Below are 57,671 nucleotides of genomic sequence, written 5' to 3'. Positions count from 1 at the left end.
GTGCTGAAATGGCAAGATCAGAATCTTTTAAAGAAGGAAGAATTCCTTTGTCAACTTTCCGTGCTGATATCGATTATTATATTGCTGAAGCTCATACAACTTATGGTCGCTTAGGGGTAAAAGTATGGATTATGAAAGGCGAAGTGTATGGTAAAAGAGAGTTATCTCCGTTAGTAGGTCTTCAGAAAAAGACTCAGAAAAGAAAAGTTAAAGAAAGAAGATAAAAAAATATCTTAGGTAATTATGTTACAACCAAAAAGAACAAAATTCCGTAAACAGCAAAAAGGACGTATGAAAGGTCTTTCTTACAGAGGAAGTAAATTAGCATACGGTACTTTTGGAATTAAAGCGTTAGATTCAGTATTTATTACTGCAAGACAGATAGAAGCTGCACGTATTGCTGCCACTCGATATATGAAAAGAGAAGGACAATTATGGATTAAAATATTCCCGGATAAGCCTATTACCAAAAAACCTGCTGAGGTTCGTATGGGTAAAGGAAAAGGTGCTGTGGAATATTGGGTAGCAAGAGTATCACCGGGAAGAATTTTATTTGAAATAGGGGGAGTTCCTTATGATGTTGCAAAAGAAGCATTACGACTTGCAGCTCAAAAATTACCGGTAAAAACTAAATTTGTTGTTGCTAACGATTTTGTGCAATCATAAATAATAAAATCGATGAAAGCAGTTGATATAAGAAATTTAAGTCAAGAAGAAGTTAAAGCAAAATTAGCTGAGACAAAAGCTGAGTATGCTAAACTAAGATTATCACATAAAGTGTCTCCAATTGGAAATCCGATTCAATTAAGAGAGATGAGAAAAACAATAGCAAGGTTGTTAACAGCCTTAAAGTAATTTAAAATCCGAAAAAGAATTTAATTTCAATTATGGAAAGAAATTTAAGAAAAGAAAGAATCGGAGTAGTATCTAGCAATAAGATGGATAAAACTATCGTTGTTAGTGAGACAAGCAGAATGAAACATCCCATGTATGGGAAATTCGTTTTAAAAACTAAAAAATATACTGCTCACGATGAGAAAAACGAATGCAATGAAGGAGATACCGTTCGCATTATGGAAACTCGTCCATTGAGTAAGAGTAAAAGATGGAGATTAGTAGAAATATTAGAAAGAGCTAAATAATTTAGAGATGCTACAAACAGAATCAAGATTAAAAGTTGCAGATAATACTGGAGCAAAAGAGGCTTTAGTTATCAGAGTGTTAGGAGGTTCAAAAAGAAGATATGCATCTGTAGGTGATAAAATAGTTGTTACTATAAAAGATGCTACTCCATCAGGAAACGCTAAAAAAGGTCAAGTATCCAAAGCAGTAGTGGTTAGAACTAAAAAACCTGTAAGAAGGAAAGACGGTTCTTATATTAGTTTTGAAGATAATGCATGTGTATTGTTAAATGCAGCAGGAGAAATGAGAGGAACTCGTGTTTTTGGACCGGTAGCCAGAGAATTACGTGATAAAGAGTATATGAAAATTATATCATTAGCTCCTGAGGTATTATAAGGTAAATTAAAAAAAATGGCAAAAGTTAAAATAAAAAAAGGAGATAAAGTTCAAGTTCTTGCCGGATCATACAGAGGAAAGCAAGGACAAGTTTTAGTAATTTATCCTGAAAAAAACAGAGCGATAGTTGAAGGAGTTAATATAGTTAAAAAACATAGAAAACCTTCAGCAGAAAATCCTCAAGGAAGTATTATTGAAAAAGAAGCTTCTATACATATTTCTAACTTAGCTCTATTGGATCCAAAATCCGGAAAACCAACAAGAGTAAGTTATAAAATGGATGGTGAGAAAAAAGTTAGAGTTGCAACCAAATCAGGAGAAGTGATTTAATTAAATTTGAAAGATTATGCAATACATAGCAAGACCGAAACAATTATATAAAGATAAAATCATCTCTGCTCTAAAAGAGGAATTTGGTTATACATCTGTAATGCAAGTTCCAAAACTAGAAAAGATTGTGATAAGCCAAGGATTAGGGGCAGCAACAGCAGATAAAAAAATTGTTGATTATGCAGTTGAAGAAATTTCTTTAATTGCAGGACAAAAAGCAATACCATGTCTATCTAAAAAAGATGAAGCCGGTTTCAAATTAAGAAAAGGAATGCCAATCGGCGCAATGGTTACCTTACGAGGTGATAGAATGTATGAATTTTTAGATAGATTAATTACTGCTGCTTTACCTCGTGTTAGAGATTTTAATGGAATAAAATCAGATGGTTTTGACGGTAGAGGTAACTATACATTAGGAATTACTGAACAAATCATATTTCCAGAAATAAATATTGATAAAGTGAAGAAAATTCAAGGTATGGATATTACCTTTGTAACTAATGCAAAAACCGATAAGGAAGCAAAAGCATTATTAACCCACTTTGGATTACCATTTAAAAAGAATTAATTAATAGTATGGCTAAAGAATCAATGAAAGCGCGTGAGCGCAAAAGAGAAGCACTTTCAGCTAAATATGCCGCTAAAAGAAAAGCTTTAAAAGAAGCCGGAGACTACGAAGCACTTCAAAAGCTTCCTAAAAACTCTTCTCCGGTAAGATTACATAATAGATGTAAGCTTACAGGAAGGCCAAGAGGATATATGAGAGTTTTTGGAATTTCCAGAGTAACTTTTAGAGAAATGGCTAACGAAGGATTAATACCGGGAGTTAAAAAAGCTAGTTGGTAAAAATTAAAAATTAATAGATTTTAAAAGTAGAATTTAAATTCTATACTCTAAAATTAAATAAATATGGTTACAGACCCAATTGCAGATTACTTAACAAGAGTAAGAAATGCCATGAGAGCAGGACACAAAGTTGTTGAAATTCCTGCATCAAAAATTAAAAAAGAGATTACTAAAATTCTCTTCGATCAAGGATATATCCTTAACTACAAATTTGAAGAAGGTAGTGTACAAGGAATTATTAAAATTGCTTTAAAATACGATAAAGCAACTAATCTTCCTGCTATCAAAAAAATTCAAAGAGCATCTAAACCGGGCTTAAGAAAATATTCCGGTTGTAAAGAACTTCCAAGAGTTTTAAATGGATTAGGTATCGCTATTATCTCAACTTCAAAAGGAGTAATGACAGATAAGAAAGCTAGACAAGAAAATGTTGGTGGAGAGGTAATTTGTTATGTTTATTAAAAAATTGAAGAAATGTCAAGAATAGGAAAAGCAATAATAAATATTCCAACAGGTACTACCATTGATTATAAAGATAATGTAGTTACAGTTAAAGGAAAAAACGGTGAGTTAAAACAAGAACTTACTGGAGGAATAACTATAAATATTGAAAATTCTGAATTAGCAGTTCAACGTCCATCCGACAGTAAAGAACATAAATCTTTGCATGGATTATACAGAGCTCTTATTAATAACATGATAGTTGGTGTATCTGAAGGATTCACCAAAAAATTGGAATTAGCGGGGGTAGGTTATAGAGCATCTAATCAAGGCCAAAAATTAGAATTGGCTTTAGGATTTTCGCATTTAGTAGTTATAGAGTTACCTCAAGAAGTAAAAGTGGAAACTTTAACAGAAAAAGGTAAAAATCCAATAATTACTTTATCTTCGTATGATAAACATTTATTAGGGATGGTTTGTGCAAAAATAAGATCACTTCGTAAACCTGAACCTTATAAAGGTAAAGGAGTTAAATTTGTAGGAGAACAAATCAGAAGAAAAGCAGGTAAATCTGCATAAAAAATTAAGTTATGGCATTAACTAAAAGAGAAAAAAGAATAAGAGTTAAAAGGAGAGTACGTAAAAATATATTCGGTACAGCTGAAAAACCTCGTTTGTCAGTTTTTAGAAGTAATAAAGAAATTTACGCTCAACTTATAGATGATAATTCTGGCAAAACTTTAGCTTACGCATCTTCGCGTCAAAAAGAAATTGCCGGAGAAAAAGGAACTAAAACTGAAATTTCTGCTTTAGTAGGTAAGAAATTAGCTGAAAATGCTAAAGTAGCCGGTATTGAAACTGTAGTTTTTGATAGAAATGGCTTTATATATCACGGAAGAGTGAAAGCCTTAGCTGATGGTGCTAGAGAAGGAGGTTTAAAATTTTAATACATTAAAAAATTATGTTAGGAATAAATAATATTGAAAGAGTAAAACCGGGTGGGTTAGAACTTGTAGATCGTTTAGTAGGTGTACAAAGAGTAACAAAAGTAACCAAAGGTGGTAGAGCATTCGGATTTTCAGCTATTGTGGTTGTAGGTGATGAAAAAGGAGTTGTAGGATTCGGTTTAGGTAAATCAAAAGAAGTGGCTAGCGCTATTTCAAAAGCTGTAGAAGATGCTAAGAAAAATTTAGTTAGAGTACCGATATTAAACGGTTCACTTCCACATGAACAATCTGCAAAATATGGCGGTGCTGATGTATTTATACGTCCGGCATCTCATGGTACAGGTTTGATTGCCGGAGGAGCTGTTCGTGCCGTATTGGAATCTGCAGGAGTTAAAGATGTACTTTCAAAATCTAAAGGATCTTCAAATCCGCATAACGTAGTAAAAGCAACAGTAAAAGCACTATTAAACTTAAGAAGTGCTGAAACTATTGCACAACAAAGAGGAGTTTCACTTTCTAAAGTATTTAAAGGATAAGAACATGGCAACGATAAAAATAACTTTAAAAAGAAGTTCAATTAAAAGACCGAAAAATCAAAAGCTTACTTTAGAAGCATTAGGTTTAACTAAATTGAATAAGACCGTTGAACATGAAGCAACCCCACAAATATTAGGTATGGTTGCAGTAGTAAAACATTTAGTAACTGTTGAAGAATAATAAGATATGAATTTACATACTTTAAAACCTGCACAAGGTTCAACACATAATAGCAAGAGACTAGGTAGAGGTCAAGGAAGTGGTAAAGGAGGTACTTCTACTAAAGGTCACAAAGGAGATAAATCTCGTTCAGGACATAAAGATAAAGTAGGATTTGAAGGAGGTCAAATGCCTTTACAAAGAAGGATTCCTAAATTTGGCTTTAAGAATATCAATAGAAAAGAATATGTAGGTATTAATTTAGACACAATTCAAGGTTTAATTGATAGTAATAAAATTTCTACTGAAATCACTAAAGAAACTTTAATCGAAAATGGATTAATTTCTAAAAATGATTTAGTTAAAATTCTTGGCAGAGGAGAATTAAAATCTACCGTTAATATAACTGTTGATAAATATACTAAATCAGCAAAAGAGGCTATAGAAAAAGCCGGAGGGAAAGCTAACATCTTATAAAAAAGCATGAAAGGATTTATACAGACATTAAAGAATATCTGGAGTATAAAAGAGTTAAGAGATAAACTTATTTTCACTTTTGTTCTAGTATTGGTATACAGATTTGGTACGCATGTTTCACTTCCTGCTATCAATATGGTTGAAGTAGATAATATTCTTGAAATCTACAAAAACAATGGTGGAAACCAACAGGCTACCGGCCTGTTAGGGTTATTATCTTCATTTACGGGAGGTGCATTCAGTAAAGCATCAATTTTTGCTTTAGGTATTATGCCGTATATATCTGCTTCTATTGTGGTGCAATTAATGGGATTAGCTATACCTTATATACAAAAACTACAAAAAGAGGGAGAAAGCGGTCGTAAGACGGTTAATCAGATTACTAGGTGGTTGACAATTTTAATATGTTTAATACAAGCTCCTGCCTATTTGACATCTATTACACAAGTCTTTCTACCTATTGAACAATTTAGAACAGCCTATTTAGTAGATCCCAATAATATTTTCTTATTTTGGGTGCCAAGTATTATAATCTTAATTTCAGGCACAATTTTTGCTATGTGGATGGGGGAAAAGATAACTGACAAAGGAATCGGTAATGGGATATCTATTTTAATTATGGTTGGTATTTTAGCAGGTTTTCCAACAGCATTTGTTCAAGAAGTTGGTGTACAAATGGGAGATACCGGAAAAGGACTTATCATGATGTTTATAGAAGTAATTGCTTGGTTGTTAGTTATCATATTATGTATTATGTTGACTGTAGCCGTAAGAAAAGTTCCTGTACAATACGTTAGTAGAACAAAATCTGGATCATTACGTTCCATAACAAATGCGGCAAGGCAATATATACCATTAAAAGTTAATGCAGCCGGTGTAATGCCTATCATTTTTGCACAAGCATTAATGTTCATACCGGGTTTATTGGTACGTTCTGAAACAACTACTAATACTTTTTGGGCAGGATTTAGTCAAGTATTTAGTTGGCAATATAATCTATTATTTGCCCTATTAATAATTGTCTTTACCTTTTTCTACACAGCTATTACAATTCCTATAAATCAAATGGCTGATGATTTAAAAAGAAATGGAGGATTAATTCCACGTGTAAAACCAGGTAAAGAAACAGCTGATTATTTAGATGATGTTTTATCTAAAATTACACTACCTGGAGCTATTTATTTAGCTCTTATAGCAGTTCTTCCTGCAATAGTTAAAATTATCGGTCTCACCGCAACCGATAAATTTGCTTTATTTTTTGGTGGAACTTCCTTATTAATTATGGTAGGAGTATTATTAGATACTGTTCAACAAATTAATACTTATTTATTAAACCACCATTATGATGGTTTAATGCAATCAAGATTAAGTAGAAATCCGAATTAATATATGGCAAAACAAAAACATATAGAACAAGACGGAACTATTATTGAAGCATTGTCTAATGCAATGTTCAGAGTAGAATTAGAAAATGGCCACATTTTAACCGCACATATTTCTGGTAAAATGAGGATGCATTATATTAAACTATTACCTGGAGATAAAGTACGGTTGGAAATGTCACCCTATGATTTATCAAAAGGAAGAATAACTTTCAGATATTAAAATAGAAAGAAAAATGAAAATTAGAGCATCACTTAAAAAAAGAAGTTCAGATGATATTGTTGTAAGACGTAAAGGTCGTCTATACATTATAAACAAAAAAAATCCTAAATTTAAACAAAGACAAGGTTAATACTATGGCTAGAATTTCCGGTGTAGATTTACCAAAAAATAAAAGAGGAGTTATAGGCCTTACCTATATTTACGGTGTTGGTAAAAGTACTGCAGCTAAAGTTTTAAAAGATGCAGGAATTAGTGAGGATAAAAAAGTTTCTGAATGGAATGACGATGAAGTTAATGCTATCAGAAAATTCATTTCCGAAAACGTTAAAGTAGAAGGAGAATTACGTTCTGAAATTCAATTAAATATTAAACGTTTAATGGATATTGGATGTCAGAGAGGTATCAGACATCGTCTGGGTTTACCACTTAGAGGTCAAAGAACCAAAAATAATTCTCGTACAAGAAAAGGTAAAAGAAAAACTGTAGCTAATAAGAAAAAAGCCACTAAATAATAAATAGAAACATGGCAAAAACAGCATCAAAAACAGCTAAAAAAAGAAAAGTTAAAATTGAAGCAGTAGGAGAAGCTCATATCCAAGCCTCATTTAATAATATTATTATTTCTTTAACTAATAAAAATGGAGAAGTAATATCATGGGCATCTGCTGGGAAAATGGGTTTTAAAGGCTCTAAAAAAAATACCCCTTATGCAGCTCAAATGGCAGCTGAAAATTGTGCGCAAGTTGCGTATGAATTAGGATTAAGAAGGGTAAAAGTTTTTGTGAAAGGTCCGGGAGCTGGAAGAGAATCCGCTATTCGAACTATTCATAATGCTGGTATTGAAGTTAGTGAAATCGTTGATGTAACTCCTATACCACATAATGGATGTAGACCACCAAAAAGAAGAAGAGTTTAATACTATTAATATCATTCAAATTTTATAATGGCAAGATATATTGGTCCAAAAACGAAAATAGCTAGAAAATTTGGACAAACTATTTATGGGGAAGATAAGTATTTTGAAAGAAGAAAATACCCTCCAGGACAACACGGTCCGAACAAGAGAAGAGGTGCTAAAAAATCTGAATATGCAGTTCAGTTGGCTGAAAAACAAAAAGCAAAATATACTTACGGTATATTAGAAAGACAATTTGCAAATTTGTTTGACAAGGCACAAAGAAGTAAAGGGATTACCGGTGAAGTATTATTACAATTATGTGAATCAAGACTTGATAACGTGGTTTATAGATTCGGTTTGTCTAATACTAGAGCAGGATCTCGTCAATTAGTATCACACAAACATATCACAGTTAATGGAGAGATTGTAAATATACCTTCTTATCTATTAAAACCTGGTGATGTGATTGGAGTTAGAGAAAAATCTAAATCATTACAAGTAATTAAAGATGCTTTAGCTAATAATTCTCATAAAACTTATGAATGGTTAGTATGGAATGATGAAAAACTATCAGGAGATTTTAAAGTAGTTCCTGAAAGAATTCAAATTCCTGAAGATATCAAAGAACAATTGATAGTCGAATTATATTCTAAATAAAACAAAAAATTAGCTAAGATTTATATGGCAATTTTAAACTTTATAAAACCTGATAAGGTAATTTTAGTTGAATCAGATGATTTTAAAGGTCAATTTGAATTCAGACCCTTAGAGCCTGGATTTGGATTAACCGTTGGAAATGCTTTAAGAAGAGTTTTATTATCTTCGTTGGAAGGGTATGCTATTACATCAATAAAAATTGAAGGAGTTGAACATGAGTTTTCAACTATACCGGGTGTAATAGAAGATGTGACTGAAATCATATTGAATCTTAAAAAAGTTAGATTTAAAAATCAAATCAATAAAGGTGGAAATGAAATTGTAACAGCTCAAATTTCCGGAAAATCAGAATTAACAGCCGGAGATTTAGGTAAATTTATTTCTTCTTATCAAGTTTTAAATCCTGATTTAGTGATTTGTCATATGGATAAATCAGTTAAATTTAATATAACTTTTAATATAGATAAAGGAAGAGGGTACGTACCTGCAGAACAAAATAAATCTAATCACGCTCCAATAGGAACTATAGCAATTGACTCTATTTATACTCCAATCAGAAATGTTAGTTATAGCATTGAAGATTATCGTGTAGAACAGAGAACTGATTACGAAAAGCTTATTTTAGATATTCAAACAGATGGTTCAATAACTCCTCAAGAAGCTTTAACAGAAGCAGCTAAAATATTAATTCATCATTTTATGTTATTTTCTGATGAGAGAATAACATTAGAAGCAGATGTTGTTTCATCCGCAGACACTTATGACGAAGAAGCTCTTCATATGAGACAGTTATTAAAAACTAAACTAGTTGATATGGATCTATCTGTTAGAGCTCTTAATTGTCTTAAGGCTGCAGAAGTTGAAACTTTGGGAGAATTAGTTTCCTTTACAAAATCAGATTTAATGAAGTTTAGGAATTTTGGTAAAAAATCTCTAACCGAATTGGAAGATTTAGTTTATTCTAAGAATCTGACTTTTGGTTTGGATGTTTCAAAGTATAAATTAGAAGCAGAATAATAAGAAATCATGAGACACGGAAAAAAGTTTAATCATTTAGGGAGAACTGCATCACATCGTAAAGCTATGCTTTCCAATATGGCTACTTCCCTTATTCTTCATAAAAGAATTAACACAACTGTTGCTAAAGCTAAAGCATTAAGAACGTATATAGAACCATTATTAACTAAATCTAAAGTAGATACTACTCATAATAGAAGAACTGTTTTTAGTTATCTTCAGAGTAAAGAAGCAGTTACTGAATTATTTAGAACAGTAGCAACTAAAATTTCTTCTAGAAATGGTGGTTATTGTAGAATAATTAAAACTGGTTTTAGATTAGGAGATGGTGCAGATACAGCTCTTATCGAATTAGTAGATTTTAATGAAACCTATAATTCAGGAGAATCTAATAAAAAAGTAACTAGAAGAAGTCGTCGTTCAACCAAAAAGGCGGATTCTGCAGAATCAACATCTGAAGCTGTAGTTAATGAAACTAGTGAAGTTGAATCTGAGAATAAATCAGATGAAACAAAAGAATAAAAAATAAATTAAATCTAATAAAAAGCAGGTTTTTTAAACCTGCTTTTTTATTTTATACTTATCCCTTTATACTTACATAGATTTACAATAATCGTTTTATTATAGATCTACATAATCTATTTATGAAAGAGTAGTTATATATTATTGATAAAATAATTAATTGAAACTATAATATTATTTATAAACGTTTAAATATGACTGTATTTCAATAAAATAGATAAAAAGGTCTTTTACATTAATAATAAATTAAATTTTATTAAAATAAAATACTCTATGTAGGTCAAAACTGAATATTTAATCTAATATTTTTATTTAAATGTTTCACTTATAAATTAATAAAATCATGCTTTATAAGTTGGTTTTAAAGCTTTTAAAATTATTTTAGATACTTAAAAACAACTAATTATATTATATAAATAGTAAATGGAAACAAAAATGTAACTTAAAAAGTAGTAGGGTTAGGGTTTAAATACTTTTAAATAAAAAAAGCCTCTTAATATATAAGAGGCTTTTTTATATCATTAGTTTTTTTATTCAGAATCAAGTAATTTGAAAACCACTCTTCTGTTTTCTTTATTTTTCCATTCAGGACATTTAGAAGCAGGTTTACATTCAGGATATTTAGGGTTAGTGAATCCCATACCTTTACCTGTTAATTGATAAGGAGGCACACCTTTAGAAACTAAATATTTAATCACAGAAGTTACCCTTCTTTTTGATAGATTAAGATTGTAAGCATCTGTTCCTCTAGCATCAGTATGTCCTTCAACTAAAAATCTTGTACCTTGACCGTATTTAATTATAATATCAGCTACTTGATCTAAAATTGGTTGCGATTCTAAAAGAATTTTGTCTGAATCAAGATTAAACTGGATCCCTCCCATAGTTGCAATAAGTGGATTAATAGCATCCTCAGCAAGTTTTTGCGGTTCAGGACATCCATCGTTTGATGCAGGACCAGGGAAAGTAGGGCATTTATCATATAAGTCAATAATACCGTCCATATCTACGTCTAAAGCTCTACCGGAACCATCAACACGAGCACCTTTAGGAGTGTCTAATTCTCTATCCCAATCATCACAAACACCGTCATCATCTTTATCCCCAAAAACACAAACTTCTAATTGTTGTTGACTTGCTACATCATTGATTTTTGTAAACATTTCACGTAATGGATCAACCCAACCTAAATATTCATTATGTTTTCCTATTTTATACGTTACTCCCAAAGATGTTGTTAGGAAGTTATCGGATTTACTTCCTTTATGCAAATCAGCGTAATGACCGTTATTACCGGAACCATCAAATAGTTCATCACCAGTAATAATGTATATAGCTCTCACTGATGCATCCCATCTTTTGTTAATTTTATATGTTAATCCGGTACCCACCTGAACAAAAATAGACTTAAGGCCCATATCTTCATCAGCCATAGTTTCATAAACGGTTGAACCTTTTTCTAAAAATTTAGTTTTAGCTTTATATTGTATTGTTCCTAAACCGGCATATGCATGTAGGGCCCATCTGTAAGGAGATCTGTTGTCAATTCTTCTAAATAAAGAAGAAACGTTTAAATCTCCTAAAACGCTTAATGCGAAATAATTAGTTTTAGCGTCTACTTTATTTGAACCATACCCCTGCTTGGTTTCACCAAACTGACCTAATAAACTTAATCCAAAGACATGTGAAATTTGTTTATTTATTGAAGCTTGAAAATCATATCCAACTCTCCATTTGCTAGATGCCCCGTTATCTACAGAGGTAAAGTCAGATGTAATTAACCACGGAACACCTCCATATATAGATACAGACCAGTCATTAAATTGCTTTTGATCATTAGTAAACTTTACATAATCATCAGTGAAATTACTACTATCTACATTTTGAGCTTGTACATTTAAGCATGTACAAATAACTGCTAGTAAAAATAGAATACATTTTTTATTCATAACTATAATTAATTAGTAAGTATATTAAGTCTTCTCCTATACAAAATGATTGAAGGTTGTAAAATTATCAAAATTTTTTAAATAAAAAAATATATTAAAGCAGTTCATATAAAATTTTTTTTGAAAAATTTCTTTTTGAAATATGACTAATATGAGGTATATTTAAAGAAGCAGAGTAAAATGTTATAGAATTAAAATATATTATATCAATATCTATAGTTCTATCCTCATATTTTCCGCTAAAATAACTGTCATTAATTCTACCTAATGATCTTTCAATTTCTTTAATAGATTTTAAAAGTTTAATAGGGGACAAATCGGTACTAACGATAATTCCAATATTTAGATAATTATTTGACGAATAATAATCTTCAGGTTCAGATTCGATTATTTTGGTTTTTTTCAAAATTAAACCAATTTTAGAATCTATTAAATTTATAGCTGATGTTATATTATTTTTTTTATTTCCTAAATTGCTGCCTAGTAACAAAGTAACCTTATTCATCTACTAATTAATTATTTGTTAATAGAAAGAAATGAAAAAATTTATCATTCAAGTATTGGCAACCATTGTTGGTATTGTGTTGTTAACCAGTATAGTTGTATTTAGCTTGATTTTAATAAATATTATAGCATTTATTCCATCTAAATTTGTTGTTAAAGATAAATCAATTTTAGAAATAAATCTAAACAATTCCATTTTAGAATCCTCAAATGATCGAGAAGTACCAATTTCATTAATAAATAATGTTAAGCATGTTTATTTAAAAGATATTTTAGATGTAATAAATCATGCTAAAACAGATGATAAAATAGAAGGAATAAGTCTTAAATTATCCAATATAAATGCAGGATACTCACAAATAGCAGAAATTCGTCAAGCCTTGCTAAATTTTAAAGAAAGTAAAAAGTTTATATACTCATATAGTAATGAATGTGATCAAAGATCATATTATTTATCTTCTGTGGCCGATTCTCTATACATTAATCCAAATGCAAGTATAGAGTTGGCAGGTTTATCTGCAGAAGTTTTATTTTATAAAAATTTAGGACAAAAGTTTGGAGTAAATTTTGAAGTTATAAGACACGGTAAATATAAATCAGCCGTTGAACCGTATCTTAGAGATAATCTTTCAGAAGAAAATAGATATCAATTAAAAAATTTGTTACAGAATTTTTGGAATAAAATATCATCTGATATAATCTCTTCAAGAAAAATTACTAACGAGAGTTTAAATAAATCAGTAGATAGTTTATATGGTTTTATTCCAGAATTAGCATATAAAAATAGATTAGTAGATAGGTTGATCTATGAATCCCAATATGATAATTTAATTAAGAAGAGATTAGGTTTGTCAGATGAAGATTCCATTAATAAAATATCTTTGGAACAATATAAAGAATTTACTGAAGATGTTTCATTTATTAATGATAAAATAGCCATATTATATGCATCAGGACAAATATATACAGGTAAAGGAGACACAGAGGTTTACTCCAAAACGTTTATCAATCTTATTAATGAAATAAAAAATGATGATGATATTAAAGCAGTAGTTTTACGAGTAAATTCACCTGGTGGAAGCGCGAATGCTTCTGCTGAAATTTTGTATGAATTATATGAGCTAAAAAATAAAAAACCTTTAATAGTATCATTTAGTGATTTAGCAGCCTCCGGAGGCTATTATATTTCAATGGCTGCTGATAAAATTTATGCCCAAGATAATACACTAACAGGATCCATAGGCGTTTTAGGCATGATTCCGGATGTTAAAAAATTAGCCAATACTATTGGTATTACTTCAGACTATGTTTCGACAAATTTAAACTCTAATTATTATTCAATTACCCGGGGAACATCTAAAGGATTCAAAGAAATAATGAATAAGGGGATTACTATAACATATAAAAAATTTGTTAATGAAGTAATGAAGGGTAGACATATGACCTATGCTCAAGTAGATTCGGTAGGACAAGGTAGAATATGGAGCGGAAGGGATGCATTAGAAAACGGTTTGGTAGATGAAATCGGCGGTTTCAATGAGGCTATTGAATATGCTGCAAAAAAAGCAGGGGTAACATCTTATAATTTAGTTTCCTATCCGGAAGAAAAAACCAATTGGGATCTTATAGTAAATATGTTTACCTCTGATGACAATGATTTGAATCAATCGGGTATAATAGAAAACCTTATTAAATATGAATTAGGTAAGGATCATTATAAATTATATCAAAAAATAAAAAATATAGAAAGTAATCAAGGAATAATGTACTTAATGCCGTATGATGTAGAAATTAAATAACGGATAAAAAGTCTTGAATAAAAATATTCTAACTAATATATCATTTTCAATAAAGATGTTATATCTTTGCAAAACTTAAAAGTTTGAGAAAAGTATTTTTATAATTTTTTCGAGAATTTATTCAACCAAATAGTACAATTATTTAAAAGTTAAATGGGATTATTTGATTTTCTTACACAAGAAATAGCAATTGATTTGGGTACAGCAAATACCCTAATCATTCATAATAATAAAGTAGTAGTAGACAGCCCTTCTATAGTAGCAATAGATAGAAGAACCATGAAGCCTATTGCAGTCGGAGAGATAGCTAAGCAAATGCAGGGGAAAACGCATGATGATATAAAAACTATTAGACCTTTAAAAGATGGTGTAATAGCTGATTTTGGCGCGTCCGAGCATATGATCAGGGAATTTATAAAACAAATTCCGGGAATAAAAGGAAAAATTTTTAATCCTTCATTGAGGATGGTCATTTGTATACCTTCAGGTATTACAGAGGTTGAAAAAAGAGCAGTAAAAGATTCTGCAGCTAAAGTAAATGCTAAGGATGTAAAATTAATTTATGAGCCTATGGCTGCAGCTATCGGAGTTGGAATTGATGTAACACAACCTAAAGGTAATATGATTATAGACATAGGGGGAGGAACTACTGAAATAGCAGTTATAGCTTTGGGAGGAATTGTTTGTGATAACTCTATTAAAATTGCAGGAGACGTATTTAATAATGATATCTTATATTATTTAAGAACTCATCATAATTTGTTTATCGGAGAAAAAACAGCAGAACACATTAAAATGGAGGTAGGTTCAGGACTTGAAGAACTGGATAATCCCCCTGAAGATCTACCAGTTCAAGGTAGAGATTTAATTACCGGTAAACCTAAAGAAATTATGGTTAATTATAAAGAAATGGCCAGAGCTCTAGATAAATCAATTTTAAGAATCGAAGATGCTATCATGGAAACTTTATCAAGAACACCTCCGGAATTATCTGCAGATATCTATAATACCGGTATATATTTAGCAGGAGGAGGGGCTTTACTTAGAGGTCTCGATCAAAGAATAGGAAGGAAAACAGGGTTACCTGTTTTCATAGCTGACGATCCATTGAGAGCAGTTGTGAGAGGTACTGGAATTGCACTAAAAAATATTGAAAAATTTGAGAATTTTTTAATCAAATAATAAATTATTCTTAAGATAAAACTTATTAATGTCTGTATTTATAAATTTTCTATCAAAAAATAGTAGATTCCTGCTATTTCTATTTTTGCAGATATTAGCTCTTTTTTTTACGTTTAACAGAAATGTTTATCATAATTCGATACTAGAAGAAAAAATAATTTCATTCACCGGTTATGTAGATTCTAAAATATCTTATTTAACGTACTATATAAATCTCAAAAAGGAAAATGAACGTCTAATAGAAGAGAATAAAGAATATAGAAATAAATTTCTAGGGAAAACCGGAAAAATTAAGCCTGAGTTTTTTGCTATGTTAGATTCTACAAAATATAAGCAAAAATATTATTATACCACTGCTGATATAATATCAAACTCAATTACAAGGTCAAATAATTATTTAATTATAGATCGAGGGACAGATCAAGGTGTTAGTCCGGAAATGGGCGTTGTTACCTCAACCGGCGTTGTAGGAATGATTATTAATTGTACGAAAAATTATTCCAAAGTTATTTCCATTCTTAATAGGAATACCAGGATAAATGCCAGATTAAAATCAAGTAAATATTACGGTACATTATTATGGCAGGGAGAAGATCCCAGAATCATGCATTTATCAGATATACCTAAATATGTAGGTGTAAAGATAGGAGATACTATTGAAACGGATGGAAAATCTAAAATATATCCTGAAGGTATATTAATTGGAAGAGTGAGCAGTAAATCCATAGATGAGGAGACCGGTAATTGGAATATTTCAGTTGAATTATTTCAAGATATGGGAAATATACAAAAAGTATATGTAGTGGATAAACTGGATAGAGAAGAAATTAAAAGTTTGAAAGATTCTATAAATTAATAATGCTTAACAGATACACATTAATAAATCTCATCTTAATTCCCATCTTACTGTTATTGCAAGTTTTTGTATTTAATAATATCTATTTTTTCCATAAATATAATCCTATCATATATATTATTTGGATCATTTTTTATCCATATGATAAATCTTTTAATTATCTTTTTTTAATTTTTTCATTCCTTTTGGGATTTGGAATTGATTGTTTTATGGACACCGGAGGCGTTAATGCTTTCTCATCCGTATTAATTTCTTATATAAGAAATACAGTACTTCGATATATCTCAGATTTAGATCGAGAAATGAAAATATTAAACTTTTCAGATTTAAATTTCCTTCAATTGCTATCGTATATAATAATAATTATATTAATTCATCATTTAAGTCTTTTTATTTTAGAAAGTTTTAAAATATCTATGATATTAGATGTAATAGAAGACGCTCTTATAACATCAGTATTTTCATTTTTATTTATCATTATAATTTACGCTTTCTTTAAAAATAAGATCGGATAGTGAAAAAATTTCAGATTATAATAGGGGTGTTGATTTTCTTAGCGTTACTGTTTATCGCGCGTATATCCTACCTACAATTATTTACAGAAAAATATAAGCTTAACGCAGCAAATACTTCAATAAAAGCAGAATATCAAATTCCATTACGGGGATATATAATGGACAGAAACGGTAAAATATTAGTAGGAAATACTCCTTCCTATGAGTTGACTTTTACCCAATCACAGATGGAAAAAAATTTTGATACCTTAGGTTTTTGCAAATTAGTTAATATTTCGAAAGCTGATTTTATAAAAAAAATCAAAAGTATTAAATCTAATAAGAAAATTTATAATAACCTGGTTCCTATGACCTTTATGAAAGGTCTGACAAGTGAAGATTTAGCCAGAATACAAGAAAAACTTTTTAAATATAATGCATTTTCAATTGTTAGAACTCCTGAAAGAAATTACTTGGTCCATTCTGCAGGAAACATATTGGGTTATATTAATGAAGTTAATGAAAAATATATAAAATCAGATTCATCTTATTACATGCCCGGTAATTTAGCTGGTATGACAGGAGTAGAAAAATCGTATGAAAAATATTTACGAGGAATAAAAGGAATTAAGTATATACAAAAAGACAGAAGATTAAGAAGTATAGGCTCATATAAGGATGGAGAGTATGACCAGCAAATGCATAGTGGTAAAGATATAACACTCTCAATTGACTATGATTTACAAAATCTGGCAGAAAAATTGTTAGTTAATAAAAGAGGCGGTATAGTAGCTTTAGATCCCAATAATGGAGAAATATTGGTTATGGCCTCAGCTCCCGTTATTGATCCTTCAGTATTTGTAGGAAGAGATAAGAATAAACATATATATTCTCTTCAAATGGATTCAATGAATAAGCCAATGTTTGATCGAGCAGCTCAAGCAGCATATCCTCCAGGATCTACTTTTAAATTGATAAATGGTTTAGCTGCTTTACAAATGGGAGTAATAGATGAAAAAACAACCTTTATATGTAAGCATGGTTTTCATTATGGAAACAGGAAGATAGGTTGCCACTGTGGATATTTTTACACTCCTATTGCTATGGATAAAGCTATTCAAAAATCATGTAATAATTTCTTTGCAGAGGCTTACGTAAGAATACTTAACAAGTATCCGGGTAACATTGAAAAAAGTATTGATGAATGGAGTGATATAGTTAAAAGTTTTGCCGTCGGTGAATTTATGCATAATGATTTAGCAGTGGGAAGTAGAGGAAACATTCCGGATGCAAATTATTATAATAGACGTTACGGAAAGGATAAATGGAATATCTATACTATAATTTCGAATTCAATAGGGCAAGGTGAAGTTTTAGCAACTCCTTTACAAATCGCAAATTATACGGCTGTTATTGCCAACAGAGGATTTTTTTACACCCCTCATATTGTAAAAGCTATTGATGGAAAACCGATAACAGATCCTCAATTTACTGTACCCAAACAAGTAAAAGTCGAGAAAAAATATTTTGATATTGTTAATAAGGGAATGAGTATGGTAGTTTTATCGGGTACAGGTCATAGGATTTTTACCAATACATTTAGTCAGGAAGGCAAAACAGGTACCTCACAAAATCCTCATGGAAAAGATCATTCCATATTTGTTTTAATAGCTCCCGTAGATAAACCAAAAATAGCTATAGCTGTAGTCGTTGAAAATGGAGGTTTTGGAGCTACTTATGCCGGACCCATGGCCTCTCTACTTGCAGAAAAATATCTTACCGGAACCATTGAAAGAAAATCAATGGAAGAAAGCATCATAAAATCTGATTTCAGTAATGAATATTTGAGACAATGGAATGATTATTTAAAAAGAACAGGGAAATATGTTCCAAATAATTTACCTCAAGCGTTAAAAGATAGTATAAATAAGATTAATTCGAATAAAAAACTATCATTAAAAGAAAAGCAACGATTAATACAAAATATAATTAATCAGGGAGAAGCAGCTAAAAAATTAGATAATTTTATTGGTGATTAAAGATGAATAAAATTTTTAGGGGAGTAGATGGCTTAATGTTATTTTTATATTTGCTTATAGCCTTATTTGGTATCGCAAATATATACAGCGTTGATAGTTCCAGTGGTACTAAACAATTCATCTGGCTGTTAATATCTTTAACAGTAGGAACTTCAACCTTTCTTGTTCGTCCTAAATTTTTTGAGAATTTTGCGGGCTTATTTTACTTATTTGGCTTATGTTTACTTACCGGTGTTTTACTATTTGGAAGCTATGTTAATGGAGCTAAAGCCTGGTATCGAATTGGAGGTTTCAGTTTACAACCGGTAGAATTAGCTAAAATTTCCACAGCATTAATGTTAGCTAATTACGTAGATTCTCCTAATTTTAATATTAAAAATAATCAATCATTAGGAATTGCATTTCTAATTATATTTATTCCCATAGTATTAATTTTGCTGCAACCCGATGTAGGATCCATTTTAGTTTTTACTGCTTATTTTATCGCTTTATATAGAGAAGGAATGACGGGATGGTTGTTCATCATTGGTTTTTATTTTGCGATTTTATTTCTGACTTCCATCTGGGTCCCATCATGGATCGTTATTTTAATATTAACACTTTTGCTGTTTCTATTATTATTTTTGCTTAGAAAGAAAATTAAGTGGAATCAACACCTTAATATTTTATTTATCATAGTATTTGTACTAATATCAAGTGTTATAAGCATATCCTCACCTTTTATATTCGAGCATTTACCAAAGCATCAAAAAGAAAGAATATTAGTACTATACGAAGGAGAAAAAAAATACAGAGATACCGCAGGATATAATTTGCTTTATTCTAAAACAGCCATAGGATCGGGAGGTTTCTGGGGTAAAGGATATAAACAAGGTAGTGTTACAGCAGGTAAATTTGTGCCGGAGCAACAAACAGACTATATATTTTGTACAGTGGGTGAAGAATGGGGATTTGTAGGATGTACCCTATTGATCGGGCTATATACTTGTTTAATAGCAAGAATATATTATTTGGCAGAAACACAGAAAAGCGCATTCTCCAGAGTTATGGGATATTCATTAGCTTCCATATTATTTATGCATTTTTTAATTAATATAGGAATGGTAATAGGATTGTTTCCAACTGTAGGGATTCCATTACCTTTCTTTAGTTATGGTGGTAGTTCACTATTAGGATTTTCCTTATTTATTTTTATATTCTTGCGTTTGAATTATTCTGACAAAAATAGTCTTATCTAGATATCCATTAGTATTAACTAATTTTTGACCATTTAATTTTATTCTTATGATATTTTAAGAAGAATTTTCTTATAGCTTGATTTTTTTCCTTTGTAAGATCAGGATCATCTTGTAATAAATGATCTACACAGGATTTAGATAATGATACTATTACCTTATCATGAATCAAATCTGTTTTTTTAAAATCAATTGTACCGCTTTGCTGAGTTCCTAAAATATTACCGGGTCCTCTTAATTTCAAATCCACTTCAGATATTCTAAATCCGTTGTTTGTTTCACACATTGTTTTAATCCTTTTCTGTGCATCATTCGATAGCTCTGATTTGGTCATCAAAATACAATAGGATTGTTCAGCACCTCTACCCACTCTTCCTCTTAATTGATGCAATTGAGATAATCCGAATTTCTCTGCACTTTCAATAACCATAACACTTGCATTCGGAACATTTACTCCCACCTCAATAACAGTAGTGGCAATCATAATTTGCGTCTGATTATTGACAAATCGTTGCATTTCATATTCTTTATCCGCTGCTTTCATTTTCCCGTGTACGATGCTTATTTGATAATCAGGCATTGGGAAATCTCTGACTATACTTTCATATCCATCCATAAGATATTTATAATCAAGACTTTCACTTTCTTCTATAAGGGGATATACAATATATACTTGTCTGCCTTTTTTAATTTCATTTTTCAGAAAACCAAAAACGGATAGCCTGTTTGAATCTGTTCTATGATAGGTTTTAATTTCTTTCCTGCCACTTGGTAATTCATCAATTATGGATACATCCAAATCACTATAATAACTCATGGCCAATGTTCTCGGTATAGGAGTAGCTGTCATCACTAATATATGAGGAGGTATCGAATTTTTTCCCCACAATCGAGAGCGTTGTTCAACTCCAAACCGATGTTGTTCATCAATTATAGCTAAACCTAAATTTTTAAATTGTACTTTTTCTTCAAGTAAAGCATGTGTACCCACCAATATATTTATTTTTCCCGACAGTAATTCTTGATGGATTAGTTTTCTTTCCGAGGTCGAAGTTGATCCCGTTAATAGATGGACAGAAATATTCATTTCATCAACCAATTCACAAATGCTTTTATAATGTTGAACGGCTAAAATTTCGGTGGGAGCAATCATACAAGCTTGAAAACCATTATCAATAGCTAAAAGCATGGATAAGAGAGCGACCATCGTCTTTCCACTTCCTACATCACCTTGCAATAACCTATTCATTTGAATATTTCGGCTAAGGTCTTTACGAATTTCTTTAATTACTTTTTTTTGAGCATTTGTTAATTGGAACGGAAGATGAAAATTATAAAATTCATTAAAATGATGTCCGACATTAGAAAAAGGATTTCCTAAATTTATACGTTGTCTATGAATTTTTTGTAATCCAAAACCAAGTTGAAAAAAAAACATTTCTTCAAATTTCAACCTGTATTCGGCCTGTTGTAAATCAACGTAAGAATTTGGAAAATGAATTTGTTGATAAGCTTTTTTACGAGAAATTAATTTATAATTTACTAAAATTTCTTGCGATAAGTTTTCCTCTATTTGATCATCAATAGCGACTAAAATTTCCCTAATTGATTTTTTAAAAAAACGTTGATTGATCCCTCTTTTTTGTAATTTTTCCGAGTTTGAATAAATTGGTTCTAAAACTATAGGAGCTAGTTTTGCATCATTCATTTTTTCGATTTCCGGATGCGCAAGGGTTAATTTTCCATTAAAAGCATTTACTTTACCAAATATTAAAACTTCTTCATGTAAGGGAATGCTTTTTACTAACCAATTCGTTACATTGAACCATATAAGTTCTAATTTTCCGGTACTATCTTCAAATATACCGGTTAATCTGCTTTTCTTATTTAAAGTTGTTTCTTTTAAAGATATTATTTTACCTCTTAATTGAATTTCAGCTGAAGAAGAGCCTAGTTGATTTACTTTATAAATTTTACTTTTATCTACATATCTAAAAGGAAAATAATTAAGTAAATCCTCGCATGAGTGAATATTAAGCTGCTTTTTTAATAAGTTCGCTTTTTCAGTTCCTATACCTTTAACATATTCAATAGAAGATTGAAGATATAATGCACTCATTCTACAAAATTAAGAAACTGATCTTACTATAACTAGCAATAGCGATATAAATTAATTGAAATTTACTATTTAAAGAAAACACATAAGAAGGGAATTATTCCCTTCTTACGTGAAAGAATATATTTGAGTATCTTATTTAATTAAATTATTGATATCAGATATTTTAGAAGTAATTTTTAAAATTTTATTTTTTTGATCTACTAAAATTAGAGTAGGGGTACCGGTTATATTTAGTTCTTTTACAAATTTACTATCCCAATATATTAAATCTGAATCGTTTAACCATGAAGTTTCTTTAATAGCATTTTGCCAATCCTCTTTATTATAATCAACAGAAAGGGCTATAATTTCACCACCCGATTTTTTAAAATTTTCGTAAAACTGTTTAACATATGGCATTTCTTGTTGGCAATGACTACACCAAGAAGCCCATACCATAATTAATTTATATTTAGTTTTAATGTCATATAAATACGTATACTTATCGTTTAATTTTTGCGTAAATTTTATGTTTGGAATTATTTTTCCTTCCTTTATAGAATTATTGTCTTGAATTGTTTTTTTAAGTTCCGCACTTATTTCGCATGTTAGTGATTCAGCTCTTTTCATATATTTATCAGTAAGATTTACTAAACCATATCCATTTAGAAAATTGATAGTTGCGGATAATATCTCTTGTCCTCTGCTTGTTTCTTCACCAACTTCATCCAATAAAACTTCTATAGCTTTATTAATTTTATTTTCCCAATCTTTTTGAGAAGTGGCTCCCATTGCAGACAGTTTAAAATAATTATATAAAAGAGATTTACCAACACCGGAAGTTTCAAATTCTTGTCCGGCATTTTTAAAATGATCTAAAATTAAATTTTTATTAGAAATAGCATCGCCGTTTCCTATTTCAGTATTTTTAATTAGATCTGAAGTTTTTAAATAATAGGATAAAAATGGAAATTCTGAAATATCAGGTTCATTCATTTCAGATATTCTTTGAATTTCATTATTTAAGGGTAAATAAAAATCATCTTTAGAATTATAATAAAAATTTATATTTTGTAATTGAGGAAGAATAGAATTTTTTTTAATGTCATAGTTTAAATAATTTTGATAACGTTCATTAATTTGATTACCCGGTATATTTATAATAAATTCATCATTTGTAGTAATTGATGCGCTAAAATCTATATCGGTATTATCAGAGATGAATATGTAATTCTTCTTGGCATCCAGTAATGAAATTTCAATTATACCGGAATAGTTATCTTTAACAGGAATTGAAAAAGATCCATTTGAATTTGTAGTTATGTTTCCTATTAAAATATCATCAAATGCTCTATCTATTTTTACTAATATTCTTTTATTAGAATAATTGGCAATAGTACCTTTAAATGTAAATTGAGCTTGAGCTATTAAGCTTATTAGAACTAATAAGAATGTAATTGAAATTTTTTTCATAAAAAAAGCCTTGTTATTTATTTAACAAGGCTAATTTATGAAATTTAAATCTTTATACAGATTTAATTCTTTTCTTTTTAAAGATATAAAACATTATAAAAATAGCACTTATTAATAAAAAAGGCACTATAAAATTAATTGGAGTTGAGTTTGGTTCCATTATACCTATCCCACCACCATAGGCTACTACTTCACCTTCGGCGTTTGGAATTGGAGGTACTTCTTCCGTTTCAACTACAACTTGCAAAATATTGTAAGCAAAAGATTGATTATAAACTAAAGCTATGAATATTATGGAAAATAATTTTTTCATTTCAATTTTACTTTATTATTTAACTATTTTTTTAGTTACTTTCTCACCAGTAATTTTATTAGTCACTACTATAACGTACAAAGATGACGATGTAGTATGAATAGGTAGCAAATAATCATTTTGGGTATCGATATTTGTTTCTGTGGAAATTAACTGACCTAAAACGTTAAATATAGTTACTTCTGCTTTTTTCCAATTTTGATCAAAGTGAATTTTATATTCATTTCCGGTCTTATAAATAGTTGTTAAACTATTTAAAGTAGTAATGTCTTCATTTCCTAAAGTTCCAGGCTCTTTCCAGAAAATTTCAAATCTGTCGTTAGTTGATTCATTAAGAGTTACAGAATAGGTAAAATTAGAATCAATTTCTTTAATAACTTTTAATTGTTTATCATGAAAATAAAATTTTGCATTAGGATTATCAAAGTTATTTTTTCCTTCTTCTTTTATAGGGTTCATGTTATACTTAAGTTCTGATTTAAAGGTAAATTCTTTTCCTTTATCCAGAGTATTAACAGTTACACCTACTGGAACAGCAACTTTAGAAGAATTATCCGAGTTAATTACATTAATATATAATTCAGTATCTTCATAGCCGGGGTATTTTCCACCATTTATAGATTCCGGTATGGTATAGATATTGGTAGACACATCATTATCATTTTCTGTATTGGATTTGATTTTAGCTTCAAATTCATTTAATTCTCCGGTGATCAAATTTGGACCGGCTGCAAGATATGTGTTACCATAGAAAGTTTTACCGGAAACTAATTCAAGATTTAATTGATATAGATCTTGTGAATTAGATTTTGATCGTGTACCCCATACTTTTCCCTTATTGAATTCATATTTGGATTGTTCAAATGTTTGAGGTTTACTATCTTTATATAAATCAACTTTTACGTAGTCACTTTTCGCTTTGATGAAAAAATTAGTCATTGGAGGGATAATTCTTATATCATCACCAATTATTTGTCCATTACTATCAAATGTAAACATTTGTGTTTTTCCTTCATATCGGGTAGTTCCATCCACAATTTTATTAGTGATTGGTCCATCACTTGCGCCTCCTATTATGTTTGGAATTTGATCTTTAAGTAATATAGTTATGTCAATATTGGAAGTATAAGGATTTACCATACGCAACATCCTATCCCAGTATCGGTTTGAATTTAACACTTCATCAGTAGTAGTTTTAGTAAATTTAATAGTAGAAGCAAACGGGTCATCCAAATAAGTCCAGTAATATAATCCATAAGGATTTTTAGCATTATTTCCAATATTATAGCCTGTAGCAACTCTACTACTTATAGGTAGAGATAAGTCTGCTGCAGAAGCTGTACCTCCGTCAGTAGGTTTAGTGCCCGCAACATAAGGAGTTCCTTGAAATGAAATTACACCATCAAAATTTGATCCGGTATTATACAATTCTTTTCTAAAAGAATAATATTTTCCGGGAACAAAATTTTCAACTTTTTGAAATGGATCGTATCTAAATCGATCTTCTCTCCATGTAAATAAAGGGTGACGATTCCATCTAGAGCTATTTTTACAATTATTATTAATATAAAATAGCCCACAAACAAGCTCTGGTTTTAGTTGATTATTAGTTAAATCACCTGAGAAATTATCATAGGTATATTTGATAAAAGGTATACCGAAAAGAACCTCACCGGAACCATAATCATATAGATGTTTTTGAATAGTAACACCTCCAACAGTACTTTTATTGTTTACGATTATTAATTGACCATAGTTTTTTTCATCGTCATAAGTTATAACAAACTTATTTGGATCTCCATTATTTTTTAGAGTACCTTCTGATATTTTAACATTACCTTTATTAGTAAATACATCAGAACTGTTGTCTATGGTTATATCTCCAGTACTAAATAAAGTCGTACCTGGACTCACAAAGAACTTAGCACCGTTAGTGGTGGTTATTTGTGAATTGCTTGCAATACAACCCAGTACAAAAAGCAAGGGTATAAATTTCATTTTCATTTATTAAGCATTTATTAGTTAAATTTATTTATTAAATATAATATATACTAGTAGTGCAAATATAAATAAAAATATTATTCGCAAGTCTTTTTTTTTTATTTTATTGATTTGTGTTTCGTTAACGCAACAAATTTATCCATATCTATAAGTAAATTTCCGTTATAATTGTCAATATCATAACTAATTTTAGAAAATAGGTTTTCAGAGATACTTCGCAACCCTCTTGCCCCTAAACCTAAAATTCTGGTTTCTTTTACAATTTCTTTTAATACGTCATCGGTAATGGAAAGATTGATTCCATCTAATTTAAATAGTGCCTGATATTGTTTGATTATTGCATTTTTAGGTTTAGTAAGAATTTGTAACATAGCCTCATCATCCAATGGCTCTAAATTAGTTATTACAGGGAATCTTCCTAATAGTTCGGGAATAAGTCCGAAAGTTTTTAAATCGGTAGCATTTACCTGAGATAAAATGTGTTCTTCTTCAAGTGTTTTTTCATCCGTTTTGCTGAAACCTATCGTGTTTTTATTTAGTCTGTTTGAAATAATTTTATCAATACCTGAAAAAGCTCCCCCTGCAATAAATAAAATATTTTGTGTATTTACTTGAATGTATTTTTGATCGGGGTGTTTTCTGCCGCCTTGAGGAGGAACATTAATAATACTTCCTTCTAAAAGTTTTAATAAAGCTTGTTGCACTCCTTCCCCGGAAACGTCGCGGGTTATACTTGGATTATCGCTTTTTCGACTAATTTTATCTATTTCATCTATAAAGACTATACCTTGTTCAGCCTTTTCAACGTTATAATCAGCAGCTTGTAATAATCGACTTAATATACTTTCAACATCTTCACCCACATATCCGGCTTCTGTTAAAACAGTTGCATCAACTATAGTAAAAGGAACATCCAAAAGTTTAGCAATTGATTTGGCAATTAGAGTTTTTCCGGTTCCTGTTTCACCAACCATCAATATGTTGGATTTTTCAATTTCAACCTCCCTGTCAACTTCTAAAGAATGTGCTAACCTTTTATAATGATTGTAAACGGCAACAGATAACGTTTTTTTTGCGTTTTCTTGACCTATTACGTATTGATCTAAAAATTCTTTTATTTCTTTAGGTTTTTTTACTTGCAATTCAAAATTGCTGTCGTCTTTAAAATTTTCTTCCTGTATAACAATGTTATGTGCTTGTTCAATACAATCATTGCATATATGTCCGTGAAGTCCGGCAATTAATAGTTGAACTTCAGATTTTTTTCTTCCGCAAAAAGTACATTTTTGTTCCATAAGCTTTAATAAAGCTGATATTAATTTAAAATTCAGGTTTCAAAATTAATTTATTAATTAAAATTGAAACCTGAAAAATATTTTTTAGTTTATATTATTAAAGAAAATAACTACGATTACTTTTTATATAAAGTATTTTTAACAGCGGTTATTACTTGGTTCACATTCGGATACCATTTAGAAAATAAAGAAGAAGAGTAAGGGGCTGAAGTATCAGCAGTTGTAATTCTTTTTATAGGTGCATCCAAATAATCAAAAGCTTTTTGTTGTACCATATAAGCAATTTCACTTGCAACAGATGCAAAAGGCCATTCTTCAATTAATAATACCAAACGATTGGTTTTCTTAACGGAATTAATAACGGTGTCATAATCCAAAGGTCTAACAGTTCTTAAATCTATAACTTCTGCGTTTATGCCTTCTTTTTCAAGTTCAGCAGCAGCTTGTAAAGCAACTTTCATTATTTTACCAAAAGAGACTATAGTTACATCGGATCCTGGTTTCTTGATGTCTGCAACACCTATAGGGATAAGATATTCATCTTCAGGAATCTCCATTTTGTCGCCATACATTTGCTCAGATTCCATGAAAATAACAGGGTCATTATCTCTAATAGCGGATTTCAATAATCCTTTGGCATCATAAGGATTGGAAGGTACGATAACCTTTAATCCTGGACAATTCGCAAACCAACTTTCAAACGCTTGAGAGTGAGTAGCTCCTAACTGTCCGGCTGAAGCGGTTGGACCACGAAATACGATTGGTACATTCCATTGACCACCGGTCATTTGATAAATTTTAGCTGCATTATTTATGATTTGGTCGATAGCAACCAAGGAAAAATTAAATGTCATAAATTCTACAATAGGACGGCATCCATTCATGGCTGCGCCAACACTAATTCCGGTAAAACCACTTTCTGCAATAGGGGAATCAATGACTCTTTTGGCACCGAATTCGTCTACCATTCCTTTGGAAGCTTTATAAGCTCCATTATAATTAGCAACTTCTTCGCCAATCAGATAAATGGAAGGGTCTCTTCTCATTTCTTCGCTCATAGCTTCACAAATTGCTTGTCTAAATTGAACTTCCTTCATTGTACTTAAAATTATTACGGCAAAAGTACAAATTTTTTGAACAATCAAATTCTTTTATGTTTAAAAAGAAAAGAAAATTTGTATAAAAATTAAGAAATAATTTTATATAAAATAAATTGACTATAGGTTTTTGTAGTATTTTATATTGTTAATATGTTAATTTTTCGAACGTTATCAATCTTTGATATACTATAAGTTGTTAATCTAAGTTATTAGAGTTGTTGTTATTATGAAATAAATTTATGTATATAGACAGTAAAAAAATACTAATTATAAAATAGTTTGACTTTTTATTTTATTTAAGATATAGGAACATTCCAAATTTCTTGTACATGCCCAATCATTTCTATAACAAGGTTTATTTCCAAAAATCGAGCAAGGTCGGCAAGGAAGATCATTTATTTGTATCACATCATTTAATTGTTGACCATAACCTAAAAAACCTGCAAAAGGGTGAGTAGCTCCCCAAATGGAAATAACTTTGGTTCCCACTAAAGATGATATGTGCATATTGGCAGAATCCATAGTTATCATTAAAGGCAATTGGCTAATTAAATTCATTTGTTCCTTTAAGGTAATTTGCCCTGATAAAGAATGAATATTTGGATGCATTTTCTGCCAAGAATCAAGAATTTCAGTTTCTTCCTTTCCGCCTCCAAATAAATATATTTGATAATCATCTTTTGCAAGATGTATGCAAATATCTTTCATTTTATCTAAAGGTAGCATTTTTTCCTTGTAATTTGCAAAAGGTGCAATGCCTATAGAATTTTTCTTCTTTATGGGGTTTGATGATAATTTATGAGATAATTGTAAATCAAATCCCAATCTTCTGAAAACATCGGCGTAATATTCGGATACGGGGCGAAGTGGAAAAAGTTTTTTATTTTTTCTTCGAGTTAATAATTTTTTTTCTTTTCGATTTTTATCAAGGGTAGCAATTTTTTTTACATGTTTAGATAAAAATAATTTTAAAATTTTGGTTCTTAATACATTGTGTAAATCAGCTACCATAGTAGGTTCGTAAACCTTTAATTCATCGGCAAGTTTTTTTAAACCAAAAATTCCATTATAGTTTTCGATATCTACCCCTATAAAAGTTATATTAGGAATTGATTGAAAAAAGGGAGCAAAAAAATGGCGGGTAACTATCAGCAACTCAACATTTTTATTTTGCTCGATAAATTCTCTTATAACGGGTACAGTCATTGCGACATCTCCCATTGCAGAAAAACGAAAGACTAAAATTTTTTCTTTGATCTTACTCACTTTTTTTACTAATTATTTTTTTGCAGAGTAAGCAATTGCGTAATATTTAATTTGTTTAATCATTGCCAATAACCCATTAGCTCGAGTAGGAGTTAAAAATTCTTGAAGACCTATTTCTTCAATAAAATTTTCATCCGATTTTAAAATGTCTTCAATGGGTTGCCCTGAATAGATGCGTACTAACATGGCTGCTATTCCTCTCGGTAAAATGGCATCAGAATCTGCTTCAAAAAATAATTTACCATTTTCCGAACGAGTAGTTAACCAAACCTGTGACTGACATCCTTTGATTAATTTATCTTTAGTTTTATCTTTTTCAGGCATTTTGGGCAGTGATTTACCTAATTCTATAACATATTCATACCGTTGTTCCCAAGAATCAAATAAATTAAATTCATTTATAAGTCCTTGTTGTATTTCAGAAATTGTCATGGAAAAAATATTTAATTAATTAAGTCGAAACCGGTATAAGGAACTAATACCTTCGGAATTTTAATTCCTTCTTCCGATTGGTGATTTTCAAGTAGAGCAGCTAAAACTCTAGGTAATGCAAGAGAAGAACCATTAAGTGTATGGCAAAGCTGATTTTTTCCTTCTGATTTATATCGTAATTTTAATCGGTTTGCTTGAAAGGTTTCAAAATTTGATACTGAGCTAACTTCCAACCATCTTTCTTGAGCAGCCGACCAAACTTCAAAATCATAAGTAATTGCTGAGGTAAAGCCTAAATCCCCGCCACATAGTCGTAGTATTCGGTAAGTGAGTTGTAGTGACTCCAATAAAGATTTTACATGTTCAACCATTTCCTCCAATGCCTCATAAGAATTTTCTGATCTTTCGATTCGAACGATTTCGACTTTTTCAAATTGATGTAATCTGTTAAGCCCTCTAACATCTTTACCATAAGAACCGGCTTCTCTTCTAAAACAAGGAGAATAAGCAGTTAATTTTATTGGTAGTTGATTTTCGTTTAGCAATACATCCCTGTACATATTGGTTACCGGAACTTCTGAGGTAGGAATCAAATATAATTTGTCTTCATTAATATAATACATTTGACCTTCTTTGTCAGGAAGTTGTCCCGTGCCATATCCGGAAGCTTCATTTACTACAAATGGCGGAACAATTTCCATATAACCGGCTTCAGCATTTTTATCTAAAAAATATTGAACCAAAGAGCGTTGCAATCGAGCTCCTTTTCCTTTATAAACGGGAAAACCGGCACCGGTTATTTTTACTCCTAATTCAAAATCTATTAAATCGTATTTTTTAGTAAGTTCCCAATGAGGTAAAGCATTACTTATGATATTTTCATTTGCAGTATGCTTAAATACCTCTAGATTATCCTCTTCATTTGTTCCTACAGGAACTAAATCGTTTGGAATATTGGGTACTTCATATAAAGCTAATTTTAACTTTTCCTCTGTTTCAGATAAATTTTGTTGCAATTTTTTAGTGGATTCTTTTAAAGAAAGAGTTTGTGATTTAGCATTTTCGGCTTCATCTTTTTTACCTTCTTTCATTAGAACTCCGATATCTTTTGAAATTTTATTCATTTCCGAAAGCTGAGAATCCAAATCAAATTGTATTTTTTTTCTGGATTCATCCAGTGAAATAATTTCATCGATAAGCTCTAATTTGCCGAAATTTCTTTTTTTTAATCCGGCTAAGACCTTTTCTTTATTATCTTTAATATATGCAACCTGTAACATATCAATGTAAACTTTAAATGGCAAATTTAGTGTAAAAAAATAAATATCTAATAAGGAATAGAAAAGCTCAGTTAAATATGCGTTCAGACATTAAAAAAATATCTGATGAATAAAAATCATTTAAAGAATTAATAAGAGGGAAAAAGAACGAAAAATCTTTTCAAATAAGAAACGATCGATTTATTTAAAGTCTAAAGTGACTCATTTAGTATGTATTGTTTAGGTGTTTTTCCAAACATTTTTTTGAAGGAGGTTATAAAATGAGAAGTGCTTTTATAACCTGTTGCCAATGCAATTTCGTTTATTGGGTAATGGTTATTCAACATTTGAAGTGCCTTTTTCATCCGTAATTGTATAATATAATAATGAATAGTACAACTATAAGCCTGTTTAAATCCCGTTTTTAATTTTAGTTCATTTAAATGAATGATTTTAGATAGCTGGTTAATTGTAGGCGGTTCTTCGTAATGGGTAGTTAAATAGGCATTAGCTAGTTCAATTTTTTTGAAATCTTCCTCTTTTATAGACTTTATTTCATTCTTGTTGGTTGATAATTTTATAAAGATTTTTAAAAATAACTCTTTTAACTTAATTTGATAATAACTGTGACCGAATACTCCCATATCTTTAATTTCAATTAATTCATTTATAACGGTAAGCATATTGAAATCTATCGGTAAAACTATTTTGTTGAAATCAGAATAAGTATTCCGTTGAATATCTTTACAAAAGATACTATCCAAAAACCATTTTTCATTTTTTAAGATAGAAAAAATAAAAGGTTTAGATATGAAAATACTAATAGAATAAAATGTCTTTTCATAAGGATCTATCTTAATTTTTATATTATTTTTATTTTGATAAGTCATTTGTAAAATACCGGGCTTAATACTATGAATGGTTTTATTTTTAGAAGATTCAATAGTTGCTTTTCCTTGTAATAATAATGATACTTGAATATAATCCTTTTCAATATTTAATGTATGAATACAATTATGTACTACAGTAAATTTTTGAATAAGAATACATAAACCACCGGTATATATACTTTTTTGAATACCGCTGGCAAAATGTGATTTAAAATGGTTTTTATTAGTAATTATAGGTGAATTAATATTTAATCTGTCTTCCAATTCAATAGTCAATAAAAGATCTTGATTTATTTCCGAATAAATATTCATAATACTGTTTATATTATTTTTTATACCAAATATGATATTATTATATGGTTCTAAAATTATACTTTCGCAAATAATATTTATTTAGTCTAAACAAAAATAAGAAATAAAAAATTGTTGTGGTCTTAAACTTACTGCTCCATGAAATTAATTATCAATATTCTAATTATATGCTCATTTTCAATCTGTTTATACTCTCAAATGGCAGTAGTAGAAGGAATAGTTACCTTTAATACCCAAGTGTTGGAAAATTGTTCTGTTCAGGTAGATGATAAAGATTATATAACTAAAACCGATCAAAAAGGATATTATAAGATAATTCTTCCGGAGGGAAACTATGGGTTAACGTTTTCAAATCCTAAATTTGACACCCAACGTATTCCTGTTTATTTAAAAAAAGGAGAAAAGAAAAATATATCCATTAAACTTAAACCTATCACCTATACCGATATCGATAACGTTGTAATTATCGGAAAATCAGCCTTACAAAAAACTAAAGAAACCCCGTATAATGTAACAGTTTTAGATGCTAAATCATTTTATAATAGCTCATTAGATTTAGCTCATATGCTTGAGAAAGCACCCGGAGTAAAAATAAGAGAAGCCGGAGGAGTAGGTTCGGATCTGTCAATTTCTTTAAATGGTTTTACGGGAAAACATGTTAAAATATTCATGGATGGTGTTCCTATGCAGGGTTTCGGTTCTGCTTTTCAATTAAATAATATTCCGGTAAATATAGCGGATCGAATCGAGATATATAAAGGAGTGGTGCCTATTGAATTTGGTACCGATGCAATTGGTGGAGTGATCAACATTGTGACGGCGCAAAGTACTAAAACCTATATGGATTTATCGTATTCTTCCGGCTCATTTAATACCTACCGAACCGATTTAAATATGGGGTATACCTCAAAATCAGGATTTACGATTCTACTCAATGCTTTTCAAAATTATTCAGATAATAATTACAAAGTAAAGACTTCTATATTGGATTTGAAAACAAATGTCTTTTCATCCGAAAAATTTTGGGTCAAAAGATTTCATGGAAAATATCACAATGAAACAGGTATTTTAAAATTAGGCTTTATTAAGAAACGATGGGCAGATAAATTTCTAATAGGGATTACATTAGGACAAGAATTTTCCGATATACAAAATGCCAATTTAATGGAAATTGTTTACGGAATGAAAAAACGAATGGGTACAACTGTTATGCCTTCTTTAGTTTACGGAAAAAATAATTTTTTGATCAATAAATTAAATGTTAAAATCACAGCAAATTATAATAGAAATTATAATAAAAATACGGACACGGCAGCCAGACAATACAATTGGTTAGGAGATTATGTACCCAAAAAAACTAGAGGTGAAGGCATTTATTCTCTTTCAAAATTTTATAATGATAACTATTCCTCAACAGCAAATTTAACGTATCGATGGAATGATATGCATTCCTTTGTTATAAATGATGTTCTATCCGGCTACAAAAGAAAGAAATCCGATCGGGTTTCTATAGTGGAAATCGGTTCCGTGCGCGATACTATGAGAAGAACCAATTTGAAAAATATTTTAGGAGGTTCTTATAGTTTTAATTATAAAAATATATGGAATGCGAATGTTTTTGGTAAATATTACTATCAAAAAGTGAGAGGTCCTAAAAATATTTCTACCATAACCAATAGTACAAAATATATTGAGAACACGGAAAAATTTAACACCAACGGGTATGGCTTAGCCGTCACTTATTTTTTGAAAGATTTTCAATTTAAGGGATCATTAGAAAAGGCATACCGTCTGCCCACAGATAATGAACTCTTTGGAGATGAAGTATTAGAATTGGGAAATTCAGTTTTAAAAGCTGAAAATTCCATGAATTACAATTTAGGAATCCTTTTAAATAAACAATTTAAAAATAATAATGTTATCTATTTTGATGTCAGTGGTTATATAAGAGATACTAAAGATTATATCCGAAGAATTATTGAACAACATTATGGTACAGCAACATATGTCAATCACGGAAAAGTAAAAAATATTGGAATAGATGCAGAAATAAAATTCTATTACAAAAATAAATTTTCGTTAGGAGGAAATGTAACTTACCAAAATTTAAGGAATAAAGAACGATATTCTTCCGTCAGTGGAAACAGGAAAGATATCACCTATAATGACAGGATACCCAATGTACCTTATTTTTTCGGAGCAATTGATGCAGCATATTTTATTAACGATCGGGTAAAAAGAAGAAATAATTTAAGTATAGGTTACACATTCAACTTTATTGAAAAATTTTATCTTAATTGGGAAAGTTTGGGAAATAAAAAATCGAAATATACTTTACCCCGACAACTATCACATGATCTAATTATAAATTACACCCTCTACGAAAGTTCATTGAGTGTTTCATTGGAACTTAAAAATATCACCAATGAATTTCTTTATGACAACTACAGTTTACAAAAGCCCGGTAGGGCTTACTATATCAAGCTAAGATATTCATTTTCAAAATCACATAAAAAGTAAATAAATCAATAATATGAGAAATAGATCATTTAAAAGAAAATTCCTTTTAATAGCAGCACTATCAGTTTTCATAGTGGGATGCGGAAGCGATGACAATGATAACCTATCAGAAAATCCGGGAACAGATTCTGCTACACAAAAATTTGTTATAGCTGCAACTATGGGCAGTTCCAGCTATATGTTAACTTCCGATAATCTGGATATAGGCAGAACCTCGCTATCGGGAAATGGCGTGGAAGTAGGAAGAGTATTTACACATTTTATAAATAACCACTATAAATCATTAGTAGGGCTGGTATACGGACAAGGAGGGGCATACGTTGGATATTGTTTCATTTTGGCTCCAAACGGCAAAATTCAAAAATTAAAAGGAGATCAGGATATGGGATTTCAAGTAAACAATTATAATACCGTTGGAAATTTCGGAAATTATATGATTTCTGCACGAGGGTCACAGGCTTTAGCAGACGGAACGACAGGAGCCATCTTCAGTTTTATAGAACAAGAAGGAACAAATATGTCTATAACCCAAAAAACATTACATACCGATAATATAGTTGGAAACGGTTATAATCCAACGATTAGCGGAATTGTTGATACCGAAAATGGAGAATTTCTTACCTCAGCCGTTAGTCCCAATGATCCCGATAAAGTGCATGTGTTAGCTTTAGACGCAAATTTAAATGTTAAACGAATTTATTCGGATGATAGAATTAGTTACTCTGCGGGAAGATGGCGATCTGCCATGTATTCTCAAATAGGAAAAGATGATAACGGAAATACCTATGTATTTTCAGGTTCATACGAAAGCGCTACCACAAAACCAGCGGGTGCGTTATGTATAAAAAAAGGAAGTACTGCCTTCGATAAAGATTACTATTTTAATATTGAACAAGCATCAGGGGGCTATCGATTTCGTAAAGTATTTCATATAACGGAAGACTATTTTCTATTAGAATTTTATAACGAATTGGACTATAACATTATAAGTCCTGCCTCTCAATATGCAATTCTAAAAATGAGTACAAAAAATTTTAATTGGCTAAGAGATGGTTTCCCATCTAAAGAACAAATTACGGCAACCGGATGGCCGTTGAGTTATGACGGTAAAATATATCTTCCGGTTACCACTTCTAATGAACAGCCTACCGTATACGTGATCGATCCTAAAACTACTTCAGCTAAAGCAGGATTAGTGGTTGAAGCAGATGGTATTACGGGATTATCCCTGTTAAAAAAACAATAAAATTCAATAAACTCTTAAATAAAATATAGTATGAAAAAAACAAATTTTATCCAAAAAGTATTAGTAAGCTTTTTGGCCGGATGCATGACTATATCATGTAGTAGCGATGATGATAATACGATAGCCACACAACCCATTCCTACTAAAGCAGATAAGTTTGTAATAGCGGCTGCTCCTGGGAGTGGAAAATTAGGTACAGGAACTTATTTTTTGACTGTCAATCATTTAGATAGCGGTAAAGATAGTATTTCAGGAAATTCTAATTCAGTGAAAACAACCAGTTCTTTTACACAGATCGTAGTAAACAATGCAAGCACATTGGTTGGATTTATTTATCCCAACGGATCAGATTTAGGGCAAGGAAAATCAGGATGCAGAGCATTTAAATATGACACAGATGATAAAATGAAAGAATTACAAGGAAGTCCGATAATTATTGGTAGATTTTCAGTTACAGGAAATTTTGGAAAATATATTTATGCCATATCCAATAAAGACAACAGCTTTCTGTATGAAAGAAATGGAGATAATATATCAATGATAGATAAACCTATCGATTTAAGTTCGCATATGATTGATGACAAAAAACCAACCATTACAGGAATTGCAGATAGAGGAAATAATGAAATAGCTGCTGCATTTAAATATACAAATTCAGATAATGCTTATGTAGCCTTGATGGATTATAACATGACTATTAAATCAGTCATTAACGATTCTCGCTTAAGCTATTCTGGAGGCCAATGGAAAGGTGCTGTATATTCTCAAATTTGGCCGGATGGATCAGGAAACGTATATGTATTTTCAGGTGCCGGATCCGGAAATACCACTGCTAAAAAAGCAGGGGCTTTAAAAATAAATAAAGGTTCTCAAACATTCGATTCAAATTATTATTTTGATATTGAAACCGCTTCAGGAGGATATAAATTCAGAAAAGTTTTTCCGATTACTAAAGATTACTTTTTACTTGAATTTTACAACGAAACAGCAAATACCGGAAACGGTTCCAAAGCAACACGTTTTGCAGTCGTTAAAATGGAATCTAAATCTTTTAAATGGGTAGAAGGAATTATGGACTATACCCAAGTGTCAAGTAACGGATGGCCGTTAGCATATAAAGGTAAAATATATTTACCATTAAATCCGGTAAGCGGAAATTCAGCCATATATGCCATAGATCCGGTAACAGCAACAGCCAATAAAGGATTTGAACTTTCCAATGATAAGGAGCATATTAGAGCGGTCACTTTCTTGAAAAATTAATTAATTTTACTCAGATAATTTTTTAATAGAAGCAGTTGATTTATTCAACTGCTTTAAACTATTTTGTTTTTATTTAGTCTATATAAGTATTATTGAAAAAAAATTACTATTATAGTGCTCTCATTTAAAATATAAAAAAAATGAAAAGAAGTTTCGTAACTCTACTTTGCATGGCATCCATTTGGATGAATGCTCAAATAAATAATACCTTGTTAGATAATAACTTTTGGAAAAATAAACCCGATTTACAAGCAGTTGAAACAGAAATTAAAAAAGGTAACAGTCCGATTGAGTTTAATGATAACAAATTTGACGCTGTTACAGTTGCCATACTAAATGAAGCCCCTTTAGAAACCATTAAATACCTGTTAAAACAAAAAGGAAATGACATAAATAAATTAACTCATGATAACAGAATTTATTTACATTGGGCAGCTTTAAAAGGAAATACTGAATTAATAAAATATTTAATCGATAAAAAGAGTAATATCAATTTAGAAGATTCCCACGGGCTCACTCCTTTAGTATTTGCAGCAAATGCAGGACAAACCAATGTTGAAATCTATCGCTTATTTTTTGATGCCGGATTAAATCCTAAGCAAAAATATAAAAACGGGGCAACCATTTTGCTTTTAGCTATTCCCTATGATTCTGATCTTCACCTTACCGAATATTTACAATCCAAAGGTCTTTCATTATCGGATACAGACGATAAAGGAAGTACAGCATTTGATTATGCGGCCAGAAAAGGCGATATAGAATTATTAAAAAAATTGAAAACAAGAGGGGTAAAAAGCACCAACAATGCTCTTTTACTGGCAGCAGAAGCTACACGGAGAACAGCCAATACCTTAGATGTTTTTAAATATTTGGTAGAAGATATAAAATTAAATCCTTTAGTCGTTAATGACGATCAACAAACCGTACTTCATATAGTCGCAACAAAACCGGATCAGGCAGAAATTATCAACTATTTTATTTCTAAAAAGGTTGATTCACAAAAAAAAGATAAAGAAGGAAATACAGCATTTATAAAAAGTGCTTCAGGAAAAGATATTAAAAATACACAAGTATTTTTACCTTTAGTTAAAAATATCAATGAAGTTAACAATAAAGGAGAAAGTGCTCTAATGTTAGCAGTAAAATCTAGTACACCGGAAATGATTGCTTTGTTACTTGCTAATGGAGCTAATATAAATCAGAAAGATAACAAAGGAAACAGTTTGGTTTATTATCTTATCCAATCCTATCATCCTAGAAATAAAGATTTTGATGCAAATTTAGAATTACTAAAAGATAAAGGAGTAGATTTTAATGCAAAACAAGAAGAAGGCAATACCCTCTATCATTTAGCAGTCGGTAAAAATGATATCAATTTGATTAAAAAAATTTCAGGATTGAAAGTAGACGTTAATACAGCTAATAACGAGGGTATAACTCCTTTACAAAGAGCCGCAATGATTGCTAAAGACGATACTATTTTGAAATATCTGCTATCTTTAGGTGCAAAAAAAGACCTAAAAACAGAGTTTGGAGAAACAGCCTATGATTTAGCAAAAGAAAACAAAATCTTAACTCAAAATAAAGTATCCGTTGATTTCTTAAAATAATCTATTATGAAGATGAATATTAAAATAGCAGCTTACAGTTTACTTCTAATGTTGTTACCTTTTATGGGCCATGCACAGACTCATAAATATAAATGTCTACTTCAAATGAATAATTATATAGGAGAAGGTGCCTACATAGTAGTATCATTAATTTCTCCGCAAGGTCAATATGAAAAGACATTATATATAATGGGAGAAGATAAAAGATGGTATAATACCTTAAAAGAATGGCATAAATACAATTCAAAAAAGAAAACTATAGATGCTAAAACCGGAGCATCCGTAACCGGCGGAGACCGTAGCATAACCACGTTGGAAATTGAAGATTCTAAAATTGATAAGGGATATAAACTCCGATTTGAAACCGCTGTTGAAGATCAAAATTATTATGTAAAAGATCTGGAAATTCCTTTAAATTCTCAAGCCTTTACGGGTAAAATATCCGGAACGGGTTATATAAATTATGTGAGACTAAGTAAGATTCAATAATTCAATGACGCTTTCCATTTGGAGATATGCTCACTTAACTTTAGCATTAGTTTCTTTCATATTTTTGAGTATGGCTTCCATAACGGGATCCATACTTGCTTTTTATACTATTGAAGAAAATACGTCACCATACTGTATTCATGATTTAAATCGTATAAGTATTGCGCAAACTCTTTCAGCATTACAATCTAATTTTCAGGAAATTTCAGAATTGGAAATTAATGAAAAATCGTTTGTAAAATTACAAGGTACCGATACGGATGGGGAGGAGGTAGTAGGATACATAAACCCTAAAACGGGAACTATCATAGGAAAACCACAAAAAAACAATTCTTTTATCTTGTGGGTTACCTCATTACATAGATCCCTGTTTATGCATGAAACCGGACGCATACTTGTGGGTATTAATTCATTTTTACTTTTTTTAATAGCAACTTCGGGAAGCATACTTATAATAAAAAGACAGAAAAAATTCAGCAATTTTTTTTCAAAAATAAAAAAAGCATCTTTTTCTCAATATTATCATACTTTGTTTGGACGTGTACTGCTTATACCTATTGGTATAATTTCATTAACCGGAAGTTATCTATGTTTAGACAGGTTTCATTTTTTTTCCAAAGAAGGTGAAAAAATTATTTATAATTCCGTTCAAGATCAAACAACAACAAAGAAACTATTATATAAAGATATCCCACTTTTTTCACAAATTAAACTTTCAGAAGTTCGTAAAATAGAATTTCCTTTTTTCGATGATCCCGACGAATATTTTATTTTAAAATTAAAAGATAAAGAATTAACCGTCAGTCCTTTAACAGGAGCTGTTGTCTCTCAAATTAATGATCCGATTTCAAAAAAATTAGCAACTCTAAGTTTAGACCTTCATACCGGCAGAACCCATGTGGTATGGGCTGTCATTCTATTTATAGCCGGTGTATATATATTGTTTTTTATAGTTTCAGGATTTACCATAACTTGGAAAAGGGGAAAACGTAGTTTTAAAAATAAATACCTCCCTGAAGATAGTAAAATTATACTTTTGGTAGGATCAGAAAATGGAAATACGTTCAACTTGGCTCATTCAATTCATCAACAAATGGTTTCGCAAAATTATCGATCCTATCTAACAGAGCTTAATAAGTACCAAGTATTTCCAAAAGCGGAATATATATTAATCTTAACTTCAACCTATGGACTGGGAGGAGCTCCTTCAAATGCGCGTAAATTCGAAACACTTCTAAAAGAAAATCCACAAAACCAAAACGTTAAGTTCAGTGTAGTAGGGTTTGGTTCAAAGTCCTATGAAGATTACTGTTTGTTTGCTAAAACTGTAGACGAACAAATCAAAAAAGAGGCATGGAGCGAACCGATATTAGATTTGCATACAGTAAACGACCAATCAATTGATGAATTTACAACATGGATAAAAGAATGGAATAATAAAACGGGTATCAAACTATATGCTGATGCTAAATTTTATACAAGTAAACCTAAGAATCGTATAAAAATGAAAATAGAGGAGGTTTACATACCCAATGATTCTAAAGAAACTTTTATAGTACAAATACATCCCGGTAAACAAAAATTTACTTCAGGCGATATCCTGGCTATTTATCCTTGTAAAGACAATAAGGAAAGATATTATTCCATAGCTAAAGTCAATCATAACATACAGTTATCAATAAAATATTATCCGAACGGCTTGGCGTCAGAATATTTAATAAATCGGAAAAAAGGAGATACCATATACGGGAAAATCTTAACTAACACCTCTTTTCATTTTCCCGAAAAAGCAAATAAAGTGGTTATGATTGCCAATGGAACAGGAATAGGTCCCTTTTTAGGAATGATCGATCAAAATTTAACCAAAGTTAAAACTTATTTGTATTGCGGATTCAGACAGCGAAGTGAAATGGTAGATCAATATATTTGTTTTTTGAAGGAACAAATGAATAAAGGATATTTAGAACAATATAATTTTTCGTATTCATCAGATACAGAAAATAAATATGTGATGGATTTAATTCAAAATGACAGAAATTTTTTTGTTAATTTATTGGAAGAGGGAGGAGTAATCATGATTTGTGGAGCTTTGCAAATGCAACTGGAGGTAGAAAAAGTCTTGGATGAGGTAGTTTTTGTAGATAGCCTAAAAAAATGTAATGATTACAAAAGAAAAGGACAAATTGTAACCGATTGTTATTAATGAATTTCAAGAAAAATAGTAAATATATGAGAGGGAAGTATGTACTATTGGCAGCATTATTTGTATTATCTTACATAAACATTAATTCGCAAGTACAACGAAACCGCACAGCAACTTTAATGGGTTGTAAATTTGATTTTTCAATACTAGCAGAAGATTCCCTACAAGCAGAAAAATACATAGATAAGGCTATCGATGAAATAGTACGGATTGAAAATTTAATATCGGATTGGAAGCCTGATTCGCAAGTTTCAAAGGTTAACCAAAATGCAGGTATACAACCCGTAAAAGTAGATCGAGAAGTATTGGAACTTACCCAGAGAGCAATTAAAATTTCAGAGATTACAGAAGGAGCATTTGATATAAGTTTTGCAGCTATGGATAAAATTTGGAAATTTGACGGTTCAATGAAAAAAGTGCCCTCAGAGGAGCAAATCAAAGAATCCATAAAAAAAATAGGCTATAAAAATATCATTATAGATACTTTACACTCTACTCTCTTTTTAAAGCTTCCCGGAATGAAAATCGGATTTGGATCCATTGGAAAAGGATATGCAGCTGATAAAGCAAAAGAACTAATGGTAAAAAATAATGTAAAAGCGGGAATAATCAATGCATCAGGAGATATAAGTGTTTGGGGGCATAAAATTAATGGAGAATATTGGAACATTGGAATAATTAATCCCTTTGAGCCTTCGGACATTACAGGTTTTTTTACACTTAAAGATGAATGCGTCACAACATCCGGTTCTTATGAAAAATATATCGAATTAGAAGGAAAAAAATATTCTCATATTATCGATCCTCGCACGGGATATCCCGTAAAAGGAATTAAAAGTGTTAGTGTGATAGGTCCGAATGCAGAAACGGCCAATGGATTCAGTACCTCAATAATGGTACTCGGAGTAAAAGCCGGACGCAAACTCATTAACCAATATCCGGATTATAGTTGCCTCATTATTACAGATACGGGGAAAATTCGTAAGTCAAAGTATTTTAAAACAAAAGTAGAATTTTATAATAAAAAAATAAAGTCTGCAACCCGACTTTAACTTTCTACTAAACGCTGAAACAAATTCATCCATTTTTGCATGATTATATCCTGTGAATAACGCAGAATATTTTCAGAAGCCGCTTTTCCCATTTGTTTTCTTATACTTTCATTTTCTATTAAGTAGGATAGTTTTTGAGCAAAAATTTCTTTATCATTAAAAGGAACTAATAATCCGTCTACTTCATCATGGATAATTTCTTTAGGTCCGCATTTGCAGGTATAGGAAACAGGAGGGACTCCATGAACCATAGATTCAATTAATGTTAATGGAAATCCTTCATATTTAGAGGTCATAGCATAAATGGAACTATTTAGCAAAACAGAGCTTATATCCGAAGTCGCCGGATGTAATTCAATGTTGGAATTTAAATTTAATCGATCAATCATTTCTTCAAGCTCTCTTTTTTTCTCACCATTACCATATAGTAACAATTTCCAATCCGGATGTTTTTGAACAATAGTGTTCCATATTTCAATAAGATGATCAAACTGTTTTTGCTGGTTTAATCGGCCTAAGCTAATTACTATTTTATTTTCAAGAGATGCATGAGTTTTAGGTAATATAGTAAGTGGATTTTCAATTACCTCAAGGTTGGGAAGAGTATTTCCCCAGGATTCTCTATCTTCATTCGTTAAAACTATAAATCGGTCAAAATTCTTACCAATATCATAATCTGTTTTACGGTATAAATACGTTATGATTCTTCCTAGAAAATAATTATCCAATTTTGAATAATATTGCGCACGTTTGTATTTAGCGAAATGTCGTTCAATAATTTTTTTACTTCCATCATTTAACTCAAAAATATATTTCGAGTACTTACAAAAAGTGGAAATAGCTATATCGGGCTTAATTTCCTGAAAAAGATTTCCGATTGTTTGAAGAAAAATTTTTTTATTTTTTTTAAAATTAATATGTTTTTTCAATCCCCTATCTTTTTCAAAATCCAAATTCAAATAATGAAATTTAATACGGGAATCAAAGTTGAAAAAAGGCTTTTGAGAAGATGGGTAAATAACGACAATATGAACTTCATAGCCTTTGTCAACCAAATAATTGGCCTTAATTGAAATCACACGTTCTATTCCTCCGGAATTATGAATGTTACCTATACAGTATGCAATTTTCATTTAGGAATTGGTTTTTAATTACGATAACGTCTAAAAAATTTATACAATATTATGCAAATATTTTTTAGCTGTAATTAGTTGAATTTTAACATAGGAAAGTTTACTCTAACATTAAGTATATACATTTTGTCTATAAAGCAAATTCAAGGTTATAAGAAATAGTATTTATAAAAAAGAATTAATAAATATTTCGATATATATAATTAAAATCCAAAAAAATTGATATATTTTTTAGAGTTCGAATAAATTGTTTTTTAAAAAAAGAGTTATATGATAGTTGGATTATTTGATTCCCTTTTTAGCAAAATATTCCAAAAAATGATCGGGATGAGCTCCGGTTCGATCATTGGAATCTAAAGAATCTATTTTTTTTACATCTTCATCACTTAAATGAAAATCGAAAACATCAGCATTGGAAATAATTCTTTCTTTTTTTGTACTTTTCGGAATAGTAACTACCCCTTTTTGCAAATCCCATCGAATAATAATTTGTGCTACATTTTTATTATACTTATGAGCTAATTCTAAAAGTAAAGGATCGTTAAACAAAGCCCCTCTTTTTAAAGGAGACCAAGCTTCGTATTGAATTTGATTTTTTTTGCAAAAATCCAATAAATCCTGTTGCACTAAATTGGGGTGGAATTCCATTTGATTAACCATAGGAACGGTTTGTCCCAAATCTATGATTTTTTGTATATGATGCTGCAAAGAATTACATAAACCTATTGCACGTATTCTACCCGCCTTATATAATTCTTCCATTGCTTTCCATGCTTCCAAATAGAAATCCGGATGAGGCCAATGGATTAAATATAGATCAAGATAATCAAGACCAAGTTTTTCCATAGATTCATCAAATGCTTTAAAAGTGTCCTCATATCTTTGTCTGCTGAACCATATTTTGGTAGTTACAAAAATTTCTTCACGAGGAATTGAAGCAGATTGGATGGCTTTTCCAACTCCTTCTTCATTATAATAATAAGCAGCCGTATCAATATGACGATATCCAGCATCTAAGGCATCATGTATAGCAGTGATTACTTCTTGTCCTCCGTCAGCTTTATAAACACCTAAACCCAAATAAGGCATTTTTACACCGTTGGAAAGAGTAGTTGTTCCTGAAATATCTGTTATATTCATGATTCCTGTATTATAATTTAAACAAATATACGATAAATATTTTTTTGCCGGAAACTGTGGAATAAGGAATAATTTCCTATAATTTTGTTTAGTAAACAGGCAGTTAAAAAATATGAAAAAATCTACCATAGCGTTAGCTTTAGGTTTAGGAATGTTTCAATTTAGGATGATAAGTTTTCTCCTGGATATTGCTCGAGATATTTAAAAATTTTCAATCGAAAAGTACCAAACCAGAAAATATCTTCAAGTTCAAACATAATTTTTATAAAACTTTTTACTAAATGATTAACTTATAGTAAATCTAGGTAATTATTTTATTCTAAACGTAATAAAGCTGATTTGATTTTATAGATGATTTCCTCCATTTCTTCTGTGGTAAAACTTCCAAATCCCAATCTCATAGCAGATAAATTGTGGGTTTGATAAAGCAAAGACTTAGGAATGAGCAAGTCTTCCTTTAGACAATACTCTCGTAATTTCATCAAATTTACCGATGAATTCCATTGTGTCCAGAAAGCCAATCCACCGGTTGGCAAAGAAAAATTTAAATAATCCTTCAAATGAGTGTTTAATAAAGATGCCAGATAATTTCTTCTTTCTTTATAAATAGCAGAGGTTCGTCTCAAGTGTCTGTTAAATTCGCCCTCTTCAATAAGTTCGCCCAAAGCATATTCCATAAAAATATCTCCTTGCCTGTCAAGCATGTTCGATAATTTTTGCATTTCTAAAATTAAATTCTCAGGAGCGATCACAAAGCCTTTACGGAATCCCGGGGCTAAAGATCTTCCAAACGAACCGATATAAACGACCATTCCAGAGGTATCTGCACTGGCAAGAGGCAGAATCCGATTGTTTTCGTAATGAAAATCATAATCATAATCATCCTCTAAAATAATAAATCCATACTGTTGAGATAATTCCAATAATTCCATACGACGTTTTACACTTAATGAAACCGTTGTTGGATAATGATGGTGTGGAGTTATATATAACATACGAATCTTTCTTTTTTGACAAATTTTTTTAACAGCATCCGGAGAAATGCCTTCTTCATCAACCGGGATGGTTATTATATCTGCACCAACTTTTTGCAGAATCATATTGATCAGAAAATAACTAGGTTCTCCGACCAATACAATATCCTTTGGGGTAATAAGTAATTCTGCTGCTATATAACCTCCCATTTCGATGCTTCGCGTGATAAGAAGATTTTTTGGTGAAATATGTAATCCCCGAGATAGATTTAAAAAATTAGATAAGTTTTTTTTTAGATATTCACTTTTTTCAGGAACTTCATTATTTCCTTTAGTAAAATGTCTTTTTCTTTTAAGGTTCGATGAATAGAGGCTCGACAAGGTATTCATTTGTAAAAGTCGAGTATCGGGTCCTCCATCGTTTAACATCCATGAGCAAGTTGAAGATTCAAAGGGGTTATCCAATAAATTGGAAGTTCTATATGAAAATCCCGTTTTAGAAGGATAATGAGTCAGAGAATCTTTAGATATGGATTTAATTTTTTTATTAGTCACATTGTCTTTTTGAATGATAAAACTGCCTTTATTGGGATGAACTTCAATCCATCCTTGTGCATGCAATTCATCATATACTTTAACAATCGTGTTGCGATTTACATGAATAAGGTTACTTAAAATACGCGTTCCGGGAAGTTTCGTACCTATACTTAAATAACCTTTTTGAATAGCATTGATGATCTGAGTGGTAATTTGAAGATATACAGAAACTTTAGCGTTTCGGTCGATATGTATCAAGCTATAATAAGGTAGTAAATCCGGACTAGTCATAATAATAAAACTGGTATAGTTTATCATCCGGAAAGTTACTACTTTTGTATAAACTAACTGTTATAAAAATAAATTTTAACTAACTACTGCGAAAATTTGCTGTGAACTATAGATTATGAAACTATTTTATTCAATTATTGCCTTGTTTATATGTTTAGTACTGGTTGCGCAGGAGAGTAAAGAACTTGAAGGAGTTGTAATTCAAGGGAAAACACTTTCCTTACCTTTTAACAAAACTTCACAAAATGTTCAGATAATTACGAAAGAACAAATCAAAGCTATGCCTGCCTCCAGTATTGAAGAAGTTCTTTCTTATTATTCAGGAATAGATATAAGACAAAGAGGAGCGCATGGAATACAAGCCGATGTTAGTATAAGAGGAAGTTCTTTTGAACAAGTATTAATTCTTATCAATGGAATGCGCATGAATGATAGCCAAACCGGACATAATACCATGAATCTTCCGATAGATTTAGCATCCATTGAACGAATTGAAATAATTAAAGGTCCTGCTGCTCGTCGTTTTGGACAAAATGCATATGCCGGTGCTATTAATATTGTTACTCGTCCGTCTACCAAGAATGATATAACAATTTCAGGATCTTTAGGTGATTTTAATACGACATCTTTAGGTGCATCATTAAATGTTTCAGGAAAAAAATTTTCTCACTTTATTCAAGCAGAAACTTCACAATCTGATGGATATCGTTACAATACAGATTATCAAGTTAAAAATGTATGGTATCAGAATCAGTATAAATTAAACGGGGGAGAACTTCGTTTACAAGGAGGATTTATTGATAAAAAATTTGGAGCTAACGGATTTTATTCATCCCCATTAGCAAAAGATCAATACGAAGCGATTCAAACTTCCTTGGTTAGCATTGGTTGGAATCAAAAATCAGGTAAATTCAAATGGGAATCCAATGCATATTGGAGAAGGTCCCAAGACGAATATATTTTCGAAAGACATAATCCATCAAAATATAGAAACCTTCATATAGGTAATAACGCAGGAATCGAAGCCAATACAAACTATTCATCTTCTTTAGGAATCACTGGCGTTGGATTGGACTTTAGAAAGGAATATTTATCTTCCAATAATTTAGGTGAAAATCATCGGACAGTTTATTTTGCATTTTTGGAACATCGATTTATGTTTTTTAAAAACAGATTGGATATTACTCCGGGAATTAGCTTTTCCGACTATTCGGATTTTGGGAATTTTTGGTATCCGGGAATTGATATTGGATACAGTATAAACCAACAAAATAAATTATTTGCTAATTTAGGAAAAACCTATAGAGTTCCTACGTATACAGATCTTAATTATACAGATCCGGTCACAGAAGGAAATACTAATTTAAAACCGGAGAATGCTTTGTCTTATGAATTGGGATATCGATTGAATCATAAAAATATAAAAACTACCATCAGCTTTTTTAGAAGGGAATCAAGAAAAAGTATAGATTGGACAAAAGATAGTGAAGAAGGTAAATGGAAACCCGAAAATATTTCAAGAATAAATACGGATGGTGTAGAAGTTGATTTTAATTATTCTTTTACGGCACTCTTCATAAAATCAATCAATTTAGGTTATACCTATTTGGATAAAAATTTAAAATATTCTGACCGAGCGTACTCTAGATATTCATTAGATAATTTAAGACATCAGTTGGTTGTTAAAGTAGAGCATAAACTCCTCAAGAATATATCCAATCAAATAATTTATAGATACAATGACAGAGTAAACTTAGATGATTACCATTTATTGGATGATCGTCTTATGTATCAAACCAATCATTTACAGTTATACATCCAAATGACCAATATACTCAATACTAAATATACCGAATCAAATTTGGTACCTATGCCGGGTAGATGGATACAAGGAGGAGTAATTTTTAAGAATTTTTTATAAAGTTTGTACATATATGTTAATAGCCATACATTTTTAAAATGTATGGCTATTATATTAATAAAGCTAAATTAAATTTTTAAATAACAGAATATTTTTATTTATTCATAAAATTTAAGCCTGTTTTTAAGTTCGGTCATCTCAAGTTGGAGTTTACGTATTTTAAAGAGTAAATTTTTTACAGCATCAATTCCTGCAAGGTTTATATCCATGTCATAAAACATTCTGGAATAAGATTCCAAATCGGAAAGAATATCAAAAGGAATGTATTTTATTTCCTCCTTTTGAACGGTATGGATAATACCCAAATTTTCTAAATCCTCAATAAATGATACATCTACATTATAATGTATGGAATATTCTTCTATAGTTATCAAATCATTTTTCATGTATCAGATAATTTTATGATTCTGCTAATTGTTTAAATAAATTTTTTTGCTTTTCAGAAAGATGAGTAGGTATTTTTACTTGGTAAATCACGAATAAATCTCCATGTTCTCCCTCTTTTTTATACACAGGAAATCCTTTACCTTTCAATCGCACTTTAGTTCCATTTTGTGTACCCGGACTCACTTTGAGTTTAACTTTACCATCCAGAGTATCAACGGTTATTTCTCCCCCTAAAACAGCTGTATAAAGATCTACTTCTGCAGTAGTGGTTAAATCATTATGTAACCTTTTAAATTTAGGATCTTCCAAAAGATTAAAAGTAATATATAAATCTCCGTTAGGCCCTCCGTTTGCACCCGGGCCCCCTTGACCTTTCAATTTTATTTGCTGACCATTAGAAATACCTGCAGGAATGGTAATACGTATTTGTTTACCGTTGACGTTAAGAGTCTGTTTATGTGTGGTTGCTGCGTCTCGCAAGGAAAGACGTAATTCTGTGGTATAATCTTGCCCTTTAAATTGAGAACTTCTTCGATGAGTTCTACCGGTTCTTCCACCAAAAAGATCACTAAAAAAATCAGAAAAACCTTCCGTACCAAAACCTTGGGAAAAACCTTCAAAAGGGTTACCGGAATTGTCATAATAGTATTGACCGCCACCGCCTCCTTGTTGTTGACGTGCTTGTTCAAATTGTTCTGCATGTTTCCAATTTTCGCCGTATTGATCATACTTCTTACGTTTTTCGGGATCGCCCAAAACTTCATTAGCTTCATTAATCTGCTGAAATTTTACATTAGCTTCTTTATCATTAGGATTTAAATCCGGATGGTACTTTCGGGCTAATTTTCGGTATGCCTTTTTGATATCATCCTGAGAAGCATTTTTACTTAATCCTAAAACTTTATAATAATCAATATATGCCATATAGTGTAAGTCAAATTTTTTATATTCGTGGATATTTCGTGTATAATGTATCGGTACAAATTCTAAACCAAAGTACACTTTGTCATATATTTATCTGGGATATGCAGTTTAACTTCACTATTGAAAACTTTTACTAAACTTATTATAAATCTAACAGAATAAAAAATATTGTTAACTAAAACGGAGTCCCGCATTTGAAAAGATAAATAAGAGGTAAGAGGAAATGATCGATTAATGATATAAATTTTTGAATGTATGAATTTTCCTTTTTAATAAAGCTTAGCATATTTAAAAAAAATAAAACCATCTATACGAAGATAGATGGTTCCATTTTATAAAATAATTGATATTATAAGATAAAAAACCTCAAATTAGCTTAATCTTGAAGATTTACCACTCTTTATAACAGAGTCAATCAAATTGTCATTTGATTTAGTATCCTTGGTAGCTACAACAGAGTCGATAGATAGGGCATATAATGCGTCAATGGTTGAGAGAGTACCTAAAGCTGAATTTTTTCTACCGTTAAAAGGAAGCGTATCAGGTCCACGTTGACATTGAGCATTAATATTGATTCTACCTACTTGACAACATAGGGCATCAACAAGATAAGATACAGTATCTTCATCATTACTGAAGATGGCTGCTTGTTGTCCTTTAGTTGAATTGGTAATATAGCTAATCGGAGATTCAAGATCGTCAAAAGGAACTATCGGAATGATAGGAGCAAATTGCTCATTATTATATAATAGATTCATTTTCTCATTAGCCGGATAAATTACGGTTGGGCTAACTAATGAATTTAAAATTTGTCCTCCTCCATTTTCTTTATTAATAATTTCACCGTTGTTTTCTAAAGCTTCATCAATACATTTTTGAACATATTGTGGTTTATCCGGTTCAGCTAACGGAGTAATGGTTACATTATCTTCCCATGGCATTCCCACTTTCAATTTAGATATTTCCTCAGTGAATTTTTTATTAAATTCATCAGCAATTGAAGAGTGTACAAATAGTATTTTTAAAGCCGTACATCTTTGTCCGTTGAAAGAAAAAGTACCCAAAATAGCTTCTTTAACCGCTAAATCGATATCAGCAGTTTTGTCGATAATAGCCGCATTTTTGGCGTCTAATCCTAATACGGAATGAAGACTGTTTGCATTAGGATGTTCTTTAATCATTCCATTTACTACTTTACTGGATCCGATAAATGCTAATACATTAATTTTACCTGATTGCATTAAAGTAGGAATAACATCTTTACCTCTACCGTATAAAGTATTGATAACCCCTGCAGGAAAACATTCTTTAAAGGCATTTAATAAAGGTTTAAACAATAATGTACCACGACGCGGCGGTTTGAACAATACAGTGTTACCCATTAATAAAGCAGGTATCAAAGTCGCAAAAGTCTCATTTAACGGATAATTGTAAGGGCCCATACAAAGGACAACTCCGTAAGGAGATTTTTTAACCTGAGCAACCACCCCTTCATCTGTTTTTGTACGAGATGAATTTATATCTAATTCTTTCAGAGCTTCAATAGAACATTTTATTGCATCAACCGTTCTGTCGAATTCTTTTTCGGAGTCTTTATAGCTTTTACAAATTTCCCAAACTAGTAATTTTACTACTTTTTCTCTTTGCTCAACCATTTTAACGATGAAATTTTCCATCGCAGAGATTCTTTGAGAAACAGACATAGACGGCCATTCTCCTCTTCCTCCGTTAAAAGCTTTTAAAGCAGCCTGTAAGGCTTTTTCAGCTTCTTTAGAAGTACAGATTGGATAGCTGCCTAATTTAGTTTGTACTAACTCGTCTGTAGAGTTTGAACGGGTATAAATAGGAGAATAAACTTCTTGAAATGGACCTTCCCATTCAATAAATTCTCCATCGATCAATACTCTTTTCTGAGAGATTTCGTTTTGAAGTCGAAAATGTTCAGGAATTTCATTTTCTTTTGGAAAAAAATTTATTAAGTTCTGATTCATAATACTTAATTATATTTATTGAGCAAGAAAAAATTTACTTTCAAGCTAATTAGCGTTTGCAAAGATAATAAGTTTATTTTTTTTCGTCATGATTATTTTTAGATTCATATGAAAGAAATAAAATAAATATTGAAATTAAAAGAAACTTTATTTTCTAAAGTATTGATGGTTAATTATATATAGTTAATTGAAACAAAAATATCTTTTAGCATATTTTAATTGTTTGTATCCGAAATTTATATTGGAAAGACGCAAAATTTTATGAAAATGAAAATATTTAAGATTAATGTAATTTATTTAATACAAAATTATTTGAAGATAAAATTACAATAGTATAAATAATTTAAAATAATTAATGATTATGAGAAGTTTGAATTAATTTTTCGAGTTTACTGTTTTTCCTTCCATATAAGAAGTAAATTGATAATCCGATCAATAGCCATAATATAAACATTCCCCAATTAGACCATCCTAATTCCGTCATTAAATATAAATTAAACAAAATACCGAGAATAGGTATTAGCGAAAATTTATATTTGAATGCACCTAAAGATAAACCGAACCAGATAATCCAAAAAATAGCTAATAAAGGTTTATCGGCAAGGATTTCCTTATAATTGGTTTGGGTTAAGAACAAAATGATAGCCAAACAAAAAGACAAAGGAATTAAATATTGACCGTTGATATAAATTAATTTAAATTTTGCTTGATGAGAAAGACCTTTGTTATCTAAATATAAAACTCCGGAACAAACTAAAATAAAAGCGAAAAAAGTTCCCACACTTGTCAAATCCACAACCAACTGCATATCCAGGAACATAGCAGGTATTCCCACAAAGAAACCGGCAATAATAGTTGCAAATCCGGGGGTATGATATTTTTTATGAATAGTACCAAAAGGCTTCCACAATAAACCGTCTCGACTCATGGTCATCCATATTCTCGGTTGTCCGATCTGGTAAACAAGAATAGCTCCTGTCATGGCAATTACTGCACTCACGGAAATGATTCCGGCTATAAAATTTATTCCTATTTTATTGAAAACATACGCCAACGGGTCATCAACACGTAATTCTTTATAATTAACCATACCGGTCAATATTAATGCTATTGAAGCATATAAAACGGTACAAATTATAATACAGTATAGCATGGCGCGTGGCAAATCCCTTTGTGGATTTTTAGCTTCTTCTGCTGTAGTTGATATAGAATCAAACCCGATAAAAGAAAAAAATACGGCAGCCACTCCTCCCATAACTCCTCCTAAACCATTAGGAAAGAAAGGCGACCAATTATCCGGTTTTATATAAAACACACCAATTAAAATAATGCCTATGATTACAGATAATTTAATCCAAACTAAAGCATTACTTACACGGGTAGATTCTTTAATTCCTACATACGCCAGGGTGGTAACTAATAAGGTAATTAATCCCGCCGGTAAATTAAATATTATTTTTATGTTGGCAATTTCCGGAGCAGATTGATATATTTCCGATAATCTAAGATCATTTTGGGATAGACTTTGAGGATGTGCAAGATATTCAAGATAAGCTCTGTGAGCATTCCAATAATCAATGGAAAGCCAATCAGGCCAATGAATGCCAAAACCTTGCAACATAGAGACAAAATATCCCGACCAAGAGATTGCGATCACCATGTTTGATACAGCATATTCAAGTATTAAAGCCCACCCGATAGTCCAAGCAAATATTTCACCTAAAGAAACATAAGCATAAGTATAAGCGCTGCCGCTCACCGGAATCATAGAAGCAAATTGCGCATAACATAATGCGGTAAAAATACAAGCAACAGCCACTAAGATAAAAAGTAATGAAATGGCGGGTCCTCCTTCATAAGAGGCTCTTCCGATGGTACTGAAAATGCCGGCGCCTATAATCGCAGCAATTCCAAAAAAAGTTAAATCCTTTACAGTTAATACTCTGCTTAATTCAGATTTTTGTGTTGTATCCTGTAAATCAGAAATATTTTTTTTACGAAAAAATGTGTTAAAATTCATTCCGGCTTTTTTGAATTTTTAAATAAGGGAAATGATATCAAGTGCAAAAGTATAAATATCTTTTAATTCTTGTTTAAATATTGAAAAGTTTTTACAAATGTTCATAAAAAAATAATGATTTAGCTTGTTTAAATTTATCTCATTTATTATTAAAATAAATAGTAAATGAAACACATAGTAAATTCTCAGAAGTATATTTTTTTTAAAGAAATTATGAACAAATAATAAGTCGATATTTTGGAAGAAGTCTTACAATTGTTACCGTAAAGCATCAATATTGTACTAAATTTTGTGGTAAAAAGAGTAGCGTTCATACTTATAGTGAGAGGTTTTCATATCCCTATTGACTTAGATAAACCCTTTTTCCATTCATTATGTCACATTGGCAGATAGGGGAAATATTTAAAAATTTGAAAGAGTAAAGATTTTTTGGGAAATTTATTTGGGTACTTAATTTCCTACAAAAGTTTTATGGATTAAATTACTAAAAAGTCTCATTAATAAATTTAGAGTAAAAATTTTTTTGCAACAAATTAAGAGGATGATCTCGTTTAGCAATGGACGTTAATATTTAGATAATAGATATCAAAAAACATAAATTATTAGTAAAAAAAAAGTTTAGATTAGATAAATTAAAGCCTCAAAATTTAAATTTTGAGGCTTTAGATGTATTTGTTTTTTTAATAATATGAGTTATTTTTCTTTTTAGGCGGATAATAATTAAATATTTTTTGAATGGCTTTATTTATTTGTTCCTCTTTATTTTTGATATTACCAACATCAAAACCATCAACTATACCCTCCCAAACTAGAATATTTTTTTTAGAATCCACTAAATGAAACGTTAGTTTTCCTTCACGAGTTTCATAAACTGTGCTGGAAGGAGCCCAATAATATCCCCATCCCCACGGGCCGTTCCAATATGGATCATTATCAACGCTAATAACTTTTTTTGATGAAGCAAGAACATTTACGATCAAATCTCCGTCGGCACTTTCGGTTAATCCCTTGCTTTTTAATTGATTCTCTAAAGCACGGATGATACGACTTTTGTCAATATCATTCAATTTTAATTTATCGATACCCTGCTGATAAATGGTAAATGATTTATAATTTGAAAAATCAACCGTTTTGTCAAAATCATAGGAAGTAGTTAATGCACAGCTGGAAAGTAAGATGCAAAAAGCAGTCATAACTAAAAGTTTTAATTTCATAGACCTTTATTTTTTTAATTAATATTTCAGAACTAAAAATTTTCTCATCTAATATTATACCAAAAATTATAAAAATTATAACCGAATTTGATATAAAAGATTTCTTAAATTATTTCATGCTAATATCCAAGAGGATAACATAAAATTTATTGATTAAAAACTTGTAAATTTGGAAAATTAATGACAATTTAGAACATTAATTAGAACACTAAACTTAAAAGAATAAACAGAACTAACTTGTAGTATATTTATATGAATAATAAGATAATAGCTATTGATTTTGATGGGACAATTGTAGAAGATAAATATCCGGAAATTGGTAAACCGATGATTTTTGCTTTTGAAACAATGAAAAGACTTCAGAGCAGAGGTTTTCGTTTAATCCTTTGGACTTATAGACATGGTAAGAGATTAGAAGAAGCCGTAGAATTTTGTTATAAAAACGGAATTGAATTTTATGCAGTGAATTCAAGTTTTGAAGGGGAAATATTTGATAGAGAGACCCAAAGTAGAAAAATAAATGCCGATTATTTCATTGATGACAGGAATTTAGGTGGATTTCCCGGATGGGGAGAAGTTTATGAAATTATAAAAGAAAAGATAGAATTTGGCGTAGAGGGAAGACAAGTATTGGCTTATTCAAAAAGAAAACATAAAAATAAGAGAGGTTTTTTTTCAAGAATTTTTAAATTATGATACAATTAAAAACAAAAGAAGAAATTGAATTAATGTACGAAAGCGCTCAATTGGTTTCTAAAACTTTGGGAGTACTGGCTAAAGAAGTTAAACCCGGAGTGACTACCTTACACTTAGATAAAATTGCTGAAGAATATATACGAGATCACGGTGCTATTCCCGGTTTTTTAGGATTGTATGACTTTCCTAATACTTTATGTATGTCTCCTAATGAACAAGTGGTTCACGGTATACCTAATAATAAACCGCTCGAAGATGGAGATATAATTTCCATTGATTGTGGAGCATTAAAAAATGGATTTTACGGAGATCAAGCGTATACATTTTCTGTAGGAAGCATTGATCCTGAAGTTGATAAAATGATGCGAATTACCAAACAAAGTTTATATGCAGGAATAAAAAAATGCAAAGCAGGAAATAGAATAGGGGACATAAGTTTTGCGATACAATTAATTTGTGAAAATGCAGGATATGGAGTAGTACGCGAATTAGTAGGTCATGGTTTGGGTAAAGAAATGCATGAAGATCCGCAAGTTCCTAATTATGGAAGAAAAGGCAATGGTCCAAAAATAGAAGAAGGGTTAGTAATAGCAATTGAACCGATGGTCAATTTAGGTACATATAAAGTTAAATTCCATAACGACGGATGGACAGTCACCACGCGGGATAACAAACCCTCTTGTCATTTTGAACACGATGTTGCAGTAGTAAATGGAGAGCCAAAACTGCTTTCAACCTATAAATACATATTTGATGCTTTAGGCATTACTTCCAATGAAGAAGATGAATTTTTATACCAACCCGCGCAGAATTAATTTAGTTAATGAAGCAAGTATTTAAGTTTTTTTTGAATTTAATACCTAGACCGATTCTTATTAAATTCAGCTATTTCTTTGCTCCTTTTTTTGCGTGGTTTTACAAAGGAGATCAATTTGTAGACCCAATAGACGGTAAAAAATACCGAAAATTTTTGCCGTACGGTTACGGTAAACCTAGAAATAATGCTTTAGCACCGGGGACATTATCTCTTGAAAGACATAGGTTAATGTGGTTGTATTTGCTAAAAGATACTGATTTTTTTTCAGCTAATTTAAAAGTTTTAAGTATTGCTCCGGAGCAATGCTTTCTAAAAAGGTTTAAAAAATTAAAAAATTTAGAGTATATAACCGCTGATCTTTATTCTCCTATTGTAGATGTTAAAGCGGATATTTTGAACCTGCCTTTTAAAGATAATGAATTTGATGTGATTTTTTGCAATCATGTTTTGGAACATATAGAAGATGATCGTAAAGCAATGTCAGAATTATACAGGGTGATGAAACCTGGAGGATGGGGAATTTTTCAAGTGCCCATGAGATATGGATCTAACAAAACATACGAAGATTTCTCCATTACAGACAAAGAAGAAAGAAAAAAACATTTCGGACAATATGATCATGTGAGATGGTATGGGTTGGATTATTTTGAACGTTTAGAAAACTCAGGGTTTCAAGTAGAGCAAGTAAAGTATTATGAAACTTTACCCGAAAGTGAAATGGAAAAATACGCATTATCGAAAAATGAAATTTTACCGGTAGTAAAGAAAAGGTAAAAAAATATATGAAACTTC

58 protein-coding genes (1 of these 58 cut by a window edge) are annotated in these 57,671 nt (G+C 30.6%); 38 read left to right on the top strand and 20 right to left on the bottom strand.

Features of this window, described 5'->3' with window-relative positions; translation table 11 throughout:
• From rpsC to rplQ, 22 genes are all read left to right on the top strand, one after another.
• On the top strand, positions 1-224 hold the final stretch of the coding sequence (rpsC, locus tag GFU93_RS03180; protein WP_055425367.1) for a 30S ribosomal protein S3. The gene continues 472 nt to the left of window position 1, outside the view; the window shows 224 of its 696 coding nt (coding positions 473-696); its start codon lies beyond the left edge, outside the window; the stop codon is at positions 222-224.
• Positions 225-243: 19 nt separating this feature from the next.
• The gene (gene rplP / locus GFU93_RS03175) at positions 244-666 is read left to right on the top strand and encodes a 50S ribosomal protein L16 (protein ID WP_055425366.1); all 423 of its coding nucleotides are present in this window, start codon (positions 244-246) and stop codon (positions 664-666) included.
• A gap of 12 nt (positions 667-678) precedes the next feature.
• Positions 679-855, top strand: a complete 177-nt coding sequence (rpmC, locus tag GFU93_RS03170) for a 50S ribosomal protein L29 (protein ID WP_105298126.1) — start codon at positions 679-681, stop codon at positions 853-855.
• A gap of 32 nt (positions 856-887) precedes the next feature.
• Positions 888-1,142 (top strand): 30S ribosomal protein S17, encoded by a 255-nt coding sequence (gene rpsQ / locus GFU93_RS03165; RefSeq protein WP_055425364.1) that lies wholly within the window; start codon positions 888-890, stop codon positions 1,140-1,142.
• Between the two features lie 7 nt (positions 1,143-1,149).
• Positions 1,150-1,518, top strand: a complete 369-nt coding sequence (gene rplN, locus GFU93_RS03160; protein ID WP_055425363.1) for a 50S ribosomal protein L14 — start codon at positions 1,150-1,152, stop codon at positions 1,516-1,518.
• A gap of 15 nt (positions 1,519-1,533) precedes the next feature.
• A complete protein-coding gene (rplX, locus tag GFU93_RS03155; RefSeq protein WP_105298124.1) occupies positions 1,534-1,848 on the top strand; it encodes a 50S ribosomal protein L24 in 315 nt (104 codons plus the stop codon).
• A gap of 16 nt (positions 1,849-1,864) precedes the next feature.
• Complete coding sequence (gene rplE, locus GFU93_RS03150) at positions 1,865-2,416, top strand: 50S ribosomal protein L5 (RefSeq protein WP_105298123.1); 552 nt, start codon at positions 1,865-1,867, stop codon at positions 2,414-2,416.
• 8 nt (positions 2,417-2,424) lie between these two features.
• The gene (gene rpsN / locus GFU93_RS03145) at positions 2,425-2,694 is read left to right on the top strand and encodes a 30S ribosomal protein S14 (RefSeq protein WP_055425360.1); all 270 of its coding nucleotides are present in this window, start codon (positions 2,425-2,427) and stop codon (positions 2,692-2,694) included.
• A gap of 63 nt (positions 2,695-2,757) precedes the next feature.
• Positions 2,758-3,156: a 30S ribosomal protein S8 gene (gene rpsH / locus GFU93_RS03140; RefSeq protein WP_105298122.1), complete on the top strand. Its 399-nt coding sequence runs from the start codon at positions 2,758-2,760 to the stop codon at positions 3,154-3,156.
• 12 nt (positions 3,157-3,168) lie between these two features.
• Positions 3,169-3,714: a 50S ribosomal protein L6 gene (rplF, locus tag GFU93_RS03135; RefSeq protein ID WP_105298121.1), complete on the top strand. Its 546-nt coding sequence runs from the start codon at positions 3,169-3,171 to the stop codon at positions 3,712-3,714.
• An 11-nt stretch (positions 3,715-3,725) separates the two neighbouring features.
• Positions 3,726-4,082: a 50S ribosomal protein L18 gene (gene rplR, locus GFU93_RS03130; RefSeq protein ID WP_105298120.1), complete on the top strand. Its 357-nt coding sequence runs from the start codon at positions 3,726-3,728 to the stop codon at positions 4,080-4,082.
• A gap of 14 nt (positions 4,083-4,096) precedes the next feature.
• Positions 4,097-4,618 (top strand): 30S ribosomal protein S5, encoded by a 522-nt coding sequence (gene rpsE / locus GFU93_RS03125; protein WP_055425356.1) that lies wholly within the window; start codon positions 4,097-4,099, stop codon positions 4,616-4,618.
• Between the two features lie 4 nt (positions 4,619-4,622).
• The gene (gene rpmD, locus GFU93_RS03120; RefSeq protein WP_055425355.1) at positions 4,623-4,799 is read left to right on the top strand and encodes a 50S ribosomal protein L30; all 177 of its coding nucleotides are present in this window, start codon (positions 4,623-4,625) and stop codon (positions 4,797-4,799) included.
• 6 nt (positions 4,800-4,805) lie between these two features.
• Complete coding sequence (rplO, locus tag GFU93_RS03115) at positions 4,806-5,255, top strand: 50S ribosomal protein L15 (protein WP_105298119.1); 450 nt, start codon at positions 4,806-4,808, stop codon at positions 5,253-5,255.
• A 6-nt stretch (positions 5,256-5,261) separates the two neighbouring features.
• Positions 5,262-6,641, top strand: a complete 1,380-nt coding sequence (secY, locus tag GFU93_RS03110) for a preprotein translocase subunit SecY (protein ID WP_105298118.1) — start codon at positions 5,262-5,264, stop codon at positions 6,639-6,641.
• Positions 6,642-6,644: 3 nt separating this feature from the next.
• Complete coding sequence (gene infA / locus GFU93_RS03105) at positions 6,645-6,860, top strand: translation initiation factor IF-1 (RefSeq protein ID WP_055425352.1); 216 nt, start codon at positions 6,645-6,647, stop codon at positions 6,858-6,860.
• 13 nt (positions 6,861-6,873) lie between these two features.
• Positions 6,874-6,990, top strand: a complete 117-nt coding sequence (gene ykgO / locus GFU93_RS03100; protein ID WP_073961215.1) for a type B 50S ribosomal protein L36 — start codon at positions 6,874-6,876, stop codon at positions 6,988-6,990.
• Positions 6,991-6,994: 4 nt separating this feature from the next.
• Positions 6,995-7,372, top strand: a complete 378-nt coding sequence (gene rpsM, locus GFU93_RS03095; RefSeq protein WP_105298117.1) for a 30S ribosomal protein S13 — start codon at positions 6,995-6,997, stop codon at positions 7,370-7,372.
• Between the two features lie 11 nt (positions 7,373-7,383).
• On the top strand, positions 7,384-7,776 hold the full coding sequence (rpsK, locus tag GFU93_RS03090) for a 30S ribosomal protein S11 (RefSeq protein WP_105298116.1): 393 nt from the start codon (positions 7,384-7,386) through the stop codon (positions 7,774-7,776).
• Positions 7,777-7,803: 27 nt separating this feature from the next.
• A complete protein-coding gene (gene rpsD, locus GFU93_RS03085) occupies positions 7,804-8,415 on the top strand; it encodes a 30S ribosomal protein S4 (RefSeq protein WP_160567151.1) in 612 nt (203 codons plus the stop codon).
• Positions 8,416-8,439: 24 nt separating this feature from the next.
• Positions 8,440-9,432: a DNA-directed RNA polymerase subunit alpha gene (locus GFU93_RS03080; protein WP_055425348.1), complete on the top strand. Its 993-nt coding sequence runs from the start codon at positions 8,440-8,442 to the stop codon at positions 9,430-9,432.
• A gap of 9 nt (positions 9,433-9,441) precedes the next feature.
• Positions 9,442-9,954, top strand: a complete 513-nt coding sequence (rplQ, locus tag GFU93_RS03075; RefSeq protein ID WP_160567148.1) for a 50S ribosomal protein L17 — start codon at positions 9,442-9,444, stop codon at positions 9,952-9,954.
• 530 nt (positions 9,955-10,484) lie between these two features.
• Here rplQ and GFU93_RS03070 read toward each other — a convergent pair.
• On the bottom strand, positions 10,485-11,903 hold the full coding sequence (locus tag GFU93_RS03070; RefSeq protein WP_160567145.1) for an OmpA family protein: 1,419 nt from the start codon (positions 11,901-11,903) through the stop codon (positions 10,485-10,487).
• A gap of 94 nt (positions 11,904-11,997) precedes the next feature.
• The gene (gene folK / locus GFU93_RS03065; RefSeq protein ID WP_105298112.1) at positions 11,998-12,408 is read right to left on the bottom strand and encodes a 2-amino-4-hydroxy-6-hydroxymethyldihydropteridine diphosphokinase; all 411 of its coding nucleotides are present in this window, start codon (positions 12,406-12,408) and stop codon (positions 11,998-12,000) included.
• Positions 12,409-12,439: 31 nt separating this feature from the next.
• On the opposite strand from folK, the gene sppA reads away from it, so the two are divergent.
• The 5 genes from sppA to GFU93_RS03040 all read left to right on the top strand — a co-directional run bounded on the left by sppA (position 12,440) and on the right by GFU93_RS03040 (position 20,015).
• On the top strand, positions 12,440-14,206 hold the full coding sequence (gene sppA / locus GFU93_RS03060; protein WP_160567142.1) for a signal peptide peptidase SppA: 1,767 nt from the start codon (positions 12,440-12,442) through the stop codon (positions 14,204-14,206).
• 153 nt (positions 14,207-14,359) lie between these two features.
• The gene (locus GFU93_RS03055) at positions 14,360-15,388 is read left to right on the top strand and encodes a rod shape-determining protein (protein WP_055425343.1); all 1,029 of its coding nucleotides are present in this window, start codon (positions 14,360-14,362) and stop codon (positions 15,386-15,388) included.
• A 28-nt stretch (positions 15,389-15,416) separates the two neighbouring features.
• The gene (gene mreC / locus GFU93_RS03050; protein WP_160567139.1) at positions 15,417-16,244 is read left to right on the top strand and encodes a rod shape-determining protein MreC; all 828 of its coding nucleotides are present in this window, start codon (positions 15,417-15,419) and stop codon (positions 16,242-16,244) included.
• 514 nt (positions 16,245-16,758) lie between these two features.
• On the top strand, positions 16,759-18,777 hold the full coding sequence (locus GFU93_RS03045) for a penicillin-binding transpeptidase domain-containing protein (RefSeq protein ID WP_370456873.1): 2,019 nt from the start codon (positions 16,759-16,761) through the stop codon (positions 18,775-18,777).
• Between the two features lie 2 nt (positions 18,778-18,779).
• Positions 18,780-20,015 (top strand): M50 family metallopeptidase, encoded by a 1,236-nt coding sequence (locus tag GFU93_RS03040; RefSeq protein WP_105298108.1) that lies wholly within the window; start codon positions 18,780-18,782, stop codon positions 20,013-20,015.
• A gap of 13 nt (positions 20,016-20,028) precedes the next feature.
• Here GFU93_RS03040 and recG read toward each other — a convergent pair whose 3' ends face one another.
• The 10 genes from recG to GFU93_RS02990 form a co-directional block, all read right to left on the bottom strand.
• Positions 20,029-22,131, bottom strand: a complete 2,103-nt coding sequence (recG, locus tag GFU93_RS03035) for an ATP-dependent DNA helicase RecG (protein WP_160567136.1) — start codon at positions 22,129-22,131, stop codon at positions 20,029-20,031.
• Positions 22,132-22,263: 132 nt separating this feature from the next.
• Entirely contained in the window at positions 22,264-23,583 is a 1,320-nt protein-coding gene (locus GFU93_RS03030; protein ID WP_160567133.1) for a TlpA disulfide reductase family protein, read from the bottom strand.
• 52 nt (positions 23,584-23,635) lie between these two features.
• A complete protein-coding gene (locus tag GFU93_RS03025) occupies positions 23,636-23,896 on the bottom strand; it encodes a hypothetical protein (protein WP_105298105.1) in 261 nt (86 codons plus the stop codon).
• A gap of 15 nt (positions 23,897-23,911) precedes the next feature.
• Complete coding sequence (locus GFU93_RS03020) at positions 23,912-25,894, bottom strand: T9SS type A sorting domain-containing protein (protein WP_160594138.1); 1,983 nt, start codon at positions 25,892-25,894, stop codon at positions 23,912-23,914.
• Between the two features lie 101 nt (positions 25,895-25,995).
• Positions 25,996-27,192, bottom strand: coding sequence for an ATP-dependent Clp protease ATP-binding subunit ClpX (gene clpX / locus GFU93_RS03015; protein WP_160567127.1), 1,197 nt, complete (start codon positions 27,190-27,192; stop codon positions 25,996-25,998).
• Between the two features lie 116 nt (positions 27,193-27,308).
• Positions 27,309-28,289 carry a pyruvate dehydrogenase complex E1 component subunit beta gene (locus GFU93_RS03010; protein ID WP_160541881.1) on the bottom strand — a complete coding sequence of 327 codons (981 nt, stop codon included), beginning with the start codon at positions 28,287-28,289 and terminating at the stop codon, positions 27,309-27,311.
• A 270-nt stretch (positions 28,290-28,559) separates the two neighbouring features.
• Positions 28,560-29,558, bottom strand: coding sequence for a glycosyltransferase family 9 protein (locus tag GFU93_RS03005; RefSeq protein ID WP_370456872.1), 999 nt, complete (start codon positions 29,556-29,558; stop codon positions 28,560-28,562).
• Between the two features lie 12 nt (positions 29,559-29,570).
• Positions 29,571-29,990, bottom strand: a complete 420-nt coding sequence (locus tag GFU93_RS03000) for a SufE family protein (protein WP_105298100.1) — start codon at positions 29,988-29,990, stop codon at positions 29,571-29,573.
• 11 nt (positions 29,991-30,001) lie between these two features.
• Positions 30,002-31,270 (bottom strand): serine--tRNA ligase, encoded by a 1,269-nt coding sequence (gene serS / locus GFU93_RS02995; RefSeq protein WP_160567124.1) that lies wholly within the window; start codon positions 31,268-31,270, stop codon positions 30,002-30,004.
• A 191-nt stretch (positions 31,271-31,461) separates the two neighbouring features.
• Entirely contained in the window at positions 31,462-32,451 is a 990-nt protein-coding gene (locus GFU93_RS02990; protein WP_160567121.1) for a helix-turn-helix transcriptional regulator, read from the bottom strand.
• A gap of 138 nt (positions 32,452-32,589) precedes the next feature.
• Here GFU93_RS02990 and GFU93_RS02985 point away from each other — a divergent pair, with 138 nt between their 5' ends.
• The 7 genes from GFU93_RS02985 to GFU93_RS02955 all read left to right on the top strand — a co-directional run bounded on the left by GFU93_RS02985 (position 32,590) and on the right by GFU93_RS02955 (position 42,834).
• A complete protein-coding gene (locus GFU93_RS02985) occupies positions 32,590-34,971 on the top strand; it encodes a TonB-dependent receptor plug domain-containing protein (RefSeq protein WP_160567118.1) in 2,382 nt (793 codons plus the stop codon).
• A gap of 13 nt (positions 34,972-34,984) precedes the next feature.
• A complete protein-coding gene (locus GFU93_RS02980) occupies positions 34,985-36,217 on the top strand; it encodes a DUF4374 domain-containing protein (RefSeq protein WP_160567115.1) in 1,233 nt (410 codons plus the stop codon).
• Positions 36,218-36,247: 30 nt separating this feature from the next.
• Positions 36,248-37,480 (top strand): DUF4374 domain-containing protein, encoded by a 1,233-nt coding sequence (locus GFU93_RS02975; protein WP_160567112.1) that lies wholly within the window; start codon positions 36,248-36,250, stop codon positions 37,478-37,480.
• 140 nt (positions 37,481-37,620) lie between these two features.
• Positions 37,621-39,090 carry an ankyrin repeat domain-containing protein gene (locus GFU93_RS02970; protein WP_160567109.1) on the top strand — a complete coding sequence of 490 codons (1,470 nt, stop codon included), beginning with the start codon at positions 37,621-37,623 and terminating at the stop codon, positions 39,088-39,090.
• 6 nt (positions 39,091-39,096) lie between these two features.
• Positions 39,097-39,579 (top strand): DUF2271 domain-containing protein, encoded by a 483-nt coding sequence (locus GFU93_RS02965; RefSeq protein WP_160541889.1) that lies wholly within the window; start codon positions 39,097-39,099, stop codon positions 39,577-39,579.
• 4 nt (positions 39,580-39,583) lie between these two features.
• A complete protein-coding gene (locus GFU93_RS02960; protein WP_160567106.1) occupies positions 39,584-41,782 on the top strand; it encodes a PepSY domain-containing protein in 2,199 nt (732 codons plus the stop codon).
• 26 nt (positions 41,783-41,808) lie between these two features.
• Positions 41,809-42,834 carry an FAD:protein FMN transferase gene (locus GFU93_RS02955; protein WP_255448637.1) on the top strand — a complete coding sequence of 342 codons (1,026 nt, stop codon included), beginning with the start codon at positions 41,809-41,811 and terminating at the stop codon, positions 42,832-42,834.
• On the opposite strand, the gene GFU93_RS02950 is transcribed toward GFU93_RS02955, so the two are convergent.
• The 3 genes from GFU93_RS02950 to GFU93_RS02940 all read right to left on the bottom strand — a co-directional run bounded on the left by GFU93_RS02950 (position 42,831) and on the right by GFU93_RS02940 (position 46,936).
• A complete protein-coding gene (locus tag GFU93_RS02950) occupies positions 42,831-43,967 on the bottom strand; it encodes a glycosyltransferase family 4 protein (RefSeq protein WP_160567101.1) in 1,137 nt (378 codons plus the stop codon). The genes GFU93_RS02955 and GFU93_RS02950 overlap by 4 nt on opposite strands.
• 282 nt (positions 43,968-44,249) lie before the next feature.
• Positions 44,250-45,107 carry an aldo/keto reductase gene (locus tag GFU93_RS02945; protein ID WP_160541893.1) on the bottom strand — a complete coding sequence of 286 codons (858 nt, stop codon included), beginning with the start codon at positions 45,105-45,107 and terminating at the stop codon, positions 44,250-44,252.
• Positions 45,108-45,421: 314 nt separating this feature from the next.
• Positions 45,422-46,936 (bottom strand): PLP-dependent aminotransferase family protein, encoded by a 1,515-nt coding sequence (locus tag GFU93_RS02940; RefSeq protein WP_370456871.1) that lies wholly within the window; start codon positions 46,934-46,936, stop codon positions 45,422-45,424.
• Positions 46,937-47,024: 88 nt separating this feature from the next.
• On the opposite strand from GFU93_RS02940, the gene GFU93_RS02935 reads away from it, so the two are divergent.
• On the top strand, positions 47,025-48,830 hold the full coding sequence (locus GFU93_RS02935) for a TonB-dependent siderophore receptor (protein WP_160567095.1): 1,806 nt from the start codon (positions 47,025-47,027) through the stop codon (positions 48,828-48,830).
• Positions 48,831-48,928: 98 nt separating this feature from the next.
• Here GFU93_RS02935 and GFU93_RS02930 read toward each other — a convergent pair whose 3' ends face one another.
• The 5 genes from GFU93_RS02930 to GFU93_RS02910 form a co-directional block, all read right to left on the bottom strand.
• Positions 48,929-49,216, bottom strand: a complete 288-nt coding sequence (locus tag GFU93_RS02930; protein ID WP_160564244.1) for a chaperone modulator CbpM — start codon at positions 49,214-49,216, stop codon at positions 48,929-48,931.
• 13 nt (positions 49,217-49,229) lie between these two features.
• The gene (locus tag GFU93_RS02925) at positions 49,230-50,141 is read right to left on the bottom strand and encodes a DnaJ C-terminal domain-containing protein (RefSeq protein ID WP_160567092.1); all 912 of its coding nucleotides are present in this window, start codon (positions 50,139-50,141) and stop codon (positions 49,230-49,232) included.
• 371 nt (positions 50,142-50,512) lie between these two features.
• Positions 50,513-52,132, bottom strand: a complete 1,620-nt coding sequence (locus tag GFU93_RS02920; protein WP_160567089.1) for an aldehyde dehydrogenase family protein — start codon at positions 52,130-52,132, stop codon at positions 50,513-50,515.
• Positions 52,133-52,484: 352 nt separating this feature from the next.
• Positions 52,485-54,152: an amino acid permease gene (locus GFU93_RS02915; protein ID WP_160541899.1), complete on the bottom strand. Its 1,668-nt coding sequence runs from the start codon at positions 54,150-54,152 to the stop codon at positions 52,485-52,487.
• A 680-nt stretch (positions 54,153-54,832) separates the two neighbouring features.
• Positions 54,833-55,366: a DUF4136 domain-containing protein gene (locus GFU93_RS02910; RefSeq protein WP_160567086.1), complete on the bottom strand. Its 534-nt coding sequence runs from the start codon at positions 55,364-55,366 to the stop codon at positions 54,833-54,835.
• Positions 55,367-55,618: 252 nt separating this feature from the next.
• Here GFU93_RS02910 and GFU93_RS02905 point away from each other — a divergent pair, with 252 nt between their 5' ends.
• Genes GFU93_RS02905 through GFU93_RS02895 form a run of 3 tightly spaced genes read left to right on the top strand, consistent with a single transcriptional unit; the run spans position 55,619 to position 57,653 of the window.
• The gene (locus tag GFU93_RS02905) at positions 55,619-56,062 is read left to right on the top strand and encodes a BT0820 family HAD-type phosphatase (RefSeq protein WP_160541901.1); all 444 of its coding nucleotides are present in this window, start codon (positions 55,619-55,621) and stop codon (positions 56,060-56,062) included.
• Entirely contained in the window at positions 56,059-56,877 is an 819-nt protein-coding gene (gene map / locus GFU93_RS02900) for a type I methionyl aminopeptidase (RefSeq protein ID WP_160567083.1), read from the top strand. The genes GFU93_RS02905 and map overlap by 4 nt, the downstream gene beginning before the upstream one ends.
• Positions 56,878-56,885: 8 nt before the next feature.
• A complete protein-coding gene (locus GFU93_RS02895) occupies positions 56,886-57,653 on the top strand; it encodes a methyltransferase domain-containing protein (RefSeq protein ID WP_160567080.1) in 768 nt (255 codons plus the stop codon).
• The last annotated feature ends 18 nt before the right edge of the window (positions 57,654-57,671 follow it).

The sequence above is a fragment of the Apibacter sp. B3546 genome, assembly GCF_009827885.1.
Taxonomy (GTDB): domain Bacteria; phylum Bacteroidota; class Bacteroidia; order Flavobacteriales; family Weeksellaceae; genus Apibacter.
Note: the sequence above shows the minus strand (reverse complement) of the source record. Positions and strands in the feature narration are given on the sequence as shown.

Coding starts and splice junctions, on each gene's coding strand:
- rplP (WP_055425366.1), top strand. CDS start 244: ATGTTACAACCAAAAAGAACAAAATTCCGTAAACAGCAAAAAGGACGT.
- rpmC (WP_105298126.1), top strand. CDS start 679: ATGAAAGCAGTTGATATAAGAAATTTAAGTCAAGAAGAAGTTAAAGCA.
- rpsQ (WP_055425364.1), top strand. CDS start 888: ATGGAAAGAAATTTAAGAAAAGAAAGAATCGGAGTAGTATCTAGCAAT.
- rplN (WP_055425363.1), top strand. CDS start 1,150: ATGCTACAAACAGAATCAAGATTAAAAGTTGCAGATAATACTGGAGCA.
- rplX (WP_105298124.1), top strand. CDS start 1,534: ATGGCAAAAGTTAAAATAAAAAAAGGAGATAAAGTTCAAGTTCTTGCC.
- rplE (WP_105298123.1), top strand. CDS start 1,865: ATGCAATACATAGCAAGACCGAAACAATTATATAAAGATAAAATCATC.
- rpsN (WP_055425360.1), top strand. CDS start 2,425: ATGGCTAAAGAATCAATGAAAGCGCGTGAGCGCAAAAGAGAAGCACTT.
- rpsH (WP_105298122.1), top strand. CDS start 2,758: ATGGTTACAGACCCAATTGCAGATTACTTAACAAGAGTAAGAAATGCC.
- rplF (WP_105298121.1), top strand. CDS start 3,169: ATGTCAAGAATAGGAAAAGCAATAATAAATATTCCAACAGGTACTACC.
- rplR (WP_105298120.1), top strand. CDS start 3,726: ATGGCATTAACTAAAAGAGAAAAAAGAATAAGAGTTAAAAGGAGAGTA.
- rpsE (WP_055425356.1), top strand. CDS start 4,097: ATGTTAGGAATAAATAATATTGAAAGAGTAAAACCGGGTGGGTTAGAA.
- rpmD (WP_055425355.1), top strand. CDS start 4,623: ATGGCAACGATAAAAATAACTTTAAAAAGAAGTTCAATTAAAAGACCG.
- rplO (WP_105298119.1), top strand. CDS start 4,806: ATGAATTTACATACTTTAAAACCTGCACAAGGTTCAACACATAATAGC.
- secY (WP_105298118.1), top strand. CDS start 5,262: ATGAAAGGATTTATACAGACATTAAAGAATATCTGGAGTATAAAAGAG.
- infA (WP_055425352.1), top strand. CDS start 6,645: ATGGCAAAACAAAAACATATAGAACAAGACGGAACTATTATTGAAGCA.
- ykgO (WP_073961215.1), top strand. CDS start 6,874: ATGAAAATTAGAGCATCACTTAAAAAAAGAAGTTCAGATGATATTGTT.
- rpsM (WP_105298117.1), top strand. CDS start 6,995: ATGGCTAGAATTTCCGGTGTAGATTTACCAAAAAATAAAAGAGGAGTT.
- rpsK (WP_105298116.1), top strand. CDS start 7,384: ATGGCAAAAACAGCATCAAAAACAGCTAAAAAAAGAAAAGTTAAAATT.
- rpsD (WP_160567151.1), top strand. CDS start 7,804: ATGGCAAGATATATTGGTCCAAAAACGAAAATAGCTAGAAAATTTGGA.
- GFU93_RS03080 (WP_055425348.1), top strand. CDS start 8,440: ATGGCAATTTTAAACTTTATAAAACCTGATAAGGTAATTTTAGTTGAA.
- rplQ (WP_160567148.1), top strand. CDS start 9,442: ATGAGACACGGAAAAAAGTTTAATCATTTAGGGAGAACTGCATCACAT.
- GFU93_RS03070 (WP_160567145.1), bottom strand. CDS start 11,903: ATGAATAAAAAATGTATTCTATTTTTACTAGCAGTTATTTGTACATGC.
- folK (WP_105298112.1), bottom strand. CDS start 12,408: ATGAATAAGGTTACTTTGTTACTAGGCAGCAATTTAGGAAATAAAAAA.
- sppA (WP_160567142.1), top strand. CDS start 12,440: ATGAAAAAATTTATCATTCAAGTATTGGCAACCATTGTTGGTATTGTG.
- GFU93_RS03055 (WP_055425343.1), top strand. CDS start 14,360: ATGGGATTATTTGATTTTCTTACACAAGAAATAGCAATTGATTTGGGT.
- mreC (WP_160567139.1), top strand. CDS start 15,417: ATGTCTGTATTTATAAATTTTCTATCAAAAAATAGTAGATTCCTGCTA.
- GFU93_RS03040 (WP_105298108.1), top strand. CDS start 18,780: ATGAATAAAATTTTTAGGGGAGTAGATGGCTTAATGTTATTTTTATAT.
- recG (WP_160567136.1), bottom strand. CDS start 22,131: ATGAGTGCATTATATCTTCAATCTTCTATTGAATATGTTAAAGGTATA.
- GFU93_RS03030 (WP_160567133.1), bottom strand. CDS start 23,583: ATGAAAAAAATTTCAATTACATTCTTATTAGTTCTAATAAGCTTAATA.
- GFU93_RS03025 (WP_105298105.1), bottom strand. CDS start 23,896: ATGAAAAAATTATTTTCCATAATATTCATAGCTTTAGTTTATAATCAA.
- GFU93_RS03020 (WP_160594138.1), bottom strand. CDS start 25,894: ATGAAATTTATACCCTTGCTTTTTGTACTGGGTTGTATTGCAAGCAAT.
- clpX (WP_160567127.1), bottom strand. CDS start 27,192: ATGGAACAAAAATGTACTTTTTGCGGAAGAAAAAAATCTGAAGTTCAA.
- GFU93_RS03010 (WP_160541881.1), bottom strand. CDS start 28,289: ATGAAGGAAGTTCAATTTAGACAAGCAATTTGTGAAGCTATGAGCGAA.
- GFU93_RS03000 (WP_105298100.1), bottom strand. CDS start 29,990: ATGACAATTTCTGAAATACAACAAGGACTTATAAATGAATTTAATTTA.
- serS (WP_160567124.1), bottom strand. CDS start 31,270: ATGTTACAGGTTGCATATATTAAAGATAATAAAGAAAAGGTCTTAGCC.
- GFU93_RS02990 (WP_160567121.1), bottom strand. CDS start 32,451: ATGAATATTTATTCGGAAATAAATCAAGATCTTTTATTGACTATTGAA.
- GFU93_RS02985 (WP_160567118.1), top strand. CDS start 32,590: ATGAAATTAATTATCAATATTCTAATTATATGCTCATTTTCAATCTGT.
- GFU93_RS02980 (WP_160567115.1), top strand. CDS start 34,985: ATGAGAAATAGATCATTTAAAAGAAAATTCCTTTTAATAGCAGCACTA.
- GFU93_RS02975 (WP_160567112.1), top strand. CDS start 36,248: ATGAAAAAAACAAATTTTATCCAAAAAGTATTAGTAAGCTTTTTGGCC.
- GFU93_RS02970 (WP_160567109.1), top strand. CDS start 37,621: ATGAAAAGAAGTTTCGTAACTCTACTTTGCATGGCATCCATTTGGATG.
- GFU93_RS02965 (WP_160541889.1), top strand. CDS start 39,097: ATGAAGATGAATATTAAAATAGCAGCTTACAGTTTACTTCTAATGTTG.
- GFU93_RS02960 (WP_160567106.1), top strand. CDS start 39,584: ATGACGCTTTCCATTTGGAGATATGCTCACTTAACTTTAGCATTAGTT.
- GFU93_RS02955 (WP_255448637.1), top strand. CDS start 41,809: ATGAGAGGGAAGTATGTACTATTGGCAGCATTATTTGTATTATCTTAC.
- GFU93_RS02950 (WP_160567101.1), bottom strand. CDS start 43,967: ATGAAAATTGCATACTGTATAGGTAACATTCATAATTCCGGAGGAATA.
- GFU93_RS02945 (WP_160541893.1), bottom strand. CDS start 45,107: ATGAATATAACAGATATTTCAGGAACAACTACTCTTTCCAACGGTGTA.
- GFU93_RS02940 (WP_370456871.1), bottom strand. CDS start 46,936: ATGATAAACTATACCAGTTTTATTATTATGACTAGTCCGGATTTACTA.
- GFU93_RS02935 (WP_160567095.1), top strand. CDS start 47,025: ATGAAACTATTTTATTCAATTATTGCCTTGTTTATATGTTTAGTACTG.
- GFU93_RS02930 (WP_160564244.1), bottom strand. CDS start 49,216: ATGAAAAATGATTTGATAACTATAGAAGAATATTCCATACATTATAAT.
- GFU93_RS02925 (WP_160567092.1), bottom strand. CDS start 50,141: ATGGCATATATTGATTATTATAAAGTTTTAGGATTAAGTAAAAATGCT.
- GFU93_RS02920 (WP_160567089.1), bottom strand. CDS start 52,132: ATGAATCAGAACTTAATAAATTTTTTTCCAAAAGAAAATGAAATTCCT.
- GFU93_RS02915 (WP_160541899.1), bottom strand. CDS start 54,152: ATGAATTTTAACACATTTTTTCGTAAAAAAAATATTTCTGATTTACAG.
- GFU93_RS02910 (WP_160567086.1), bottom strand. CDS start 55,366: ATGAAATTAAAACTTTTAGTTATGACTGCTTTTTGCATCTTACTTTCC.
- GFU93_RS02905 (WP_160541901.1), top strand. CDS start 55,619: ATGAATAATAAGATAATAGCTATTGATTTTGATGGGACAATTGTAGAA.
- map (WP_160567083.1), top strand. CDS start 56,059: ATGATACAATTAAAAACAAAAGAAGAAATTGAATTAATGTACGAAAGC.
- GFU93_RS02895 (WP_160567080.1), top strand. CDS start 56,886: ATGAAGCAAGTATTTAAGTTTTTTTTGAATTTAATACCTAGACCGATT.